Raw genomic sequence first — 55,636 nt, forward strand, 5'->3', positions numbered from 1 at the left:
ATAGCCTGGGAAAAGCGGAGAAACAAACAGTATAAGAGAATCGACTGGCGCTTTACAAGACAGAATGCCGACCAAAAACTATCCCCCTACTATGTCTAAGAATTACCTGGTCAAGACACTAGCGATGATGGATGGTAAATGAGCGGAGCGTCGTCTTGATCGCGGAGGATTAAGTTATACGCACAAATCTTAGCACGGGTGAATATACCGGTGTGCCGGTTGTCGTTGCCCCGGCTCGAGAACGTTCCGGCTAGATTCGCGTATCCCGCTGGTCCGTCTTTCGTGACTTTCGCGACCGTGATACGTTTTTTCAACAAATGCGTCATGCCGCGTGGTGCCACACCACCGCTCGCTTTCTAAGGTGGCGGACTTAAGTCAGCTTTATCGCTGGTATCCAACCCTCGTGCTGCTTGCCGTTCACGTCCACGAACTCCGAGCTGGTGATCCACCCCTTCGCTGTCAGTAGTTCGGGTGTGTGGTGAATCTGGGGATAAGAACCAGTTTTGATAATATAGCTATACGTCTCACCTGCTACAAGCGTGAAGTTCTTATCGAACGAAAGATTGTGCCAGTCGCCTACGTAACCGTTCCAATACACCTCTGCTCCGTCCCACGAAGCGTTCCATATCTTGGCGTAGTTGATATGTCCCCCTGTACCGGTACAGGGATAGAGGTAGATCTTACTCACGTTAACGGTGTGCGTCATCGTTATCGTTCCGGTATGGGTGCCGGGTATACTGGGGTAGGTGCCTGGCCCGGTATCGAAGTAGGGCACGTCCAGAAACACTTTAATCACTCTGGACGTTCGATTCGTTGCTCCCTCGTTATCCGTTAGGGTTAAGTTGACGGTGTACTCACCTGTAGATGCATAAGCATGTATAATAATCGCCTCTGATGTGTCTGCTATAGTACCATCGCCAAAGCTCCAGTTGTAGCTAATAATGCTGCCATCGGGATCGTAAGAAGCAGAGGCGTTGAAGAATATAGCTTCATTTACCGTAGGATTCACGGGCAAATAACTGAATGATGCAACAGGTGGTTCGTTTGTTGTTATCGTCAGATCCTCGATAGCAGGAGAAGACCACGCTCCGTAATCGTCCTGCACGATGAAGTAAATGATGTGCGTTCCCCCTGAGAGCTCAGACGCTGGTTTGGTGAAAGATGAGGAAGTATTCAAAAGACCATCAATGCTGGAAGTCCAGTTATAAGCGACGACAGAACCGTTAGAATCGTTCCCGTGACCGATAAAAGATAGGGTATCCTTACCCTGCTTCGCGGGGTTTGGTGTTATAGAATCAATGCTGGCAGTTGGCGGGTAGTTCACTGAATCGAATATTATCACGATTGTAGTATCCGTATGCCCATCACCATCATCTGCCTTCACGGTATACGTCCCTTCCACTGCATCAGCTGTGTCGAACGTCACGTTGAACATGCCATCTTCCGCTCTAGCCACCTTAGGTCTTAACTCCACAGGCCCTATTACCGTGACGAGGATTGTATGTCCATCCTCTCGATTGGTAGTCCCGCTTACAGCCAATGGTTCTCCAATTCTTACCGACTCAATCGGATCGAGTTCGACATACGGAACTTCCACCTTTATTGAGCACAGGCTCATCAAATCATCGCTTCCTGCGGCTGCTGTTGTTGCATCAGATATTATTGCACGAAGCTGTTCCTGCGTCTTAGAAGAGAGAGTATATTTCTTCTCTAATTCCTCCATGAAGTTATCACAGGAGGTCCCTGAAGGCAAGCCATTGTAGACACCATCGGCTCCAGGAGTAAGTACCACAATTGCATAACTGCCGAGGTCCACATTAAACCCTACGTTTATCTTCTTAGAAAATGTACCATCTGAAGCAACGGTCACGGTAGTATTGTAAATACCGTTACCACTTCCACTGATTACGGTACCACCAAAGCCTTTTGGACTGATTATAAGTAGATTCAAAATAGTGTTGGGCGTAGCATTACCATTGATAGTAAAACGGTCTTCTAGCGCTACGGTGTCCCTCGATAGCCAAACTACCAAGCCCATGCCACTCATATCTATGATCAGGTCAGTTCCTGCGGCGATCGATGAAACTGACTTTATACCAACTTTAAGGGCCATGGACAGATCAGGCTCAGAAATCGCCTGTTTATCGATGATATTGTATGAACCCCCATTGCTTCGAGCATCTGTGGTTCCCGTCACAGCCACGAAGATCGAAGCGAACATGAACACTGTCACTACAAAGCCCACCAGCGTTTTTTCCTTTCTCTTTTGGTCTATCTTCATTTCAGTTTTCTCATCTGTCTCGTTTTTTTCAGCTCCTTCTGCTTTTCAGCGCCAAAAAAAAATATTACGAGCAGTCCTGCAATTGCGAATATCGCATCGAATCCTGGTTCTTCAGGTGTTGGTGCTGTTTCTGGATACTCCGCGCCTGGCATGCTTGCTTCTGGAGGGACCCCGGTAACTGGTACGCTCGGCTCCCGAGTTGGCGTAATGGTGGGCGAGACCGAACGTGTGGGCGTTACCATGGATGTGGGTTCAGGAGTGAAAGCAATAGCAGGACTGGGACTTGGAGTTGGCACGGAAATAATCGCTTCGCCGAGCGTTATCACAAATATATCCCAACTCCCAAGATAGTTATGTTCGAATAAAATTTTCGAGCCATCAGGGCTCCATTGTGGATTAAAAATTAATTCGCCCTGATATTCGCTCGCGACAAGTAGTATTTTATCTCCACCGTCAGAATTCATTACCCAGATACCAGCATCATCTTCAGAGCTGAATACTATTCTGCTCCCATCATAATTCCACTTTGGGTTAAATTCGTCACCACGTACATATCCCTCCCTAACTAGTTCTGGATTTAAAAAAGGTTCATAACCTGATTGATAATAGCGAGGGCGTGTATCTGTTAAGGTTCGTATGCTGTTAGCTCTTAAGTCAAATACAACGACATCAGTATAATCATAGTCTGAATAACGATTGGTTACAAAAGCAATTTGTGATCCATCAGGATTCCAGGTGGGCTGAGAATAGTTAAATTCTTCAAATAACCGTTTCTCTTGAGGCAGTAATCTTATTTTGTTACTACCATCAGGATTCATAACCCAAATTTCTTTACCATCCGGTATGGCCCTTTCGAATGCTATTTTTGACCCATCCGGACTCCAGAGTGAATTATAAGCATCACCAGACTCGGTCAGTTTCATGACGTTGCTGCCATCAGACTCCATCACCATGATTTTATAATCGCTATTAGCGATCAATTTTGAATCATACATGATTTTCGATCCCGCGGGGCTCCATTTTAAATTAAAAACCGTCTGATCGTGTATAGGAGGGGTTATCCTGGTCGCATTGCTGCCATCAGAATCCATCCTATAAATGTAAAGCTCATTCAACTTGCTTGATGATACAAAGGCTATTTTAGCTCCATCAGGGCTCCATGTTGGCTCAGAATGTTCGTACGCATAGTCGGGTGTACTGATCATTCGCCGATTTTCGCCCGCAGGGTCCGCTAACCAAATACATGAATTTGGACCTCGTTCGGTTGATGCATATATGATCGCGGTTCCATCAGGACTCCATTCGGGGTGGAAATTAATCCCGATCGTTGTAACTTGCTGAATTTGTACCTTACTACGGTCGTATTTAAACGCGGATGAAATGCTCGTAAATACAAGAAAAATGATCAATACCGCTGTACAGGGCACAATCAAAGAACTTCGTGCTCTCATTCGTATCCCGCCTACTCTACCCCGCAACCCAGCAGAGGAACCAAACTTCCTTTTTGGCCCTACCATTTGGGTACCTCCACCTATTAGTAGATTGTCCCAAGGAGGTATATAAGCTTTTCTCTTTTGTGAACGCGCAGTTCATAGCCGCAAGGAATCAGACCGCAGCACCGCCCCACGGGGCAGATGGTCTGTCTCGTGTTGATATCTCCGTCTGAAGCTAAGCCAGGCAAGCTGTGCTGTACGTGCGTCTTTTACGATACGTGACCCTATAGTATACACGAACGATGGGCACCGGTGAGGGCAAAATAATCGTCTATTACGGGAAAGGCGAGGGAAAGACCACCAGCTCCATCGGGCATGCTATACGGGCGTTAGGGCATAACAAGAAGGTGGTAATACTGCAGTTCATGAAAGGACGGCAAACCACCGGCGAATATCAGTTTCTGAAGGATATTGAGAACCTCCAGATAGCGCTCTGTGGCGCGCCTTTTTTTCTGCGAGACGAGCGCTCACGGGAACTGCATCTCCAGAAGGCGCAAGAAGGGCTGGAACTCGCGCAGCGCGTGCTCAAAGAGCAGCAGACTGACCTTCTGGTTCTCGATGAGATATTATACGCGGTAAAATTCGGGCTGGTAGCCGAGGATGATGTCCTGGCGTTACTGAAGATGAGAAGGCGTACTGACATCATACTCAGCGGTAGGGAGCCGGGTGCTCGGATACTGAAGCTGGCGGATATAGCCACACACATGGAGAAGGTCAAGCATTACTGGGACGAAACCAGCAGCACAACGTCAGGAATAGAATATTAAGCGAGTGTCTTCTAAATGATGGATCTGGAAGCAGCGGGGATCGTTGAGGGGATATCGGAAGTGATCGTTACGACGACATCGGGTGCAGGCGCGCCGAACGCCGCACCGATCGGGCTTATCACACAGCGTACCGAAGTAGGTGATCTGCGCTATTCCGTCAAGCTCTACCGGGGCTCACAGACTCTTGCCAATGTGCGGGAGACCAGAACGCTGGCGGCGAACGTGACCGATGATGTGGTAGTCTTCGTAACAACCGCGTTTGCGGATCTGCGTGCCGCGTATTTCACTGTTTTTGAGGCTGTACCGGTATTAAAGGATGCGAACGCGTGGATTGTCTTCTCAGTAACCTCCGAAGCGGAGTATGGGGAGTATGTCCGATTTCTCTTACAGCCCGAGCGGATAAAAATCAATCGAAAAGCGGTGACGGCGATAAATCGCGGACGGAACGCGGTACTTGAAGCTGCTATTATCGTAACCCGGATTGATCGTGCCGAAGACGAGCGAGCACAGGCTGAGATGCGAGAACAGGTAAAGAATTACAAGGAGCTAGTCATGAAGTGCGGTGGGCCGCGTGAGCACGCAGCGATGCGGCTTCTGGAAGCGATTTGCTCGGACCGGTAAGCCGTAAGTAACCGCTTCGTGCTTCGGGTTTTCGCACTCAAGGCAGTGAAGATTTAAACGGCTCATTACTATGTCCGTACGTGACGTGCATCACGGAAGGATGATGAGATGACACTCCCGGTAGAAGCGGAAATTGAGCTGGTGAATGGAACGATCATCAGAGCAATGGTGGTGGAGGATATGAAGAACCGTAAGCTGGACATGTACGAGGGTAAGGAGAAGTATAAGCGCCAGATCGGGTTCATCCCCTTTGAAGCTATACTCAAAGTGGAATATAAGTAAGGTGAATATTGTAGCGAGCGCGTGCCCGTTTGAAGCGTTCAGTACCTGCCTGCTCTCACTTCTTCAAAAACTCACGCACCAGCTTGATCGCGCACAGGTCACCACAGATAGAGCACGCGTCGCTCTCAGACGGCCTGCTCGCCCGTATTCGCTGCGCTTCCTCGGGATTAAGAGCGAACTCAAGCTGCCGCTCCCAATCAAGATTCTTGCGTGCATGTGCCATCGCCTCATCTTTTGCTCGCGCCTGCTCGCGCTGGCCCACTTTGACCAGGTCGGCGGTGTGCGCGGCGATCTTCGTCACGATCGTGCCCTCCTTGATGTCGCTGACGGACGGCAAGGCGAGATGCTCTGAGGGCGAGACCATGCACAGGAAGTCCGCGCCGTACATGCCCGCGACCGCGCCGCCGATCGCACTCACGAGATGGTCGTAGCCCGGCGCGATGTCCGTGACGAGCGGCCCTAGCAGATACAGCGGTGCGAAATCGGTCACGTGCTTGATCACCTTCACCGCGGCTTCGATCTCGTCCAGCGGGACATGCCCCGGCCCCTCAATGAGCGCCTGCACACCCGCCTCACGGGCTCGCTGTGCGAGCTCGCCGAGTGTAATGGCCTCCATGAACTTCGCGCGATCGGAGGCATCGGCGATGCAGCCCGGCCGCATGCCGTCACCCAAGCTGAGCGTCAACTCGTACTCCTTCGCGAGCTCAAGCAGATACTCGTATTCCGCATAAAACGGATTCTCCTGCTCGTTATGGATCATCCAGGCGACGAGGAACGCGCCACCACGGCTCACAACGTCCAGAATACGATTGCTGCGTCGCAAGCGCTCCAGGGCAGTCAGATTCGTACCAGCATGGATGGTTACAAAATCAATACCGTCCTCCGCGTGCTTCCGAACTGCATTGAACATATCGTCCGAGCTCATATCCACCACTGTCCGTGCGCCCACCCGCTCCAGCGCCGCCCGGTAGATGGGTACCGTTCCAACAGGCACGGTAACTTCCTTCAGAATACGTCTGCGCGTCTCGTCCAGGTCGCCACCGGTCGAGAGATCCATTATCGTGTCCGCGCCGTAGCGCACCGCAATGAGCGCTTTCTCCACCTCTTCAGCACAGTTCACATAATCCTTCGACGTGCCCACATTCACGTTCACCTTCGTGCTCATCAGCTCGCCGATCGCTTTGAGCACTGGCTCTCGGTTATCTGCCCGTTTCGCATTCCGCGGGATGACCACGCGCCCGGCATCGAGCAAGCGCTGCAACTGCTCCACGCTGACGCCTTCATTCGACGCCACGCGCTTCAATTCGCTCGGTTCCCAGGTAGCTGCAAAGGACATGGTGCTCGATAAACAATACGATTGATACGGTTCTCCGCTACAGTAGCTCTACTATTACATTCATTACTTTTGAGCCGATTGGTAAAAACTTATTCAGTTTTGACGAGCGCCGGCAGGTTCCCCCACGTCGCCAGCATGTCCTTATAAATCACCAGTGCACCGGCAATACCTGCTACATGGCTGATGGCGCGAAACGCCGCTTTGAGCTCCTGCGCGTCCGTAACAGCGTTACCGAGCGCAGTAGCAGCGGCATCGGCGAGCGACGCGCTTGTACCGACCACCGTAGCGGCATCAGCGATTCCAAAACTGATCGAATGCCCGACCGTGCCCGATGAGGTACACACGGTCTGCAACGAAGGCGAGGGCGTGAGCCGCAGCGCAATCCTGCTTGAGAATGGGCTCGCCCCTGCGTATATGCCCACGAGTACCTCGCGATCACTGAGCAGTGCTATATCACCACCGTTATCCACCATTGCATAGGTCGCACCGGCATCACGCATCGCTTCCACCGCGAGTTCTGCCAGCGTCCCTGCAACCGCGGCCATAGGGCCGATACCGAACTGCTCCGTGGATTCGATCATTCTCTGCACGATTTCAGGCAGTTCACGCTCACGTTCTCGTTCTCGTTCACGCACCCCACCGCCTACCACCTCCTCCTCGAGCTGATACTGCTCGAGTGTCACGAGAAAATACGGGTGCCAGCGCGCGAACCGTTCCAGTTCCCGCCGCTGGCGCTGTATCTCAGCTTTCGCCAGCTCTATGTACCGCTTCTCGTCCGCGGTAATCCAAACGCAGGTCTCTTTGTGCTGGAAATACGCTTTCATCTCGCTCGACTCAGGTGCTGCTAGCTACTTGTTTTTAGTATCGCCCGTCCCTGTACTTTAAATTAGCAGAGGCCTATGTGAACGGCGTTCCCAAAGATGTCGGTGAAAACACCGGATGCGGAAACGGCTTGTACGCAGTTACGAGCACTCTTGAGCGCTGCCGTGGCAGAAACCGATACGGACGCAGTGCTGCTCTCCGGCGGGTTGGATACGAGCATCTTAGCCGCGGCCTCCGCCGCGCAGGGCACGCGAACAACGGCCGTTACCGTCGCACTTGCGGGAACGCGTGCACCTGATCTCCGGTATGCCCGGATGGTCGCGCAGCAGTTCTGCGTAGAGCACCACGTGATTTATGTAACGGTAGATGCGGCACTCGAGAAACTGCCGGCGGTGATCGAGACGTTACGGACGTTCGACCCCGCACTCCCCAACGATCTGGTCATCTATACCGCGTTAGAGGCTGCCAAGCAGCTGGGGATTACCCGCGTCATGACCGGCGATGCGGCCGATGAGCTCTTCGCCGGCTATTCCTATATGCATGCGCTCTCGCCCGATGCTTTGCGGACATACATCAACAGAATCGCCAGAACGATGCGTTTCTCATCGAATTCGCTGGGCACATCACTCGACATAGCGATACAGCAACCGTTTCGGAACCCGAGAGTTATTGCGTTCGCATTATCTCTCGATCCCGCCGTGCTCGTGCGGGAGCAGGTCCGTAGATTGTACGGTAAATGGCTCTTACGAACAGCATTCGAGCCGGACCTGGGCGAGCTTGCATGGCGCGCGAAAGATCCGATCGAGGTTGGCTCCGGCGCAGCGGAACTCCGCGAGGTTATTCGGCGTACCATTTCAGATACCGAATTCGAGGCGAAAAAGCAAGGATACAGCATGGCGTTCATGAACAAGGAGCAGCTCTATTTCTATGAGATCTACAGAGCGGTGGTGGGTGAGATCCCGCAGGGCCATGGTAAACGGTGCTGCCCGCTCTGCAAGGCCGAACTGCCCGGTGATAAGCTCCACTGCGCGATCTGTGGGTTCGCCTATCCGCTCACACGGTACGTATCAGAGCGTTCGGAAAGCGAGTGATCGGTTTTATGACCACCACCAGAGGGCCGCTGAAATGCGATCGAATAAGTAACACCAGGCACGTTGGGTATAGGTAAGCAGACGGTGGAGCGACTGGACTGAGAATACGGAGAACATGAAGATGCATCCACTCGCGTACGAGCATTTGAAGAAGATAGTGCGCGAGCAGCAGCAGATCGGTCCGAATAAGTCCTGCGATTATTATCCCTGCCACTTCGAGGGGCAGGATTGCACCTGGTGCTTCTGCCCGTTTTATCCCTGCGAAGACGAAGAGGTCGGTGGTAACTGGGTGGAGCGTCGGGACGGTAGCCGTATCTGGGGCTGCTCACACTGTTTCTGGATCCATCGCGCGGATGTGGCGCGGGCGCTTCTGGAAGCGTTCACGGCACGGGGGATCGAGGACGTCGCGGAAATTGATGCGCGTAGAGATGAGCTCATGCAGCTATTTCAGTGGCTGAAAGTGCGGTATCCACCAGAAACCCGAGAATGAATCTCTTGCTCAACAATAGTATATCCCCGAGCGAATCGCCGCGCGCTTGATTTCGCTGCTCGGCCGGCCCGGCGGGCAGGATGTGCCCCAGCAGGTGAGTTCTGGGACAAGAGTCCACCTGACCATAGCGGCAATGAGCGCTGCGTTACCGGTGAACCTGGAGAAGCTGGGGTATTATTCCGTGGGCACGCGCTTTCCAGCTGCAGCCGGACGGGATAGAGAACGCGCGATACGAATAATGAAACGTGCTTCGCTCCTCTTTGCGCTCGGCTATCTCGCCGTACTGCTGATCTGCGGTATGGTCACTCTTTAAGCCGTTTCACCAGCTTTACCGCAGCCTCTACCGCCCGCTTTGCGTAATCAACGCGTTCCTGAGCCTCTAACCGCGTCATCCCGGGGCCTGCAACGCCCAGCGTCACGGGCTTATCGTACTCCAGCGAGAGGTCCATAATCTTCCGCGTCAATTGCGACCCGATCATCTGATCATGCTCTGTTGCACCCTCGATAATGCAGCCGAGCGTCACCACCGCGTCAACCTCACCCTCAGTGAGCAGTTTCTTCACCGCTAAGGGCATGTCAAACGTCCCGGGCGTGTATAACGTGCGCGTGACGGTCGCGCCGAGAAACGCAGCATGCTCCCGGCCAAGGATCTCCATCTGATACGTGATGTCCCGGTGAAACTCCGAGACGACGAAACCCAATTTCAGCTCCCCTTCTTTTTCTTCCGTCATCTTCCCCACCTCTGCTCATTCTATAAGTGTTTTGAACTTTTTAAAGGAAGGACATTTGGTGATAACCTTCTCTACTCTGAGTCGTCGGGCTAGTTCACGCGGGGCTTCTCCGCCTTTTAGATATACTCTCCCAGATCTCTTAAAGAGCTCATCCAGGACATCCTCAGGTTTGCATTCGTTTTCAGGGCTATGAATTTCCCGCACCTCTGAGCTGAGATAAGCGCCAATTGCCGCTTCATCCGCGAGAAGCCACGATTCTATCGCATGAACGACCATACAGATGTGGAGATCCCCCTCAACGGGTAATCCCAGTTCTTCCAATTTTTCCCGCAGATGACGCTCCTTCTCATGCGGATCGGCGCAATGAGAATCCTTTAGTATCACTACTTTTTCACAATCAGCAAGTAGATCTTCCACATACGAGCCTGTCTTCCGTGGACTTTGTATCGTTGCGCCCCGTCGGGATCTCCTGATCTTTGCAGGCACTCCCAGCTTATGAGTAATTTCACGAATTACCTTCTCGTCGGACGTCCCTTCGACTATTACGCCGATCATGGATTGCCGCCCAGACCTCCACCATACCAGTATTCGCCAAGTGCCAGTCCAAGCTCTGCTAAACGTTCTTTGAGTTTGTCACCTTCTTTTATTCTACTTATAACCGTCGCGTTATTTTTTTTCTCGACGATTATCACGTCTTTGGGCTCGACAAAATCAACGAGATACGGCGAATGCGTGGAGAGGATAATCTGCTTATCTGATCCCTTCAAGACCTCAACTAAAAGCTCAAACAGTCGCGGATGAATGAAGTTCTCCGGCTCTTCAAAGCAAATTACGTTCGCCTCTTCTGATGCGATTGCGGTGATATACGCCAACAGCTTCAGCGTGCCATCAGAAACTTGAAAGTAATTAAACGGCGAATCAAAGCCTTTTTCTCTGATTGCAATGTACGTATCTCCTTCTTCCGTCAAGGGAGTCAGAAGCTCGTCGATCTGCGGGATTGCTTGCCGCAATATCTCCTCTATTTTGTCAAAAGTCCTGGGGCGCTCGTTATGTAACGAGAGCAGAACTTGCGCTAAATTTCCACCGGTTTTTTCCAGAACGAGATTCTTCTTCGCCGAATCTTTCCGCCTCATATCGGAGGTCATAAAATTATAGGATCGCCAGGCGGTGAGATAGTCTCGGAATTCTGGGTATTCCTTAATTGCTGAATCCCAACCACCTAATTGCCGCTGTTCATATTTCGTTTCAGACGGGGCTGACACCAACATTTTCGCCATTTCACCAGGATGACGCTCAATAATCTTTTCACCTGCGATGGATAACTCTTCCTCGACTATACCGTTTTCAGAAAGCGAAATAAAAAACTCGGAAACTTTGTTTTCCAGCATGAACTCAAGGGATAATTCAATAGTCACTTTTCTGCCACCGAAGACTACACGTTCGTATCCTCCTCGAGTGTCTAAGTCTCTGTAAACATTGTCTGTGGTGAGTTCTGAAATGAACGCCAAGCAATCCAGCAAATTGCTCTTTCCGCTCGCGTTCGGGCCGATTAAGACGTTGAATTTGTCGAGTTCTAGTTCTAGATCCTTCAAACTCCTGTAGTACTTTATTTTTAGCTTCTTTATCATCTTCCCACTTTAGCTACCCCAAATAATTGTTTGTTTTGCTCTATAATACGGATCACACCCGCAGCGGCCCCGCATCCTCGAAGCCTTCACGTTTGCCCTGACCCGCTTCACGCTCCAGCTCCTGCGGCTTGAAGAGCAATTTGATCACGTTCTGCGCATGCTCGCGAGCTCGGCGGTCTGCGAGCCACGCCAACGCCTTCTCATCCTCGAGCTCGTCCTCGTAGACAAAGACCTCAATGATATGCGTCGAGGTGAGCAACTGCGCGCTAATGAGCCCGGTCGAGGCCTCGTGCGCACACTGCTTGTCAATCGCTTTCGGACCCGGCATCCCGAGCGCCATAACGATCTCGCAGCCGCGTTCCTCGACCAGCTTCTTCGCAGCCACCGGCAGGTCCTTTATTCCCGGAACGGTGTACCGCTCGATCTTCACCGATGCGTGCTTCTGCAGCTCTGCAATCGCGGCCGCAGCCATATCATAGCGCGCAAAGGTCGTATCGGCAATCCCTACTTTCTTCATTTCACCGCATAGCTCACGTACGTACATCACGTCACGCAGGTCAACGCCCTCCGCGGGCATGCTTTCACACACATCTCGCAGCGCACGCACTTCTCCTCATCTAACGTGAGCGTCCAGGACGGATCGAACGCGAAGACCTCAGTGGGGCAGACCGAGATACACGCACCACAGTGGACGCATCGTTCATCATTCCACGCGACCAGCTTCAACAACCGCCGGACTTCGATCCCCTTCGCCCTGAAGAGATCCACCACCTGGTCAGCTTGCTTGTTCGGCACGTCGATGATGAGCTCGCCCCGGGTCGCCGTGTCGATGCTCATCTTTACGCCCGTTTCGAGGATGACTTCGGCAGTATAAGGCAGCTCATCCAGCGGTAACGGGAACTTCAAGAGCAGCTTCATGAGTATCTATCCCCTTTATACTTCTCTCTCTGGAGTTATATAAAACGTGGAGCAGGGCAGAAAGTCACCCGCTCACGTACCACCAGAGCTCGTTTTGTAGTCTCAGCCTGAAAAACGGCCGCAGCTATTTCTGTGATTACGCTTTCATTTTTTACAAAAAAGGGAAGGCTATGAGAGCGCGCATCCGTGATTTCGTGATCACCTGGCAGGACTGGATCTTCTCGGTGGTCAGCTACGACCTCGGCGGCGAGCACCTGCAGTGTTTCTTGCGTTATGTCCCTGATGCGCAGGGCGACAGAAACTCAGACCACGGCAGATACCGCAAGCTGGATTTTCACGAGGCTTACGAGTTCTTACGCCGCCATCGGCCCGAGTACGTGACGGATGTGCATGCCGTACCGCTTGAGGACGTGCAGAAGATTCTGCGGCCTGAGGAGCAGTTACCACGCATCGCCGCGCAGAACGAGCAGGTCAGCGCCATCTATGCATTACTCGCTCAGCACATCCCTCGCGGACAGATCGGGATCACCGGCTCGTATCTCTGCGGTCTCAACACCGCCGTCTCAGACCTCGATTTCGTCATTTACGGCCGCCGGCACTTTGACACTGCGCGAGCGGTGGTGCAGGCCGCAACCGCCGACGGGCGCCTGACTGCGATAGCCGATACGCTCTGGCGCAGGATATACGCGAAACGGCGGCCGGAATTGAACTATGAGACGTTCATCGCACACGAACTCAGGAAGCAGCACCGCGGGGCGCTCGGTGATACGTATTTTGATATGCTGTACGTACGCGACGCGGACGAGCTCCGGCAACTGGATCCGCGGAATTACGAGCGTGGCGAGAAGCTCGGGTACCAGACGATTACAGCACGGGTGACTGATTCACGGTTCGCGTTTGATAGTCCCGCGATCTACGAGCTGGAGCACCCCGAGATCGCCAGGATCCTCGCCTTTACCCATACGTACGCCGGGCAGGCGGTAGCCGGGGAATTGGTAGAAGCTCGTGGCATGCTGGAACGAACAGCAGCTGAAACGCGATTGGTTGTGGGCACGACACGCGAGGCACGAGGTGAGTGGATCTGCTCACGCGCCGCCCTTGGATAAGCCGCTCGTTCGCAGCTGAATATAAGCAAGAGAGGGCGTCTATGGAGCTGAGCATAAAGATTCGGGCAGAGACGGAGCAGGAGATGCGGCTACGCGTCGCGGACGACGTTACGTACGAGCAAGTCCTGGAAGAGCTGGGGATCAACCGTGAGGAGGTACTCGTGCTCCGCAACGGCGTGTCGGTACCGGATGACGAACACGTAGCCGAAAAAGGAGCGCTCAACGCGGAGATCACGATCATCCGAATCGTCTCTCGCGGCTGAAGATGCAACTACTCACCAGCGCAGCTCCGCTAACTCAGCTGGGCGTATCACCCCAAGCTCGGTAATCACCGCTTCGATCAGCTCAAACGGCGTGAAATCGAAGGCGGGGTTGTAGACGCGGACATCCCGTGGCGCAAGCTGGTTTGTACCGCAGAATATGAGCTCTTCAGGAGCACGTTCCTCTATCTGCACCTCGTCAGATCGCCGTTTCAGATCGAACGATGAGCGCGGTGCCGCGACATAAAACGGGATCCCATGCGCCTTCGCGACCACCGCGTGCATGTATGTTCCGATCTTATTAAACACGCCATCCCGAACCACCCGATCAGCGCCGACGATTACCTTATCCACCCTTCCTTGACGCATCACGGCGGCACTCATGCTGTCCGTAATGATCGTGACTGGAATGCCATCCTGGAGCAGCTCCCAGGCAGTGAGTCGCGAGCCCTGATTGAGCGGCCGCGTCTCGCAGGCGATCACTTCGATCCGCTTACCCTGCGCCACCGCGGACCGCACCACACCCAGCGCGGTGCCCCAATCCACGCATGCAAGCCGGCCTGCATTGCAATGGGTCAGCACGACATCGCCATCTTCCAGCAGCGCACTACCATGCTCGCCGATCTGCCGATTCACGACAACGTCTTCCTCCGCGATCCGTTTCGCTTCGACCAGCGCGTACGCCACGCGTTCACGCCTGTTCGAGCCTCGCAGTGCGGCCTGAAATGCTCGATCAACACCGTAAGCGAGGTTTACCGCAGTAGGCCGCGCTTCTCGCAACTGCTTCACCGCTTGACGCAGTGTAGCGTCGTCCGGCGCGTTCATACAGGCCAGAACCACGCCAAACGCACCGGCGGCGCCCAAGGCTGGTGCGCCGCGCACGCGCAAGCTCTGGATCGCCTCGACCAGAGTAGCAACATCAGCACACGTTACGATCCGGTACTCCGCTGGCAGCAGCGTCTGATCGATGAGCGTCACCAGCTCGCGCTCATCATCCCAGGCAATCGTTCGCATCATTACTGCCTCTTACTTTTACCATAAAGGCAGGAGTATGATTAAATAGAAGAGCGAGTGATGCGATGCGGTGCGCAGCATGTAAAGATAAGGCCTGTGCAGCGTGCAAGGACTGCACGGAGATAACGGACGTTGCGAAGGCAAGATACGCGAGCGATAGCGAAGCGCTCAGATCGCTGAAGGTTGCGACACAGATAGAGTCGCGGTATTACCTGCGGAAGACGCGCCTTGAGGAATTGATCCTGTACGCACAGGGGATGGGCTATCAGAAGCTGGGCGTTGCTTTCTGCATCGGCCTGGCACAGGAGGCCGCGACGCTCTGTGCGATCCTCGAGCAAAACTTTGATGTCTCCTCGGTCTGCTGCAAGCTCTGCGGGATTGACAAAGCGTATTTCGGCCTGGAACGGCTTCACGCAGGTGCTGTAGCAGACGAACCGAAGAGCGAAGCCATGTGCAACCCGGTTGGACAGGCACATATACTGAACAAAGAACGAACGGATCTCAACATTATCCTCGGCCTGTGCATCGGTCATGATACGGTATTTACCGAATACTCCGAGGCGCCAGTAACGACACTTGCTGTTAAAGACCGCGTGCTCGCGCACAATCCGCTTGGCGCTGTATACTCTAACTATTATCGCAGCAAGCTGCGAGAACCCGAACATAAATAACTGAACTACAGTTACCCATGTAGTGCGGAAACCCGCTTCTTCTGGGCGATGATACGCGCTCAATTAGGGACATATTTCCGTCAAATAACGTATTTATCGAGAGTTATATCTATACTAATTATTACTACTCCTCAAATGAGAATAGTAGCTAAATTAATTATATGTGTTTTTCTTTTAGTGCCGGTTTTCTTTTTCTGAAAAAGAAAACAAAGGGGCATAAAAAACAAAAAGAGAGGGATAAAAAAAGCCCCTCCCAAACCTTTTATTTTTGTGTGTAGTTTAGAGTAGCTTACTTCCGGATCCTCAGTACGAGGAAGGCGATTGCTAACAGGCCTGCAATGGCGAATAGCGCCTCGAAGCCTGGCTCTTCAGGTGTCGGTGTTGCTGGTACTGGTGTTGGCGCTGCTGTTGGTACTGGTGTTGGCACTGGTGTTGGCGCTGCTGTTGGTGTTGGTGTTGTTGGCGCTGGCGTTGGTGTTGCTGGCGCTGCCGCGCCGATGTTCACGGTCGCTTCGTCAGTATGTCCATCGCCATCGTCCGCCTTGACGTTATAAACGCCTTCTCGAGCACCTGCGGTATCGAAGGTTGCTTCGAACGTACCGTTTTCTACCCGAACGGTCTGCGGTGTGAGCTCTATCGGACCCCTGGCGGTAAGGATAAGTGTAAACCCTTCCCTCCTGTTCGTCGTACCGGTTACAACCAGTGGCGCTCCAACGCCGACAGACGCAATCGGGTCGAGTCGCACATACGCCGATTCTACGCGTATGTGACCTGCCCAGTAGAGGTCATCGCTCCCTGCTTGACCAAACGTGGCATCCTCCAGTATTTCCAAAAGTTGTTCCTGTGTCTTGGCTGTAAGGCTGTAACCAGCAAGAGCTAGTGCAAGGGATGTAGAAGCAGCAGACGACCCATAATGGTTATCGCCACCTTTGGCGAGTACCAACACGAGATAGCGTCCGGTGTCCACATCGCCGCCGACAGTGATCTTCTTTGAGAATGTGTCGTCCACGGTAGATACAGTTTGTGTGCTATGGTAAATACCAGCGGTGTCAAGAAGTTTGGATGCGCCAGGGTCTATTGTGGAACCACCGGCACCCTTGGGGGACATTATTACTATATCTACTTCCCTTGACCCGGTCGCCTTACCACTAACGATGAAGTCGTCATCCCGTGCAACAGTTGTCGGGGATATTTCAGCCGTTAGGTCGCCTCTCGACATTAAAATTGCTACGGATCCATCATCTGACTTACCCTTGACATCCCCTGCGTAATCTGTACCAATGAATGCCTTCAATCTTACCGAACCGGGAACACCAAGTTTCCCGCCACACGCATCGCTTGTATCTATTTCTTTTGAAAATTCCTTGTTCTCGTCAAGCACGACCTTTTTTAATTCATCGCAGATTTCGTCATCCACAGCAATTTGTACCCACTGGCCCGTGTTTGCCGTTCCACGAATCATAAGCTTCGATCCGATAATCGCACTTCCAAGCACATCAAAGTTTACCACTTTTTCTATAACGGTTATGGTTACATCTTCTGTTAGATCAAGAGTGGTATCCTTCACCGTAATCGTGAAAGAACCGGTATCGCTGAACGTTACTATGTAAGTCCTTACGCCATCTGAGTCAATCTCTTTATTGATTAGTTCTGATCCACCTGCTCCGTTATCCTCCTGGTTTGCTGGGAAAGTGGTTTTTGCCGGATCACTAGACGTGACGTCAATTTTATCAAACGCTGGACCGGTTACCGTGAGTCGTACTGCACCACCTTCCGCGACAGTCGTCTTATCGGCCACAATATCGATTTCACCTTTCATCAACCTTAAGGTGATCTCGTTGCTCTTCTTGGTTAAGCCTGATGCTTTATCTGCAGTGGTTTCCACCCATAACGTATAGGTGCCAAGTTTCCACTGCGGCCCGGTGAGCACTTCCAGCCCTCTGATATCACTTATTGGTCGATCCACAAAATTTTCGAGGGTTGTTGGGTTTGCGGTAAGAACGGTGCCGTCGGGATTCTTGATCCTGAGCTTAACGACATCGTTGCTCAGCAAGTTATCGGTTACATCTACTTTGAATGTTCCTCCCTGTGCCACGGAGGTAACTGACTTGGTATCTACCTTAACATCCACGGTCAGCGTCGCGGTACCAATTAACAGCTCCACATTTGCAAGGTTGCGATTATCCTTTATATAATACTTGCCTGTCTTCGTCATCACATTGGTATTGAAGATCGTATCTCCAACAGCAGGGACTGATGCGGAGAATACTTCACCCGCGGTCGTCGAACCAGATGCTGTATCACCAGCAATTGTTACAGTCGTTGTATTTGCAGCAATGTCCGTAAAGCATATTTTCTGGCCGATCAGTGCATTCCCACCTGTATTCAGGCTGATGGGTGTGGAAGCACCTCCACCTCCCGGTGCTGGGCATGCCGCACTCGCGGTGGGCACCATCGCGCCGAAGATCGACGCGATCATGATCGCTGCCATCGCAATGCCTATCATCTTTGTCTTCATCTTTTTCGTTTTCACCTCCTAATTTTTTTCCAAAAGAAAAAGGGGTATATAAAGCTTTCGGTTCAGCCTGCCTGTCTCGTCGCTGGCTGCATATCCGGCAGCCAGCTTCGCTTCTTCTGACTTCACCTTTATCCCTTCTGCCCCTTTTGCTCTTACTATCACTTTACACCATATATATGTTTTTATCTTTTTCGGTTTGTCGGCATCATTTATAAAGCGCAACGCCGACCTGCGCTCCCACCCACCTACGTTAGCGAGATGGTTGTGATACTGTTGACCCCGTCGCTTTATATTAGTTTCGCTTCACCCCAGTTACCGTGGAGGCGTAATGCGCGGACGGGTGTTGCGAAAGAAGCGCTTCTCATCGCCGCTCATGGGCACTCTGTCCCTGCCACACGCTTCACACGCGACGTTTTATGGAAGAACGAATAAAGGTACACTACGCTGTTTAAAGGTGGGGCGGGTATGATCATCGGGATCACGGGAACACCGGGAACGGGCAAGACGAGCGTCTGCAGGAGCGGCGGAGTCGCGTGTTTGGACCTCAATAGCGTGGTGGAAGCGGAAGGCTTTTATACCGGCGTTGATCCCGAACGGGGCAGTTTAATCGCTAACCTCGACCGGCTGAGCGATTACGTGCGTCAGAAAGAAGCAGCTGCAGGTGAAAACGTGCTCGTGATCGAGGGGCATCTCGCGCATCTTCTCGGGCCTGCTGTTGCCATCGTGCTCCGCGCGCATCCTGCTGCACTCGCCGCGCGGCTCGAGCGAAAGGGCTTCTCCGCGCGTAAGATCCAGGAGAATCTCGAGGCCGAAGTGCTCGATCTCATCCTGACAGAAGCGGTCGAGCTGTGTCAGACCGTGTACGAGGTGGATACCAGCGGCAAGAGCGTGGCAGAAGTGGCGTCCGTGGTGCGAGCGATCATAGCCGCGGAGACGGAAGAAGGCGCCGGGGACAGCCTAAGCGGAGCACTCCGACAGCGGTACAAACCGGGCTCGGTAGACTGGTCGGACTGCATCGAGGAGATCTGTCTACGGTCCTCTCGCCGCGAATCGTACGAATGCGAGTAGCGCTTCGTTTTTTCTGAGTGTACGGTTTTCTTCATTCAGATAGATTTGATAGAGTAGTGTAGGAAGGACCGGGGTACAATGGCACTTGATTCGCTCCTGCGGGGCGTGGTTGATAAGCTGGGATTCATACGAGCGGCGGTGCAATTGCTCGTGGCACGCGGGGTCTCACCAAACCTGCTCTCCCTCCTCTCACTCCTGTGCGCCGCACTGGCAGGCATAGCGTTCGCCATCTCCAGCGGCGGCAGCAGCTCCATTACCTTTTGGCTCGTCCTCGCCGCGGTCTTTGTCACGCTCAACGCGGTTCTTGACGGGCTCGACGGGCTGGTTGCACGGGAGATGGGCAACGCGAGCAGCAAGGGTGATTTCCTCGATCACGTGATCGACCGCTATGCGGACCTGTTGATGATCGGCGGGATCGTCTTCGGCAACTATGCACCCTGGCAGATAGGCCTTCTGGCGCTCGTTGGCGTTCTGCTCGCTTCGTATATGGGCACCCAGGCACAGGCCGTGGGGATCGGCCGTATGTACGGCGGGGTGCTCGGGCGAGCGGACCGAATCGCGCTTATTCTAGGCGCGACGGTACTAACGGTGCTCTATCCCCTTCCGCTGCCGTCTGCGGGCCCCGTAAGCTTCCCCTTACTCGGGTGGGCACTCGTCATCTTCGCAGTGCTCGGGCACGCGACCGCAGTTCAGCGATTCGTGAACACCTGGCGGCAGCTTTGAAGTGCATAGGGTACTCACTTCGAGCGACACGCGCGAATCAGAACAGTTGCCAAAAAGGATTTGACGACGGCGGAATGAATAGAAAGCCAGCTTCCAAGTGACTACAGATTCAGGATCCTGAGTGCAAGCAAGGCAGCGTTTTTACCGTTGTCTACACCCACCACGGCGACCGGTACGCCCGGCGGCATTTGCACCATGGAGAGCAGCGCATCCAGGCCCAGCAACGTACCGCTCACCGGAACGCCGATGACCGGCTTTGCGGTCTTCGCGGCGAGCACACCCGGTAACGCTGCTGATAGGCCCGCAATCGCGATGAAGACCGCAACCGAGCTTTCATTCGCCGTTACGTACCGATCCAGCTCCTCGGGGTTACGATGCGCGGAGAGGATCTGCACCTCATACGGAATCCGGTGCTCCTCCAGTACCGCTATCGCGGTATCCGCCACTGCCTGATCGCTCTTCGAGCCCATAACGATCGCTACTTTTCGCATGATTACTTAGCTAGCTAACTAACTAACTAACTGCGCAGAATGCATTTGATCCTCGTACGCTCGTCCAGCACGCTCGTGAACTCGTCCTGATCCCGGATATGCTCCAGCTCGTCTTTACCGATCAGGACCGTATTATCGATCTGGACGTACTTGCTTCGCCCGTTCACCACGAATACCGACCGGGTCTGCATCACGTGTGATAAGCTGCTCAGGATACGCGCTCGCCTGAGCATCTGCTCCGAGTAGTCACTGATCCCCGTGAGGATCTTCTCAGACTCTTCGCGCGCCTTTGCAGACGATTCCGGGAATGAAACAGCGCGAAACGGGGCATAAGCGGTCGTGAAGATCGCGAATCCGAGCTCTTCCATCATGTCGAGGATCCGCCGCTCGAGGCACGAAACGGATTCTTCTGGCTCTTCCGTCAAGACCGCTGCAGACGGCTCCTCACGCTCAGGTTTGAGGAACTCGAGCGGCGCAATGAGGATCGTATCCAGGAGCTCTTCGAGCTTCAGCGCGAGTTCTATCGTCGTCCCCATGCTCCCTTCTTCGTACTTGCTGATGCTCCGCTTCGAGACACCCAATTTCGTGGCGAGCTCGCCGAACGATAGCTCTTTCTCCTCGCGTGCCGCTTTCATCGCGTGCCCATCGATGGTGACGTAGACGCCACCGGTAGCAGAGAACACGTAGGGCTCAACGCCGTCAACAACGTAATTGTGGAGTGTATGCGGGTTCACTGCTGGAATACCATAGCGATGATAGACCACATCGTCCTCCAGGAAGGAGGCACCGCTCCGCTCACCAATGACGAGCGGCGACGCAAGGAGATAGAAGGCCACACGCTTGATGCTCCGCGCGACCTCCTCATTGAGCCCATCGATGTTGCGCATAATCTTGGCCAGCAGCGTGAGCTCGTTCCGCCGTGCCGCGAGATCGAAACTTCTCGCTTCGCAGCGCTGTGAGACGATAAAACCCGCTTCTTGCAAGATTTCCAGTACCCGTACGATCAATTCCTCCTTCATTGCGCCTCCGGATGAATACACGGCCGATTTCGGCTCCTCACCGCACCATCGTAAGAATGAGTCTATTAAGATTATTCGATACTGGTAGAGAGTTCCCGTGCCCGTTTCGTTGCCGCGCTCACCGCATGCATCATCGCGGCCTTTACGTTCCGCGTCTCCATCGCATAGAGCCCGCGCATGGTCGTCCCCCCGGGCGACGCGGTCATCTCCTGTAACGCTACGGGCGTGGTTCCCGCGAGCACCATCCTCGCCGCGCCTTGCGCGGTCTGAGCGGCAATAGCGAGTGCGAGCTCGCGTGGCAAGCCTTCACAGACACCGCCTGCGGCCATCGCGTCGATCACCGCAGCGAAGAACGCAATGCCACTGCCACTCAAGCCGGTAACTATATCGATATCACGCTCCTTTACGGTATATACAGCACCAATTGCGCCCAATAACGCTTTCGCCACTGCTTCATCCGTGTCGTCGGCGTAGGTGCCTTTTGAGAGCGCCGTTACAGATTCTCCGATAAGCGCACCGATATTCGGCATCACGCGAATCACCCGCTTCCCCGCACCCAGCACCCGCTCGATCGTCTGCGTCGAGACGCCGGCCGCAACGGAAATGAGCAGGTTATCATTACCCATCACCGGTGCGAGCCCTTCGAGTACTGCACGCACGTCCTGGGGCTTTACGGCCAAAAGGATCACGTCAGAACGCTCAGCTACCTCGGAGTTACTCGCGCACACGAGAACGCGCGGTTTGAATTCGCCGGTGAATGATTCGAGCCGCTCGCTGCGCACGTCACTGATGAACACCGGTTCGCTCACGTGCTCGTCGGCAGCGAGCAATCCCCTGAGAATAGAGGCACCTATGTTACCAACGCCGATAATACCGATCTTCTTCCCCCTCACGCTTGCCCCGGTCATTCCTTGAGCGGATTGATAAGCACAACATTATTGCCACGGAGAATAACAGAGCCGAGCAATCGCTTCTTCTCGCCCGCCAGTATCTCGTTCGCGCCACTCAGATGCAGATTCAAATAGTCGTCCACCGATGTGAGCACGCCCTCCAGCACGCACTGCTCACCCTTCATCTCCACGTGGATCTTTCTCCCCACGAGACTCTGAACTTTTTTGTTCGGAAACATCGTCTCAGACTCCTCTTATCTTTTCTAATACTCCTCCGGTTTATTTAAAAACATGCGCCATGAGCTGGTCGTTGAAGGCCGGATCGCGAACCCTGATCGGATTTTCGAGGCGCAGCTTGGTATTGACGAGGGGCGCATCTCGGTGATGAAGCGGCAGGGTCTCCGCGGCGAGCGCACCCTCGATGCGCGCGGCTGTCTCATCTTCCCCGGGTTCATCGACCTTCATGTGCATCTCCGCGAGGATAGCAGCCATCAGTGGAACTACAAGGAGGATTTCAACACGGGGACGACGGCTGCGCTTCACGGCGGGGTCACCACCGTGCTGGACATGCCAAATACACCTCTGCCGGGGATTACTGCTGACCGAATACGGGCAAAGAAAGCGCTCGCGCGCTCTCAGGGCCTTGTTGACATCCTTTTCTGCGGTGGCGTCTCGAACTCGAACGTTACTGCGCTGGGAGATCTGCAACCGGAGGTCGCAGCATTTAAGCTCTTCTTTACCACCATGGGCGAATTACAGCTCGATGATGCGACGGTGCCAGACGCGCTCAAAGCGGTCGAATCGACCTCGCGGCCCGCAACCATACATTGCGAAGACCCGCGGATCATCGAGCAGCGAGCAGCGGAATTGAACGTGGCGTGGCGCGAACGAGCGCGTCAGCCGGAACTGTATCCACGATTGCGACCTGAGGCCGCGGAGTTAGCTGCAGTGAAGAGCGTGCTCTCTGCGGCTGCGGCCGTGCCTCGTCTGCACATCAACATTGCCCACGTCTCCGTGCACGAGACGGTAGAGCTGATAAAGCAGCACCCTGCTGTGCACTGCGAAGTCACGCCGCACCACCTGTTCTTCACCAGAGAAGACGCGGCGGCGAAGCAGGCGTTATTGAAGATGAATCCGCCGTTGAGGACCGAGGAGAACCGTCACCGCTTGATCGCCGCACTGAAAGCCGGTGAGATCGATTTCCTGGCCACTGATCACGCACCGCATACGCGAGAGGAGAAGTCACAGGGGTTCGCAGATGCGCCTGCTGGTGTTCCGCATTTAGACACGTACGGCAACTTCGCCATATGGTTGATGACGCAGTGCGAACTGCATCCGACACAGATCGCGCGTATCTGCGCCTCGAATCCCGCACAGTTCCTGGGCCTTGCTGATCGGGGGCGTATTGACGTGGGGCTGCGAGCGCATCTGACGATCCTGGACCTCCAAAAACGTACGAGGATCCACCGTGATCGGCTCTATACGAAGTGCGGATGGTCACCCTTTGAGGGTTATGAATTCCCTGGCACGGTGAAGCACACCATCTATAATGGCAGGGTCATGACCGACTATGACGATATCCTCGGCCATTGATCGCGCGCGATCGACGGGAGGATCGAAAGCATAAATAAATGCGAGCACCGCCATGATAACAGCGGTGTAGCGATTTATGAGCACGCTTCTTCTCACGGTCGTCGTGGCGCTCTGGCTGATGCTGCCGGCGTACGTAACGAACGCGAGCGCAGCGTTTTTCGGCGGGAAAACACCGATCGACCAGGGACGCTACTGGGGCAAGCACCGGGTACTGGGTGACGGGAAGACGTACGAAGGGCTCGTCACGGGCTTCGCCTGTGGCTTCCTCATCGGTCTGGTGCAACAGCTGTTACAGAGCCGCACGCAGCTGCAACTCCCTGATTTCGGTAGCTTCCCGCTGTTCCTCGTTACGCTCGCATGCCTATGCGCGGGCGCGATGCTCGGCGACCTGCTGGGCAGTTTTGCGAAACGCCGCGCTGGCGTGGAACGAGGCGCACCGTTACCCCTGCTGGATCAGCTTGATTTCGTCGGTGGCGCCTGGCTGCTGCTGCTGCTCTTCGCTCGCCCGTGGTTTATCGCCGCCTTCTCAGGGGAGGTTGTCCTGACCGTGATCATGCTGACGCCGTTGCTGCACCTGGCGACCAATTACGCCGGATTCAAGATAGGGAAGAAGAAAGTCCCGTGGTGATCACCGCAGGAGGGCTTCCGTGGGCACGAGCTCAGATCTGTAGTCAGCGGAACGAGCGTGGCGTGCGGCAAGCGCAAGGTTTACTTTACAGTCTGCTCTACCAAGTGTACAGGTCAGTATGAGGAAGACAGGAGGGGAGGAAGGAATACGGATCGCGCAGATCTCATGTGGCACCATCTATGGCAACGTCCAGCCAGAGATCGAGAAGGCTGCGAAGGCCGTGGGTGCGGAGCTCTTTGTGCCTGAGGTTGATCTGGATTACGTTAACCGGAAGGTGGAAGAATTTGGGTATGACATGAAGAAGAGCCTGGGCTTGAGTGTTGCGTTGGCTCGCGGCTTTGCGGTTGCCGAAGGTTTGAGCGATGCGGACGCGATCTTTCTCGCTGGCTGTCATAAATGTCCACGTGGCGCGGTAATACGGACGGAGATCAGGAAGATCATCCAGGCGCAGACGAATTTGCCGATTGTCATGTACCCGTTCTCGGAACGGACGAAGGCTGGTGAACTGTTGACGCGTATGGAGGCGCTGGTGACGATCGTGCGGCGACGCTGGATCCTGGAGCGGACGGTGCAGGAGGGGTTGACCGCGGGCATCGATTCCGGCTCCACAACCACCAAAGCGGCGATCATGCAGGATAACGAGGTGCTGAGCGCGACCTGGTCGCCCTCGCGTGACGTGGTAGCGACGGCCGAGAAGGTCTTTGCCGAGGCACTGGACAGTGCCGGCCTGAAGCAGACAGACATCGAAGCGCTGGGAACAACGGGCTACGGCCGGCATCCGCTCGGCGAGCATTTCAAGGCTGATCTGGTTCAGGAAGAGCTCACGGTGAATTCGAAGGCCGCGATGTATCTCGCGGGCATCGAGAAAGGCGAGGCAATGATCATTGACATCGGCGGTATGGACAACAAGATCATCACGGCGAACGACGGCATTCCTGATAACTTCACGATGGGCGGTATCTGTGCGGGTGCTTCGGGGCGCTTCCTGGAGATGGTTGCACGACGTCTGGGCGTTGATGTGGTCGAGATGGGCAAGCTGGCGCTGGAAGGCGATCCCACGAAGGTGAAGACTGACAGTTACTGCATCGTCTTCGGCATTCAAGATCTGGTCGCGGCGTTATCGCGCGGTGCACGCCGTGAAGATGTCGCCGCGGCGGCGTGTTATTCGGTCGTCGAGCAGGTAAAAGAGCAGCTGTTGCAGGAGATCGATCTCAGACAGCCCGCTATCGAGGTCGGCGGGACTGCGCTGGTGGAGGGCGTGCCGAAAGCGATGAATGATGTGCTGGGCTTCGAAGTGATCGTGCCGCGGTATCCGCAGTACATTGGTGCCGTAGGTGGCGCGCTGCTCGCGTCCTCGTTTAGATAGCAGGACAGCAGTTCTATGCTGCGATTCATCGGTATTGTGGAGCAGGCGCAAGAAACGGGCATAGCTCAAATCCGGATTTACGATGAGTTTCGAGAGGGCTTGGCCGGTTTGGACACCTTCTCGCATATCATTGTCCTTTACTGGTTCCATCTGCGCGATACCGATGGCGACCGGAGCGTGCGTAAGGTGATCCCGATGGGACGCGCGGGCGCGCCGCTCGTCGGCGTTTTCACGTCCCGAAGCCCGAGCAGGCCGAATCCGATCGCGCTCTGCGTCGTGGAGCTGGTACGTATGGAAGGGAACCAGTTATCAGTGCGGGGGCTCGACGCGCGCGAAGGCTCGCCCATCATCGATATCAAACCGTATATACCGGACATCGACGCGGTACCTGACGCTTCTGTGCCCCCCTGGGCTCGCCACGGCCCGGATTCCTGAGGTCAGTAAATGGAGATCAAGATCATTCGCAGTCCGCGCAGGAAGAAGACGATCGGCGCACGCGAAGTGGACGGTGTGATCCAGCTCTATCTCCCGGCAGCGCTCTCGCCACAGGCGGAAGCCGAGTACGTGGCGTGGGCGCGGAAGCGCTATGAGGCGCGGCAACGCCAGCGCGAACTCCAGGAGGCGAATGCCGATGCGCTGCTGGAACAGCGCGCGCAAGCGCTCAACAGACAGTACTTCAACGGTGAGCTCTCGTGGACTCGAATCTCCTATACGACCGAGCAGAACGCACATACGTTCGGAACCTGTGACCCGCGGAGTGGTACGATACGGATCTCAGATCGCCTGGTGAAGATGCCGCGGTTCGTGCATGACTATGTGGTGGTGCATGAGCTCGCGCACTTGCTGGTGCCGCGTCACGGCCTGACCTTCTGGCAGCTCGTCCTTCGGTATCCCAAAACGGAACGTGCCCGCGGGTATTTGATGGCGGTTGGGATGCAAGATGAGCCGGATAGTGAGCCGGGGAACGGTGGTAATTTTTAAGGCACGTGCACTCACATAGATATATAAAGTTTATGTGTGACGATCACGGAGGCTGGAGCTCGACTCCAGGAAGAGGCAGATGCTGAACCGCGGCGGGTATAAGGACGAGTTTATACTCTCGTTGGAGGCGGATAAATGGCTCTTTCACGCTGACCTCCTCGTTGACAAGGCGCACGTCGTGATGCTGAAGGAGCAGGGGATCATCAAGAAGGAGGCCGCGGCTATTCTGACCTGCTTACACCACCTGGAGGAGCGCAGTGCGGATTTCATCGAGCATGAGCTCCCCTCGTATGAGGATGTACATACCGCGATCGAATCGGTCGTGATCGCTGAGGTCGGCGAGGACATTGGAGGCCGGATGCACACCGGGCGGTCGCGGAACGACGAGGTAGCTACGTGCATACGACTGGCGCTGCGGGCCGAGCTCCTGACGTTGCTCAACGCGATAAACGCCTTACGCGGCGCCCTCCTCGCGAAAGCGGGTGAGCACATCGGGACCTTAATGCCCGGGTACACCCATCTACAGCATGCGCAGCCAACGAACTTCGCCCATCACCTTTTGGCGCATGCTGACGCCTTTGCACGCGATTTCGCGCGACTCCAGATCGCTTATGAGCGCACGAACGTCTGTCCTCTGGGCGCAGCGGCATTTGCTTCGACCGGCTTCCCGATCGATCGAGAGCGAACAGCGCGGCTCCTCGGATTCGATGCGGTGCTCGAGAACTCGATGGATGCGGTCTCGACGCGCGATTTCGTCATCGAGGCGATTTCATGCTACGCCAACCTGATGACGGATCTGAGCAGGCTTGCGGAGGAGCTCATTCTCTGGAGTTCTGCGGAATTCAACTTCATTCGCCTGCCCAACGAGTATGTGACGGGCAGCTCAATCATGCCGCAGAAACGGAACCCGGACTACGCAGAACTCGTACGTGCGCGAGCGGGCACGGTATACGGCTGTTTGATGAGCGTGCTCTCGATCTGTAAGGCTCTGCCCTATTCGTATAATCGCGATCTCCAGGAGGCCACACCGCATCTGGTACGTGCTACGAAGACGACGATCGCTTCGGTCACCGTGATGAGGAGCATGGTGGACGGGGTGGAAGTGCAGGAGGAGCGGATGGCGGAGCAGGCGCCGCGTGGGTTCAGCACGGCAACGGAACTGGCAGATACCATCGTTCGTGAGACCGGCTTGCCATTTCGCACCGCGCATACCATCGTTGCTGCTCTGGCGGCTGAGTTGACCGATGAGACCTGGGAATCGCTCAGGGACGAGGAGTCCGCGAAGGCGTTGGCGGCTACTATCCTGCAGCGAATCGATGCGCTCGCGCTGAGCAGCGTGGGGCAGAAGCTGAGCACGAAGGGGCTGAGCGAGAAGAAGGTGAGAGAGACGCTGGAGATCGCGACAAACCTGCGTAAACGGCTCGTGACGGGCGGACCCGCGAAGAAAGAGGTCCGGCGGATGCTCACACGGCGGAAAACAGACCTGGAGAAGGATGAAAAGACGCGGCAGGACCGGGAAGAGCAGGTCAAGAAGTGCCTTGAGGAGTTGGAGAAAGAGGTGCGGCGCAAGAAGCGCGTGATCAAAGTGATCCGAAAGTCGAATCAGAACGTCGTTGACCTGATTAAGGATATCCGAAAATGAGCTGAACTTCCTGGACTCCCGGGTATCAGCGTGAATTATCGGGCTAAGTTCCGCAGGTAGACAGTGGATTATACTGAATTATACCCGACTGCTGATCGACCCCGGTTATTTCCGGAAATCAGCACGGTTTCTGAAGGAAGAGCCGCATCAACTCCTGCGCCGCCGCATCCAGCACCTTATCCGCGCGTTTTAATGCTGATTGCTCGTCAAAATTACCCCCACGGCCCTCCACGGATGGAGCACGAGAATCGTAGATCGCGAACGGCACGGGCTCTCGCGTGTGCGTGCCCACGGACACGGGTGTGTAGTGATCGGGCATGACCATGATCCGGTAACCACCGCCCGCTCGCACTCCCGCTCGGGAAGCCGCGAATTCCGCTTCCAGGCCCTTTAAGACGGTTCCGACCACCACTGCATCGAACGTCTCGATGGTCTGCACTTTCAGATCGATATCGCCGAGATGCCCGGCTTCGTCCGGTGCCTCGACATGCACGAGCACGAAATCCATCTCCTCGAGGCTGCGGAGCGCGTATTCCGCCTTGCCCCGGTAATTCGTGTCAAAATAACCCGTTGCGCCCGGCACGGTGATCACCTGCAGACCCACAAGCCGCGCAATCCCTTTGATCAGGTCGACACCCGAAATGACCGCGCCCTGCACGCCGTACAGATCAGTAAAAGCGGGCAATACAGGCTTCTGCCCGCCGCTCCAGAGCCAGACCATATTCGCCCGCTTCTCGCCTCGTGCCGCCCGCTGCGCGTTAACGTCATGAGCCTCTAAGACCGCCCTTGAGGCGAGCATGATCTCCCGTAATAGTGCTGCCTTCGGTAGGTGATCGGTGATGGATGCACCAACGATGTCATGTGGCGGCACACCGCCAATCTCCTTTTCCAGAGCAGACGCAGCCGCGGCTGTCTGCGCTTTGAGCACCAGAATGTTCCGGTAGCTTAAACCGGCATGAAAGCTGAGCTCCCAGCCACTATCGAGCCAGCTTGTCCGCAAGGCCGCGTTAAGCGCCGCGATCAGCTGCCGTGCTTCCCCGGTCGTGATATGCCCACCGCTGAAGTCTGCCAGGATCCCGTCACTCTCGGTTATCAGATTGCAGCGAAACGCGAATTCATCGTGCGCGAGCGGGATCTGGAGCGCCATCGCTTCGATCGGACCACGGCCCGTGTGATAGGTAGCGGGATCGTAGCCGAGGATCGAGAGCGTGGCGATGTCACTGCCCGCGGTCATCCCGTGGGGTATCGTCTGTACCAGACCGATCGAGCCTTTCCGGGCAATGAAGTCAAGGTTCGGCGTCTTCGCCAGCTGGAGTGCGGTTTTGCTCCCGCGTTCCGACAAGGGATAGTCAGCCATCCCATCTCCGATCAGAATGACGTATTTCATGCCCCATTCCCCAGCAGTGGTGTATTTAAATCATCATTTCCCTATAATTATAATTGTTGAAGGGAGATGGAGACCGATATACCGCTCAGGGATGTTATGGTACGCGAGGTCGTCACGGGAGATAAAAATATCACCGTTTTCCAGGCAGCGAAGCGGATGCGGCGTTCTCATGTGGATAGCATTATCGTGCTCGACCAGGGTGAACCGGTTGGCATCGTCACCGATGGCGATATCATCAGCGCTGTGGTGAGCAAGGACACGAAGCCGAGCACGGTGAAGCTCGGAGAGATCATGACAAAACCCCTGATTACCGCCTCGCCCAACGATCGAGTCTCCGCGATCGCGAAAAAGATGGCAAAGGGGCGGATCCGGAAGATGCCGGTCGTTGAGGATGGCAAACTGGTAGGGATCGTCGCGGATGTCGATATCCTCTCGATCTCCTCGGAGATGAACTCGATACTGGCGGAACTGGTAGAGATGAGCGTGGAGCGCGAGGCTATGGGGCTGGAGGGCGAGAGCCTTGAGCAGGGGCTCTGCGAGAAATGCGGTAGCTTCTCCAATTACCTCGTGCTCAAAGGCGGGTTAATGGTCTGTGAGACCTGCAAAGAGGAGTTAGAGTTCGAAAGCGAGGAATAGGTACGCAACGCAACTCTCAATCTCGAATACCCGGTCCCGTCACGGAGAATACAGCCTCCGCCTCCGGAAGGTTCGGTGAATCGACCAGTCGTGCGATTCGTTTCTCGCCTTTTGATTTCCGCAGATAAATTCTGAAGGTCGCCGTGTGGCCGACGACATGGCCGCCGATGGGCCGTGTCGGATCGCCGAAGAACGCATCGGGTCGCACCTGCACCTGGTTCGTGATCATCACCACGGCGTTGTTCAGATCGCCGAAGCGTAGCGCGTCATGCAGATGCTTGTTGATCTTCTGCTGCCGATCTGCCAGCGTGCCGCGGCCGACGTATTCACTACGGAAATGCGCGGTCGCCGAATCAATAATGAGCAGTCGTACCGGCTTTTCAGTCTCTTTCAACACTTCCGCGAGCTTTTCCGCCTTACCCACCAGCAGGATCTGATGATTCGAGTTGTAAGCGCGCGCAATGTGGATATGCTGCAGCACCGCTGCGTAATCCAATCCCGCGCCCTCAGCCATATTCTGGATCCGCTCAGGTCGGAACGTGTTTTCGGTATCGATGATCACTACGGACCCGTTCAGGCCGCCCTCTTCCGGCGGGCGCTGCACATTGACGGCGAGCTGATGCGCGATCTGGGTCTTCCCGCTGCCGAACTCGCCATAGAACTCGGTAATCGCGCGAGTCTCGAGGCCGCCACCCAGGAGATCATCCAGCGATTTCGAGCCCGTCGTGAGCTTACCAACCTCCTTGCGCCGCTCCAGGATCTTGTCCCCGGTCTCAAAACCACCGATATCCGCAGCATCCCGCGCAGCATTGATGATCTTCGCCGCAGTGGCTTCTCCGATCTCCGCAGCGGACACCAGCTCGGCGGGTGAGGCCACGGCGATCGCTTCCAGTGAATTGTACCCACCGTCACGTAATTTCTCTGCAATCGCAGGTCCGACACCCGGTAAATCCTCCAGATCCACGAGTACGCTCACCCCTTCGGTATCTAGTAACCTAACACCCGCTGGAAGCACTTAAACCTTTCGACTGCGTGCGTGCGTGAGTGCGTGCGTGAGTGCTTGCCCTGGTGCTCGCTCAAAAGAGGAGCACGAGCGCAACGACCACAGAGCCATATTTGCCCTGCTCCACCTCTACGGATTCCACCACCAGCTCTCTCGCGTGCACCTGGAGCTTGCGCATCGCGGCCATCTTATCCAGCTTTTCCTGGATCTTGCCCGCAAGAAACGGCCGCGAATGGTGCCCGTGATGCTCACAGATGATACCAAACGCGCGATTCGCAGTACCCTGCTCTGCTGCAGCCCCCAGCCACCCATAGCCTACTCCGGCCCCGATTACGTCACCTGATCCGCCATCGGCTCGCGAGAGCACGCAGAAGGTGATGGCGCCGGGTTTCATGCTCGCGTGTTCACGATCAATCTCAACGGCGTCCGCTGGCAGAATGGAGGAGACCTCAACTAGATTACACTCCCCTATACCTGCGTCCCGCAGCGCAAGATCGAAGGCAATGGCCGGCTCCGGATCCATACCCACCCCAGAGGACACAAAGAACGCTCGTGGTATCATTGCTGCTTGCTTTCTCCTGGTTCTTTAAGATGCTGCCGAGTATAGAAATCTTTCACCTCGTCTAAAGAGGGGAACACAGTGCTCACGCTTTTTCGGGTGATATATAGAGCCGCGCAGGCATTGGCAAACCGAAGGCATTCCTCCGCCTCTTTGCCCGCTAAGAACGCGTAAATAAACCCCGCATTGAAGACGTCTCCGCCGCCTGTCGGACGCACCGGTGCCACAGCAAAGGCCGGGCAGGTGACCATAACGCTGGGCGCGATCCAGGTGGAGCCCTCGACGCCCTGGTGAACAATTACCTGCTTGCAGCCCCGTCGCAACAGCTCGTACGCGCCTTCTCTTCCCGCCCTACCGCTCAATTCGCGGAGTTCCGCCTCGTTCACGAAGAGGAAATCAAGCACCGGCAGGAGCTCCAGAACGCTCTCGCGTGCACGATCTGTCCACCCGAGGTAAGCGCTCCAGCCGATATCGAGCCCGGTGAAGGCACCGGCAGCCTTCGCCGTCTTCAACAACGTTACATTGGCCGGGAACAGGCCTTCGGTATTCCAGTGCCCGGCCCGCATCACGAATCGCGCACTGCGCAGCAGCTCTGTGTTCACCTCATCCCCCGCAAGGACCAGGTTAGCGCCACGGTCTGAGAGCATTGACCGGCTGCCATCGGTGAACGCGATACTCACGGTGATACCGGGCCGTTGTAACGCTGCATCCTCCGTTCGTTGGGCGTAGAGAACCACGCCCCTCCGTTCAAGCTCGGCGCGGACCCAGCACGAAAGCGCGTCCGTACCGATCTTGCAGACGAGCGCCGTTTCGAGCCCGAGCGTCGCACACGCCGCCGCGCAGTTGCCCGCCTGACCGCCGAGCGCGAGCATGAATTCACAGCCGATCTGTTTGTCACGCTCCGGATAGGCTTCGATCGGCAGCGTCATGATGTCACAGAAGACGTCACCGATGACCACCACCTCGTTCCGTTTCATCACCGGAATCGCATCCATAGCTCGTCGTTCCAAAAGTATTTAAAGTAATTGGCAGTAGCTGAAGATATAATAAGAAAGAGGAGATCCCTTCGTGCAGAACTAACTACTACGGAGGAGATGCATTCACCGATGGAGCACATAGCGCGGCCGAAGTTCGTGGTGCGGAAACATCCGGAGTTCAAACGCTTCTATTCCTCGGGCGTCTTTGGCGGGCATACACCGTACGAATTCAAGATGATCGTCTATCAGGAAGGGTACGAGGACGTCTCTGAGGACACGGTGACCGGCAAGGAGCCACCGGTGATTCTTCGCGAGCTGCAGGCTGAGATAACCATGTCACCGGAGCAGGCGAAGGCGCTGCTGAGCTGGCTCGACCGGCACATCAAGGCCTTCGAGAAGCAGTTTGGGACGATCCCCACACCGCCGGTGCGCGAGGATGAGCCGGCGAAGGCCCCGGAAGGTATGTACGGCTGAGCTTGTGGTGCGAGTGCCCGCAGCGATGCGGCACTGCACTAGAAGGAGAAACTCCGGGTCAGTTTCCGGTGCGTGAAGGGCTTTGCATCCCTGCCCACATACGTAGCGACGACCTGGCCCGCACCCATGACGAGGTATTTATAGATCATCAGACCCTCCAGACCCACCGGTCCGCGTGCATGCACCTTGTACGTGCTGATACCGACCTCCGCGCCCTTTCCGTACCGGAATCCGTCGCTGAACCGCGTTGACGCGTTCTGCATCACCGAGGACGAATCAACGAACCGCAGGAACTTCAGCGCGGTCGCTCTATTCTCCGTGACGATGGCATCAGTATGGCCGGACCCATAGGTGTTGATATGGGCGATGGCCTCATCAACGCCGTCCACTATCCTGACGGAGATGATAAGATCGTTGTATTCGGTCCGCCAGTCGTCGTTGGTGGCGGGCTTTATCCCGACCGTACCTTTGCGCTCAAGGAGATCCAGCGTTCGCGGGCATCCGCGAACCTCGACGCCTGCTACGCGGTATCGCTCGACCATCCGGGGCAGGAACTCACCGGCGATCTGAGCATCCACCAGCAAGGTCTCCGCAGCGTTACACACCGCGGGATATTGCACCTTCGCATCATAGCAGATCTCGAGCGCCCTGGGCACATCGGCATCACGGTCAACGTAGACGTGGCAGATACCTTCAGAATGACCCAGCACCATAATGCTCGAGTGGTCCTGGATGTACCGCACGAATTGATCGCTCCCGCGCGGCACGATAAGGTCGATATACTCGTGCAGTTTCAGCATCGCATCGACATCCTCACGCGTCTCCAGCAGGTGTACCCACCCGTCCGGGACGCCACCCTCGCCCGATGACGCGGCTTCCGCGACCAGCTCAAAGAGCACTTCGTTCGTGGTGCGCGCCTCCGAGCCGCCCTTGAGCAGGACCGCGTTGCCGGTCTTGAGACAGAGCGCGGATATCTGCACGAGCACGTCGGGCCGCGACTCGAAGATCGCGCCGATCACGCCGATTGGACAGGCGACCTGATAGAGCTCCAAATCGGTATCCAGTTCAATTGCGGAGAGCGTCTTACCCACCGGGTCCTCCAGCTTCGCAACGTCCTTCACGCTCAGGATCATCTCGTCAATCTTCGCATCGGTCAGTTTCAGTCGATCGAGCAGCGCTGTGGACATCTGGCCCTCGGCCACCAACCGGGAAGCGAGTTCAACGTCGCGCTTATTCGCTGCCAGTAGCTTCGCGCGATGCTCATCGAGTGCCGCAGCGATACGCGACAGTGCCGCGTCCTTTGCGGCCGTTGACGCATTAGCCAAAATCAGCGCGGCCGCCCGCGCCATCTTCGCCTTCTCCACAATGCCCCTGCCTGACTTCCCTACCGTCTCCTTTCCAACTGCCATCTTCACCACCTCCAGATATGAACCTGATAGATCTGGAGCATGAATATTTTATCGTCGTGAATGCTTTCCCCTCCAGGGCGCTTGTGTCTCCAGGGGTCTGGAAATCAGCCATTTAGCTCATGCTGCCACGGTGCTGTTGCAGAGGTGATAAAAATCCTCTATCGATTGATTCGTGGATCGCACCGGGTTGAGATTGTGCCCTCTCGCGGGGATAACTCATTTCAAATAAATCCCGTTTCCGTAACGGTCCAGGAAATCCAGGACTAACCGGGAGACTTCCTGGATCTTTCCCGGGAGGAGCACGTTATGAGCTGCATCGTCCAGTATAGCCCACGTTGAACCCGGGATAGCGCGGTATATCTGTTCGGAAAAGTAGCAGGGGGTGAAAGTATCCTCGCGCCCGGAAATGATCAACGTCGGGAGCGCTAGTTGGGATAGTTTATCCGTCACGTCAAACGCCATACACGCATCAATGACACGGACGAGCGCAGTGGTGGAATTCATCGCGATCATCTCTTCCTTTGCCTCTGCTAGCTCAGCAGCATGCGCAGCCGCGAACTTAGGGGTGACCGTTAGGGCAACTGCCTCGTCGAAGAATGCCCCGCAGCCGCCCGTGAGTAAGCTCTCTCGCAGTTTCTCGAATCGCGCTCGCAGAGCAGGATCGGTAGAGCAGAACGAGGAAATAAGCACGAGCGCGCGAACTTTTTCGGGATGCACAAGCGCAAAGTGAGTGCAGGGCGATAACGCCACCAAAAGAAAGCCCGAGCAGATGCGTCTTTGCGATATCCAATTCGCGAAGAACTCAAAAAGGTCCGTGGAGAAGTGCTGGATGGAATACGGCGTATCCGGTTTCCCTGAGTGTCCATGACCTCTGAGGTCCAGGGCAATGGTCCGGTACGTTTTGGATAACACGGGCAGCAGCGGAGTCCATAGCCGGGCATCATCGGACAGCCCGTGCAGCAAGACGAGCGGAAAACCTGACCCTTCCTCATGATAGTGAAGCTCTAGATCCGTCATCGCGACTTTCGGCATCGCAACCTCATCTTCGAGCGTTAACGGTAAAACCAAACCTTATTCTGAGCAATCACTTACCGTACCTCTTCCACAGCGACAAATACTCACAATGCCATAAATTCCTCTTCGGTCAGCCCTGTTTCTTTGATAATCGCCTTTAAGGTTCCTTTTGGAATATCAGTTCCCGGATGATTGGGGATAGTAGTTCTCCTGGTTCTTCTCCAAGCTCCTCTAGTTTTATTGATACGAGACGTTCAGACACTTTTTACCCCTCACGTGATATCCTGTTATCTTCAGGTAACACATAGTCGGATCATTTTATAAGTGCCTTTCGGCCTTTCGTGGAGACCGCATGACGATAAGGAATCGTCCTGATTATCCTGATGCGGGCCGAAGTTCTGCTACGAGAAGAGCACTCAGAGAAACACCATATTCCCGCGGTAGACGACCTCGGTGCCCTCTTTACTGCCCAAAATACGCTCGATCTCGTGCGATTTCGCGCCCTTTATCTGCACGATCTCACGGCTCGAGTAATTGGTAATGCCTTTCGCAAACGCGACACCCTTTGCATCCACGATACTGACAGGATCGCCGCTCTTGAAGTCCTTCTCGACACTGATGATCCCTGAGGCGAGCAAGCTGCTGCCGTTCTCGATCAATGCCCGCTTCGCGCCCTCGTCAACTGCGATCATGCCTTTTACCGAGGACGAGAACCTGATCCAGTGCCTTCGCCCGTTCAAGTCCTTATGCGCGGGCATGAAGAGCGTGCCGACCGGTTCGCCCTCGATGACGCGTACGAGAATGTTCTCTTCTCTGCCGTTGACGATCACCATCGGGATACCGGCCTTCATCACGACCCTGGCAGCCTCAAGCTTCGTCTTCATGCCGCCGACGCCCGTCTTCCCACCCTTATCCGCGCTCTGCTCCAGCTCAGGCGTGATTGCCGTGACCACCGGGATGAACTCAGCATCCTCGTTCCGTTTGGGATTGGCGGTGTAGAGGCCGTCGACGTCTGAGAGGATGATGAGCAAATCCGCCCCGAGATTGCTCGCCACGAGCGCTGAGAGATTGTCGTTATCGCCCAGCTTGATCTCATCGACGGCTACCGTGTCGTTCTCATTCACGATCGGGATCACCCCGGCCTTGAGCAGGGTATGCAGCGTGTTCCGCAGATTGAGGTACCGCTGCCGGTTGAAGAAGGCACCATGCGTCAGCAGGATCTGCGCGATTGTCAGATCAGCTGCGGAGAAATAGGTATCGTACGTATTCATGAGGATCGTCTGACCGACTGCGGCCGCCGCCTGCATGACCTTGATATCGCGTGGCCGCTGCTTCAGGTTCAGCTTCCCCATACCCGCGCCGATCGCGCCCGACGTCACGAGGATAACCTCTTTCCCGCGCTTATGCAACTCCACGAGCTCATGTACGATCTTCTCCACCCGCTGCGGATCGAGCCGATACTGCTCATCGGTCAGGTTGCTGGTACCGACCTTGACCACGACACGGGTCGCACCTGAAAAGTCTCGTACCGTCTGATTCGCTGCTGCTGCTCTCTCTTCGCTGGCCATCTCCTCTTCTAGACTCCTCTTTTCCTTATACTTTACAACCAAGCGGGATAAAAAAGAGTCGCACCGACGCCTGAACGCGCTTATAAAAAGCGCTTCGTCTCGTGGCTCGCGCCCCCCGCTAACCCCCTGAGCGCCACACCGCCCGCGACCCCAAGGATTTCGAGTCCTTCAAATTCCGGCATGCCGCAGAGCAGATGCTGCTCGGGATGCGTGCCCGGTGTGATCTTGCAGCTCAGCACGACACGCTTACCCGCGGCGACCACGATCTTGAGCCGTTTCGTTGCCGGATGATCTTTGGGTAAGACGATCAACGGGCTGTTCACTTCGCGAATCATGTAGAGCACACAGCGCAATCCGTTAACGAGTTCCTGTTCGGTACCGAATCCTGAGGCTACCAGGACATCGTCGTGGTTGAGCCCCAGAACGATCTCGCGGTCCGGGGTCTCCACGAGGAACTGCTGCTTTTCTCCTACCTTGACGACGGCTACGGTGCCGGTGGTTCCACGAATCTGCAGCAGCTGAGTACTGTTCAGGGGTATCATCGATGACCTTCTCACCCTCACGGTGTGATCTCGCGGTTGCGCGCTTTCATCGCCGCGTCTACCAGGACATCCTCGACCATCGTGAGCGAGGGCTCGAAGCACCGCTCTCTCATGATGATCGCCGTAGCGGTTACACCTGCTTTGATCGCCAGGGTCAGCTCATTGATCCGCTCCGCGACGCCCTCCTCCGAAACGAGCTGCGCGCCTATCAGCCGTCCGGAATTCGAGTCACAGAGCAGTTTCGCCACGATCAGCTTCCGGGAGGGGAAGAAGCGCGCCTTCGTGTACTTGATCGCTGTGCCTGCCGTTACGTTCATGCCACAGCTCCGCGCGTATGCCGTGGTGACCCCGACGCTGCCCACCTGCATCCCCGCGATGGACGCGACGGTGGGGCTCAAGCACCCCGCGTACGTAGCAGTACCACCAAGCAGATTGCTCGTGACAACCCGCGCCTGTATCAATGCGGTGGAGGCGAGCTGACTGAGCCGTGATCGTTTCGTGACCGCATCGATCACCTCGATACAATCGCCGAGCGCATATACGTGCTTGAGGTACGATCCTGCTCGCATGACCCGCAGCGAGTGGTCGACCTGTATTCCACCGCAGGCACCGAGTGCTAATCCTGCCGTTCGCGCGAGCTCCACGTTCGGCCGCATACCCGTCGCGATCAGCACGAGATCGGCCGCGATAGCTGCTTCGTTTATTCGCACCGCGGCAACGCGCTCCGCACCTTCAAGTGCACGCACCGAACGGCCGAGCACGAACGTGAGCTCGTTACGCAGCCACTTCTGCACGACCGATGCCACATCGGGATCCAGAATCGCCGGGAGCAGGGACGGACAGCACTCCACAACCGTAATCTTCAACCCCTTTCGGGCGAATGCAACCGCGGCTTGCAGCCCGATCATGCCACCACCGATAACGACCGCGTTTTTCGGCTCACCACCAGCCAGCACGGCAGTGAGCCGTTCGCCATCTTCACGATTCCAGAGCGTGAAAACGCCCTCACAGTCCGTGCCGGAGATTGGTGGCATGAAGGGCCTGCTCCCTGTAGCTATGACGAGATCATCGTACGGGAGCTCTTCGCCGGTAGCAAGCCGCACACAATTCCCCGGTATATTGATACTCGTCACTTCAGTTCCCGTCCTGAAATCCACGCCTTTCGCGCGATAGAATTCGGGCTCGAAGAGCACGAGCTCGTTCAGCTCATACAGCCCCTGGAGCGCGAACGGCAGGCCACAGCTCGAGAAGAATCCCTCATGCTCCCGCTTTATCAGGGTGATTTCAGCCGTTTCGTGCACGCTCTGCGCCCGAAGCAGGAACTCAAGCACGTCGATTCCCGCTGCACCACCGCCAATGATCACGATCCGCTGAGTCATAGCTCCTTTTGCCTATCGCTCTGCCGCGTCACCAACCGCAGCCTTCGCCGCTGTATAGGTCTCCTCCATCTCCGCCTCCGAGACGATTCCTACACTCACCGAGTCGGCATGGTGATACAGGAATTCGAATACGTCCCGCGCCGGTTTCACGCGACCAGCAGCCAGTGGTTTTATCGCGATCACCTGCTTTTCCGTGCGCTCGAGCGCTTGCAGTGTGCTCGCATAGTCGGGTGCCATGGCATAGCCCACGGTGTTAAGCGGCGCGAGATACACCTCGAACGCGAATCCAGCAGCATCGAGCTCGGGGATCGTCTCGCCGGGCAGATGCGTTGCCGCGCCGGGTGACGCGCCTGCAGCCCGGATCTCCTCGATCCAGCCAGTGATCCGCGGATCGCGCGCATCGCATGAGAGCGCATGGATCGCGATAATCTCCGGCTGTAACGGCTTGAGTAGCTCTAGATACCGCTCGAACGCCTGCCCGCTCGGAATCGTAGCGGCCACGAAGAAATCTGCTTCCAACTCTTCACACGCCGCGATCAACGCATTGATCAGGGGCTCATAAGCGATGAGCTGCACTGCCGCAACCCCGAGCAACGCGGATCTGATGAACAGCCGCGTCATGTTGCGCTCGTTGCAAAAGAACTGCTGCCGGTATTCGTAGGCTTTCGTACCGAACTGGCCGGCGCCGATGAACGGCGAGGTGCCGAGCATGAGCTTGGGGATCGAACGGTGCATTCCCTTATCATACTATAGCGGCTCGAAGTTATTGAATAGCTAAATAGTGCTGAGATGAAGACACTTACAGGAGACTGAGATCATGAACGCTCACCCTGATACCCCTCCCGCTTCGCTACCGCTGTTCCTGCACGACTCAGTTGCGGACGCGGTGGCCCTCTCTGCGGTTGATTCGCTCGCTCCGCTGCTCGGCATAGCGGTAAAAGAAGCGGAGAAGGTAGTGCTGAAGGCGAACGAGTGTGCGGCCGGCTTCACGGTGCGTGAGATCCTCTGCACGAACGAGACACGGGAGATATTGCGGGAGCTCGTGAAACTTCTTGCGTCCTACGCGGTCACGAAGACCGGCATGGCAACGTGCATGACACGCACGCCGACGCTGGATCCCGACGCACTGCGAAAGCGGTTTGATGATGTGCGCGAGGGCATGCGGCTGCACGAACTCCTGGATGGGGAGCAGATCGCAGCGGTACAGGAACTGTTCGCAAAGGCCGAGATCGCGCCGATACGGTTCGATACCACGCCCGTGATCGCGACGCGGCGGCGCGGGCTCGAATCGAAGCTGCAGGAACGGTACGGTGATTATGTGCGTGTAGCCGTCGTTGATTCTGCTGCGACGGCACAGGCGCTCCTCCGCGAGGCTTACCCCGTACTGTTAGTTGCCGACGCGGACGAGATCGTGCTCGACGAGCCGGGCATCATCAGCATTCCGGAGCATGCCGTGGCAGATGATAGTATCGTCTATCCTGAGTTCGTGGTTCAATCGTTCCGTGCCAAAAGCGCGGCGATTGCTGCATTCGTTCAGCTCGTTACCGAGTTTGATGAGCGGAAAACGTCATCGCTTCTTGATAAGATCTCGATACCGGATTTAGAAGCGGTACTGGCACTTTTAGCCGAGCTTGCCCGCGATGAAAGCGCTCACAAAGTCAATTTAGCCGATACCGTCCTCAGCTGGGAGGAGGCGATCAACCAGGAAGCGCGTTTTATTGCGCAGACTGGTGGCGGTGCGGATGACTTCAAAGCGTATCTTGATGAGGCCGTGATAAGCATGGCGGACGAGCTGCAGCTCGCCGGTGAGGATCGCGATCTGCTCCTGGAGAGCGCGTACGAGAATCTGGAACGTGGGCCACCGTTCGAATTCTCACGGGCGCACACCATACGGCTCCAGGAGCACTATGCACGGCGAATCGCTGAACAGCGGTACTTCAGGTTGCGGGATTATGCCACACGGCTGATCCCGTACGAGGAAGCGGTGAATACGGCGCTCAAGCGACTCTTCTATCTCGATTTCCTCTTCGCCGTTGCGCGCTTCAGCCATGAGTTCGGGCTCACCATACCCGAGATCAGTTCTGATGGTCTGGGTGTGATCAAGGGCCGGAACCTCTTCCTGGTGGACGAGGAGCTCAAAGGCGGCGAGACGGTCGTGCCGATCTCGTACTCGGTCGGGAGCACGGATCTGGGCATTTTCGGCGCGACACCCCTGCCGGTAGCTATCCTTACCGGCGCGAACAGTGGCGGCAAGACCTGCCTGCTGATTACGCTCGCAACCTCGATGATACTCACTGAACTCGGGCTGCCCGTGCCTGCGGAACGCGCGGAGATACCGCTGCTGCCCCTGTACCTCTACCGGCGGAAGATGATCAAGAAGACCGGCTCGTTTGAATACTCGATGCGTGCCCTGAGCCGGATCTTCATGCGAGAAGGCCCGAAGGTCGTGCTCATCGATGAGTTAGAGGCGCTCACCGAGCCGGGCGCGATGGGCAGGATCATGGCCGCCCTGCTTAATCATCTGCCCGCCAGCACACGCGCGGTGATGATCACGCATCTGATCCATGAGCTGCGGCCGCACATCGACCTGAAGAAAATACGGGTCGATGGCATCGAGTCGGAAGGTCTGGATGCTACCGGTAACTTTATCGTGGACCGCCAGCCGCTCTTTAACCATATCGGCTCGAGCACACCGGAGCTGGTGATCACGAAGCTCATGAGCCGTGTACGTAAGGCGAAGCTGAGAGCGGTCTATCGGGAGATCTTGCAGGCACTGGAGAAGGAGCGGGATGCATGGCCCTGACGGCTTCGCCTCGCGGCACGCACGTACGTACGCACGTCCTCACGAGCATTCAGTCGCGCCTTTTCTCGTCCCCCTCCTTGCCCCTGATATCCGCTAAGGTATACGAGCCCTGCTTGTCGATCTTTGGCTCTTTGGTAACCAGGTAGTAAGGCAGGGCGGCGATGACCAGGATGCCCGCGATGACCGCGATGAGGATAATGCCCACGAGCACGCCGAACCCGATGAGCAGCGCGATAGCTGCCAGGATCTTGAAGTAGTGGAGGAGTACAAGGAGTATCGCTATAACCGCCACAAACATGAGTCCGGCGAGGATACCACGCTTCATCGACCGATGGTTTCTTTGACCATGGTGCCGAGCACGCCAGACGAGCCCGAGGTCTCTCCGGAACGTCCCTGGTGTGGCAAGAAGGGAGACAGTGCCGAGGCCAGATTGGGCAGGGTCATTGACTGGAGGATTACCCGCCCCGGCCCCCGGACGGTGGTCAGGAAGATACCCTCACCGCCGAAGAACATCGTCTTTATACCCTTCACACGCTCGATATCGTACGAGACCGTTGCATCCCAGCCAACGACGCAACCGGTATCCACCTTCAAGCTCTTGCCGGACTCCAGATCGAATTCGATGAAGTCGCCACAGGCGTGGATAAATACCGTGCCCTCACCGCCGAGTCGCTGCAAAATGAAGCCCTCACCGCCGAAGAAGGCCGCGCCCAATCGCTGCTGGAAGGCCACGCTCAGCTCAACGGTGTCTTCAGCGCAGAGAAAGGCATCCTTCTGGGCAATGAACTCCCGGCCCGCTGAGACTTCGATCGGCTTGATCGTGCCCGGCGCGTTGCCGCCAAATGCCACAAGTCCCTCGCCGCCTGCAGGACTGAACTCTGTCAGGAACATCGTCTCACCCGCGAATTTACGTCCGATCGCCTTCAAGAAACCGCCGCGCATCTTCGCTTCCATAATCATATTCGCGCTCATGTAGACCATGGAGCCCGCTTCGCCATACACCTTCTCGCCTGCACTCAACTCGAGCGTAACCACCTGGAGATTATTCCCCGTGATTTTATACTTCATAGGCCTATCAACTGAGAGATGCTCAGCGCATTAAAAAAGGCTATCGATGGACGGTAAATCAGGTAACGTGCACTGCAGATGCGCGAGGTATCCCTGCGGTTTGTGTATAGCGGAGTTCACGAGCTTGGATTGGTGAATGGCTTTATTGCGGAGATCTGTGTGATTCTCGGACAGAGGAGCGAGGGACTCAGCAAGTTCGTTACAGGCTATCTCGAGTACCTGGTGCATATCACCGGCTACTACTACGTGATGACCGATAAGCGGCCGGGTATCCTGCAGAAGCCCGTAACGATCTACGAGCAGGAGTGAGCAGTGCTTGCAGGCACGATCACACGTATCGTCCCAAATAGCAGCTCCGCCTGCGAGCGAACAGGACAAGTTTATATGCGATAGTTTCTACTAACAAGTAGAGACATGAGAACTGCGTGGCTTCAGGTACGGATGGGTTTGACCGTCCTGCTCCTCTTTGCGGTACTATACGCGTTATTAGCGGTTGTCGCTACGGTCGCGGGCGTGGGCACGCCGCTCGTGTATGCGGTGCTCGCCCTGGTGCTGGTCTCCGTCCAGTTCCTCATCGGCCCGAAGGTCGTGGAGCTGACGATGCGCATTCGGTACGTCTCGGAAGCAGAGCAGCCGGAGCTGCATCGGATCGTGAGCGACCTCGCGATGAAGGCGGGCATACCCAAACCGCGTGTCGGAATCTCCGAAATCCAGATCCCCAACGCATTTGCCTTCGGCACCTCGAAGCGGAATGCGCGCGTCTGTGTTACCCGGCGATTGCTGGAGATGCTGAACCGGAATGAGCTTGAGGCCGTGCTGGGCCATGAGCTCGCGCACATCAAGCACCGCGATATGGTCGTGATCACGGCGTTGAGCGTCATCCCGATGATCTGCTACTTCATCTACTTCAGCTTCTTCTGGTCCGGCATCTTCGGCGGCGGTCGGAGCAGGGAGGGCGCACTGCCAACGATGGCGATCGCGCTCCTCGCGTTCGTCGTCTATTTCATCAGTAACCTCATCGTGCTCTATGCCTCCCGCGTTCGGGAATACTATGCGGACGCCGGCAGCGTAGAGCTGACGCAGAATCCGCACGAACTTGCCTCCGCGCTCTACAAGATGGTGTATGGCAGTGCACGACCCGGAACGGAGAAGGTAACCAAGGAGCTGGGCAGCATGCGCGCGTTCTTCGCGACCGATCCCATGACGGCGCGCGGTGACGTGCGTGATCTGAGTGCAGCTGACCTCAATCGAGACGGAACGATCGATGCGTACGAGTTGAAGTTGTTTGCCGAGCGCGCACAGGTGGGTCGGGCAGAGCGGTTAATGGAGCTCTTCTCCACGCATCCGAACCCCGTCGTCCGGGTAAAGCGCCTGGGCACGTATCTCTGATCACGCGCATTCTGGTCGCTACCTGAAGTTGAACGATCACGCCAGAGGCCGCGCTCTGTGCGCTGTTGCCACGGCATCAGTGCACTTTCGCAGCACACCTAACTGCGGAGAGCAGTGAAAGAAAGATTGATATGCCGCGCGCGCGTATGGTGTAGCACGGAGGGAAAGAACAATGGGTATGTTAGACCGCATGAGCACCATCATAAAATCGAAGATAAATAAGCTCCTGGGTAAATTTGAAGACCCGCGCGAGACGCTCGATTATTCCTATGAGATGCAGCTGGAAGCGTTACAGAAGGTCAAGCGGGGCGTTGCTGAAGTGACCACCTCAAAGAAGCGGTTGGAACTGCAAAAAGCCAAATTGGAGCAGAATATCACGAAGCTTTCTGAACAGGCACGGGAGGCACTGAAGGTTGGTCGTGAGGATCTAGCCCGGCTCGCACTGGAGCGTAAGAAGCAGCTGGAGCTGGAACTGGAGAGTCTGAACCAGCAGATCGCGGGGCTGCAGAAGGAGCAGGATAAACTGATGGCCACCGAGCAGCGCTTAGCTACGAAGATAGAAGCGTTCAGAACGAAAAAGGAGACGATCAAAGCTCAGTATTCCGCAGCAGAAGCGCAGGTCAGGGTCACCGAGACGATAAGTGGCATCTCTGAGGAGATGAGCGATGTGGGACTGGCGATCCAGCGCGCTGAGGAGAAGACGGAGACTATGAAGGCACGAGCTGCTGCGCTTGATGAGCTGCAGGAGTTTGGAACCCTGGAGGATCTGGCAGGTGGCAAAGATCAGATAGAGCGTGAATTGGAGAAGGTGCGCGTGGGCAGCGAGGTCGATCAAGAACTGGAGAAACTCAAACAGGAGGTCAACCGAGAATGATCGTGCGGATTATGGGCGAGGGCCAATTCCGTGTCAGTAGTGCACTCTTAGACAGCCTTAATGAACTCGATAATAAAATCGTGGTAGAGGTGGGCAAAGGTAATGAGGAACGAATGCGCGAAATGCTGCGCGAGATGATCGCACTGGTAAAGCGAGAAGCCAGCCCACTCGATCCTGAGGAGATACTGACATCGGATGTTATTATCCCACCTGAAGATCTCAATCTAGAAGAAGCAAAGAAGACCTTCACGGGAGCCGGTATCATACCTGACTAAAGAGGAAGATCCCACAGGGGATACCAGGTCTCTCTATTTTTTTCCCACGGTAGTTCCGCTTCCAGCTGAGCGCCCAGTTTCAGTTCGTACTGCATGTCCCGCTCACGGCCGTTTAAGGGGACAAAGGGATAAAAACTACCCCGTTTATACGTATAAATAAGATAAATAGCCTTCGATTCTTTCCTGAATTTGAAGACTGAACTCAACAATTGGTCATCAAAACCTCGTTCGATCACGGTCTCGGAGACAAGATGAAGTGTCGTCACGAGATCCTCAAAGTCGGTAGCGCGGAGCACAATCCATAAAAAGCCCAACTCGTCTTTCACCAGCTCATATGCAATCGCTGTTTCACGCCGTGCGAGCTCCAGGAGCTCTTCTAAATCCGCGCTCATGCGTTCAAATGCGGTAGATGGGATGATTTTGAAACAGATACCGGCCACACGCGCGTGATGCAGGTCCAATTTCGTTTCCAGCGTGACATAGGCCGTGGAGATGCTGAAGAGGGCATCCACCTTGGTGGGGGCAGGCTTTACACGGCCCAGCAGCACGTCAAGAACTTTCTTCATCGAACTCCTTCCAGCGTCCGTTCCATCGCTTCGAGTCTCGCAATTCGTTTCTCAATGGGTGGATGGGTTGAGAAGAGCGCCATGATCGAGCCCGCGGAAAGCGCAGGTATGATGAAGAACGCATTGAGACCTTCCACTTCTCTCAGGTCTTTTGTGGGCACGCGCTGCATCGCACCACTTATCTTGAGGAGCGCGGAAATTAACGCGGGTGGATTGCCCGTCATGATAGCTGCGCCTCTATCCGCTGCAAATTCACGGTATCTCGACAGCGCACGGATCAAGAGGTAACTGATGAGCCAGACGAGCAGCGAGGCCAGGAAGATGATAACTCCTGCGGCCGCACTCTTATCCCTGCTGCCACCACGGAAGAGCGAGGAGTACACGAAGAATCGCATGATGAACCACGCAACGGTGGAGAGAAAACTGGCGAGCGTGATTACCAGCACATCGCGGTTCTTAACATGTGTGAGTTCATGCCCCAGTACCGCTTCCAGCTCCGGGGTATTCAGTTTATTCAAGAGACCCGTGGTGACGGCGACCACCGCAGATTTTTGGTTTCTGCCGGTCGCAAAGGCGTTGGGCACCTGCGAGTTGATCACCGCCACGCGCGGCTTGGGAAGGTCTGCCACGGTACAGAGCCGCTCGACCAGCGTATGGAGCTGCGGGGCCTCCTGGGGTGAGACTATCTTCGCACCGGTGCTCATGAGCACGAGCTTATCCGAGAAATAAAATTGAACGAAAACAAAGAGCGCTGCAAAGATCAGGAGAAAGATGAAATCCAGAAAGAAGGATAACAAGGTCAGGAAGGCGAGATAGACAATGATCAAACCTACTCCGGTGAGCACCATACGTAAGCTCAGTCCTGTATCCTTGCCGTACCACCTCTTCTGCTTCATTTCATCGCCCCTCCATCTCGTTTAGTTGTATGCTGTATACTAGAGTTCAGCGCCAGTACATTTGAACTTTGCGTATTTCAGGTAGCGCGTTGCTAAAGTGCACTTCGGGTTCTCAAACGCGCCTTTGCCTGCAGGATCAATGCTATAATGTCGTACTCACGCCAGCGTGAGGTATCGATGACGAGATCATAGATGGTGAGATCGTTCAGATCGATCCCGTAATACGCTTCATAGCGTTTGTGCTCGGATTGCTCGCGCGCTTTCAGTGCTGCGAGCGCAGCTTCGTACGGGATCCTCTCGCGTTTGGCCACACGCTGCGCACGCACCTCGACCGGTGCTTTCAACCAGATCTTCAACTCGGCGGACGGTACAAAGTACCCGGACAATCGCCCTTCCGCAATGACCTGCTTGCGTTTACACGCCTCCTTGCCCTGCTGCTCGTCGATCCACCGATCAAAATCAGTAGTGCTCTCTGCCAGCTCATTGAACTGTCCCAGTTGCAGGTCTTTTTCCCGTGCAAGCTCGCGGAACAACTCGCCTGCGGAGATGACCTCGATCGAAAGCGCTTTGGAGAGCAACCGTGCAATTGTGGTGGTACCGCTCCCCGGAAGGCCGCCGATCGTGATCCGCATCGCCGTAATTAGCCCTTAATTACCGCGATGGCGCGGAAGGCCGCGACCTTCTTCGCGATACCCGCCACTTCGCAACTCCGCACTACCACTTCAGGATCTTTATAGGCTGCGGAAACTTCTTCCGCCAGCTCGCCGTACCGGTCGAAGGGGACACCGCGCTTGCTCCGCACGTCGCGTTTCGTCCGTTCACGCGCCTTAACGAGTATCTGCCGCTTCTCTAACGCTGCTTTTACGTCACTGCCGCGATACTGCCGCATCGCCGCGGTTCTGCTCAGCTCGCGGCCGGAACCGTGTGCGCAGCTCCCAAAGGTCTCTTCCTTTGCCGTCTCAGTACCCACGGCCAGGAAGCTCCGGGTGCCCATTGAGCCGGGGATCAACACGGGCTGCCCAACGTTCCGATACAGGGTTGGTAAGCGCGCATCACCTGCGGGGAACGCACGGGTCGCGCCTTTACGGTGCACGCATAGCTTCCGCCGCTTACCCTCAACCACATGCTCCTCCTCTTTCGCGATATTATGCGCGATGTCGTAGACCAAGCTGATTTCCATCTCCTCCGCGCTCCTCCGCAGCGCCTCCTCGAAGACTTTCCGTACCCAGTGCATGGCGAGTTGCCGGTTCGCGAAGGCGTAATTCGCGCAGGAGCACATCGCTTCGAAATACGCCATGCCCATATCGGTCTGTAAATACGCGCAGGCCAGCTCGCGTTCCAGCTCCAGGATCCGGGCCAACTCGGGATCTTTGCTCATCTCGCGCTCGAATTTTCGGAGATAATAGGAGCAGACGCCGTGCGAGAAGCCACGGCCGCCGGTATGAATGAGCACGGTTACCTGACCCTGCTCGTCGATCCCAAAGGCTTTGGCCAGCTCGGGATCGAAGATCTCATCCACGACCTGCAGCTCTAAGAAATGATTACCGGAGCCGAGCGTGCCGAGCTGCGGTGCGCCACGCTGCTTCGATTTCTCATCGATCCGCGCGGGATTCGCGGCCTTCAAGCGTCCGCCTTCCTCCGTGCGCTCCAGGTCCGCCTCCCAGCCGTAGCCGTGCTCAATGCACCACTCAGTGCCGCCTCGCAGCACCTCGTCCAGCTGCTGGAATGACAAGCGTACCTTCCCCGAGAGCCCGAGCCCGGACGGTATGTACTCGAAGAGCCCATCAACGATCCGACCAAGCTGGGGTCTGACCTCCTCCTCACGGAGATTCGTTCGCACCAGCCGGACGCCGCAATTGATGTCGTAACCGACCCCGCCCGGCGATATAACGCCCTCCTCGAAGTCCGTTGCTGCGACGCCACCGATCGGAAAGCCATAGCCCTGATGGCCATCGGGCATAACGAGCGAGTATTTCTGGATGCCGGGTAGTGCTGCGACCGTGATGGTCTGCTGTAACGTGAGGTCCCGGCGCATCTTGTCCAGGAGCTCTTGAGCCGCGTAAATGCGCGCAGGCGTGCGCATATAAGCCTTAAACGACTGCGGGACTTCCCACACGTTCGCACGGATCTTCTTCAGTGGAATTTCCATCGAATTCAACTCCCTCTCTTGCAGCTTCTCAGCGTTACGAACTCACGGCACGGGATTCGTTCAGGAAGGAACGGTAAAGTAACCGCCACAGCTCACCCATCGTTCTATGCTGTTGTAGACGGTCCGGATACAGCCCCTAACGCCTCCTGCAACTGCTGCTGCAACTGCTGAAAGCGTTTCTGACCGCGTTCCTCCTGCCGTTCGAGCGTCTTCTGGCGCAGGCTGTAGGTCTCTTTCTTCTCCGCGAGCTCCTCCTTTACCTCCGCTCTGTCTGCTTTGATCATCAATTCGCCCACGTTCTTATAGATCAACGCGTCGTCTGAAACATTATCCAACTCATCGAGAGCGTTTTCAGCGTCGCGTAACATCGCTTCCACCTGCATCTTCTGCCGCCCCAGCGCTTCCAGTTGCACCCGGAGTTGCTGGAGCTGCGCAAGCAGGTTTTGCACTTGCGGCGGTATTTCAGTATTTCCACTCATCTTGACATCCTCTTTGGTTTACCTTTCATCCAATCTATCTAATTAATCTACTGTCCCGTGTCTCCAGTTGAGTACTTATTCTTTGACCCGCGCCCATATAAATAAACCATGAGTGGGGAAGGCGAGACCGTAGGGGTTGTAGTAATCGCGTACGGCTCACGCGCAGCCGCGATGATCGATGCGCTCTGCCGGAGTGAGGAGTACGACGTGCGGTTGTTTGTCGCGGACAAGCAGCGAAATCCGTTTAACCTTGAGCGTGCGGCGAAGCACGTGGTCATCCCGGATCTGGCGGTGGATAAGATCGTCGAGTTCGTAGCCGCGAATAAGGATGCGATTGATTTCGGGCTCTGTGGCCCTGAGAAGCCGATCATCGCGGGCGTTCGGGATCGCGTGGAGCGTGAGACCGGTGTGCCCATGATCTGTCCCACGCAGCAATTCGCGATCGAGGAGAGCAAAGTGGGACAGCGATACCTGATCGAGAAATGCTGCCCTGAGGCGAATCCTCGCTTCAAGATCTTCGACCGTACGGTGTACAAAACGGTATCTGCTGTAAAGGACGCGTTATGGCAGTTTCTGGACGAGATCGGGGACGAAGTGGCGGTTAAACCGGACAAGCCGACGGCGGGTAAGGGTGTTGGCATCTGGGGCGACCACTTCAGGACGCGTGAGCAGCTTTTTGACCATTTCAGGTCCATCTACGAGAGTGGCAGCGCGGTGCTCATCGAGGAGAAGCTGAATGGCGAGGAGTCTAGTTTTCAGGCGTTCTGTGACGGTAAACGCATCGCTGCTCTGCCGGATACCCGCGATTACAAACGCGCCTTTGATAACGACCTTGGCCCGAATACGGGCGGCATGGGCTCCTATAAATCAACGGATGACTGGCTGCCGTTCCTGACACCGCAGGACAGAATGACGGAGGAGCGTATGGCGCACCAGCTCTTCGATGAGCTCAGTGGCGGCAGTGCCAATGACGGGCTGCGGGGGATCCCATTTTACGTCGCCTTTATGCACACGGCCGACGGCGCGAAGATCCTCGAGATCAATAGCCGGCCCGGCGACCCCGAGATCATGAATATCATGCCGGTACTGAAGAACGATTTCGTGGATCTCTGTTACCGTATGATCGAAGGCACGCTCAAGAACGTCGAGTGCGAGAGAAAAGCGACGGTGGTGACCTACGCGGTACCGATGGAGTACGGCGAGTATCGGCGCGCGTATAGCGGCTCGAAGCGAGTGGATCTGAGCGCTGTGTACGCGTTGCGGGGGCGATACGGCGCTAACCTGCGGGTTTATCCTGGCTCGATGGAGCTGCGGGAGAACGGCGAGACCTTCGCGCTCGGCTCTCGCGCGGTGGGGATGGTAGGGATCGGTGAGACGATCGAGGAGGCGCGCGAGATCTCGCTCGAGAGTATACGGACCGTAGACGGCGCGTTATGGAATCGCTGGGACATTGGAGCGCCGCATTACATCGAGCGGAGCAAGCAGAGGATGCAGCAGCTGCGAGGGTAAGCAGCGGGGCGGCGCGCTTTTCTGTATCGCCCGTCGCTGAGACGCACAGATATTCATGGATCTGTATTTTTACCTCGTTATCGGCATACTCATCTTCTTCGGATTTACCGTACGCGTGATCACGGGATTCGGCTCCACCATGCTCATTGCACCACTGCTCACGTTCCTGCTGGAGCCGAAGCAGGTGGTGGTATTTGTCATTCTGCTCGAGAGCGCAGTTGGCGTGCTCTTCGCCCTGAAGGAACAGCTCAGCTTTACCCTGAAGCCGCTCTTTATCGGCGGCATCCTGGGCATACTAACCGGTATCGTCCTCTTCGAGATTGTAACGCAACGGTTCGTGGGACTCATTATCGGAGTAAGCGTGCTCATATTCTCGATCCTCTTTCTCATGAACGTGACGTTCAGAACCGAGCGTGAGCGACCGCTTTTCGCAGCGCTTGGGTTCTTGAGCGGCTCGATGGGCGTGCTCACCGGGATCAACGGCCCCCAAATCGTGCTGGGATTGGTGAATCAGGGGTACGACGGGATCTTCGTCCGGCGGTGCATGATCTCCTATTTACTCGTTGTTGATCTCGTTACCCTGGCATCGTTCGCTGTTGCGGGCTATGTGGTCGCGCATTTGTTGCTGCTGCTCGTTTTCGCGCTGCCGTTCCTCGTGCTCGCGTACCTTGCCGGGACGTACATCTTACGGTTCGTTGATCAGGAACACTTGAAACGAGCTATTCTCATGATCACGCTGCTCGCAGGGCTGCTTGCGATCTGGAAGTTCGTGCCGTGATCTGCATGCTCTGCACGATCGCTCCCGGGACTTGCCCCCGATAAGCAAGCAGCAGCTAACAGATCTCCACGAGCAGCAGCTCGAAGGTAAGATCCTGTCCCGCCAGCGGATGATTCGCATCCAGCGTGACGCCAGACTCAGAGATCTCCGTGACCATAACCGGAAAGATTCGGCCATCCTCTTGCCGAACTTGCACCTGCTGGCCACGCTTTATCTCCATATCCTCAGGGATTTGGTCGCGTCCCAGCTCCATAACGAGGTCCTCACGATAGGGGCCATACGCCTGACCCTTTGGGATCGTGACGGTCTTCGACTCGTCGGGAACCATCCCGATGACCGCCTGCTCAAAGCCGGGTATCAACCGTCCCACGCCAATGGTGAATTCCAGCGGCTCGCGGTCGAACGAGTTATCAAATATCGTGCCGTCCTCCAATTTACCTCTGTAGTGCACCTTAACGGTGTCACCAGCCTTTGCCTCTACCATTTTTTACTCCGTTACCCTGGTCGCGTACCACTGCAGGTCACGCCAGGGTATAGTTGATAGGACGGGCTGGATCTATAAGTAACCAGAGATGCTCACGTTCTTAATCGTCTGATAAGCTTCTTCAGGTTCGCTATATCCTGCTTCGTAACGTCAAATTCGGCCCGATGAGGGCAGAGGTGATCTCTGACCGCTTGACCGTGCGCTTCATCCCAGATTAACGGGTATATCTGGCAGCCCGCTGGTCTATCGGGATATATCGTACAGCCGCGTTCTGAGAGGAAGATGCATCGTCCTGCTATGTTCCTGAGCTGATATGCACCGTCTGCCAGCGTCATAGCAAAATCGCTGAGCTCATAGCCGAGCTTCACGATCCTGGCGATGTCTGATGCTGAAAGCGGCATGCTCGTCTCGAGGCAGCACTGCATGCAGCGATGGCTCGTGCAGGGAATCCCGCTGCTCAGGGGGTGCGTGGCGCACTCATGGCGGCTTTTCATCGCGTCGTCCTCGCTCTTGCGGGTAACGTGCTTTCGCCGATACCGGGTCTCAAGAGGTTTCGTTACCCCAAATAGCCCTTTCCCACTACATATACCTCTGCACTCCGTTTGCGGGAAGCTTCGGGCGTGTACGCTCTCGTTTGCCTGAACCAGGCCTTTACGCTCGTGTAGAGTTGGGGGTAATACACACTTTGGAAGATCTTCGTGACGAAATTCCCGCCGGGCTTCAATACCGCAGCAGCAACGGTAAGCGCCGCCGCACTCAGCTCAAACGAGCGATACTGATCCAGATCTTTATTCCCGGTTAGCTGCGGCGCGGCGTCCGAAATGACGACGTCTGCTGCATCCCTGCCCAGCTCTCGAAGCGCGGCTTTAATTGCCGTACCTGTGTCTTCTCGCGTTATGTCGCCTCGGAGCACAACGATGCCTTCTATCGGCGCAACGGACTGCAGATCCACACTGATCACCACACCGGTCTCGCCCACCAATGCGCGTGCCACCTGCGACCACCCACCTGGTGCAGCACCCAGATCAATGACCGCATCGCCTTCCTTGATGACCCGAAATTTCCGGCTGAGCTGGAGCAGTTTGAAGGCGGATCGTGAGCGATAGCCCTCAGCCTTCGCGGCTTTATAAAACCGGTCATGCTCCAGGTCTGCTCGCTTGACCATTGTGCTTGTTCACGGGTAGAGAGATGCCGTGAGCGCAAATATAGCGCTTTCGCTCCCGGCAGGCAGGTAACGAAAAGAGTAAAGAAGCTCAGGGGTTCAGCTCACGAGCCCCTGAGTGACGTTTCCGGTATCTACCTCGTTGCGTACTCAGACGTTTGCTCACTCAGTACATGGGCATGCCACCGGGCATGCCGCCGGGTGGCATACCGCCGCCTGCGCCTGGTGGTGGCATGGGCGCCTCGCGCCTCGAGGCAATCACGTCATCGATCTTGAGAATCATGATCGCCGCGTCGGCCGCCGATTCGACCGACTGCCGCTTGGTACGCAAGGGCTCGATCACGTTGTTCTTCCACATGTTGATAATCTTGCCCGTGTAGACGTCCAGACCCGCATAGATCTCGCCTCGCTCGTGCGCGGCCTTCAACGCCACCAACTTGTCGATCGGATCGAGTCCTGAATTCTCCGCCAGGGTGCGTGGTATGATCTCCATCGCTTCTGCGAACTTCTCCACCGCTAACTGCTCCCGGCCCTTCAGTGACGCGCTGTACTCCCGGATCTTCAGTGCCAGCTCGGTCTCGACCGCGCCACCACCGGCAACCGCCTGGCCGTCCTCGATAATGCTCCCGACGACCCGAAGCGTATCGTGCAACGAGCGCTCCACTTCATCGACCACATGCTCGGTGCCGCCGCGGATCACGATGGAGACCGCATGCGGATTCTTGTACTGCTCGATGAAGAGCATCCTGTCGCCCGAGATCTTCCGCTCCTCGACCATGCCCGCGTGGCCCAGATCGTTCTTCGTCAGATCCTCGACCGTGCTCACGATCGTGCCTCCGGTCGCCTTCTCCAGCTTCTCCATATCGCTCTTCTTCGCGCGCCGCACGGCGATAATGCCCTCCTTCGCCAGATAGTGCTGCACAAGGTCATCTATACCCTTCTGACAGACCACCACGTTCGCACCACTCGCCTTAATGAGATCCGCGAGCCGCCTCATCATCCGCTCCTCTTCTGCGAGGAAGCTCTTCAACTGATCTGCGCTTCGAATCCGCACCTCTGCGCTCGTCTCGGTCTTCTTCACCTCGAGCGAGGCGCTGATCAGCGCGATCTTCGCGTTCTTCAGCTTCCGCGGCATGCCCGGATGCACGATCTCCTTGTCCAGTGCAATGCCCTGCACCAGCTCGGTCTCGCTCATCCTGCCGCCGACCTTCTTCTCCACGTTGATATTGTCCACATCAACCACGTACTTGCCCGCGGAGGTCTTCTCTGCTATCGCTTTTATCGCCTTGATCGCGATATCGGCCAGGAACTCCCGCGATGCTTCTGCTGATTTGCCCGTAATGGCGGTCTGGGCCAGTTTCCGCAGCTCCTTATCGTCTTCTATGTCTATATCTCGTGCGATCTCTTTGAGCACCTTTCGCGCCTGCTCCACGGCGAGTCGGTAGCCCAGCGCGATCACTGCGGGATGCAAGTCCTGATCCAGGAGATCTTCAGCCTTCTTCAGTAACTCGCCGCCAAGCACCACTGAGGTCGTCGTCCCATCACCCGCGACGTCATCGACCGTCTTCGCGACCTCCACCATCATCTTCGCCGCCGGGCTCTCGATATCCATCTCTTTTAGGATCGTCACACCGTCGTTTGTGATAACCACGTCACCAAGGGAGTCGACCAGCATTTTATCCATCCCCTTGGGCCCCAACGTGGTACGAACCGCAGCAGCAACAGCCTTCGCCGCATTGATGTTCGTGCTCTGCGCATCTCTGCCTCGTGCCCGCTCACTCCCTTCCTTCAAAACTATCACCGGGATTCCACCTAATTGTCCTGCC

The 55,636-nt window shown here is 56.0% G+C and carries 62 protein-coding genes (1 of these 62 cut by a window edge); 25 read left to right on the forward strand and 37 right to left on the reverse strand.

The window, feature by feature from the left end:
- Positions 1 to 370: 370 nt before the first annotated feature.
- A complete protein-coding gene (locus ENN68_03425) occupies positions 371 to 2,281 on the reverse strand; it encodes a PKD domain-containing protein (protein HDS45135.1) in 1,911 nt (636 codons plus the stop codon).
- Positions 2,278 to 3,798, reverse strand: coding sequence for a hypothetical protein (locus ENN68_03430; protein HDS45136.1), 1,521 nt, complete (start codon positions 3,796 to 3,798; stop codon positions 2,278 to 2,280). The genes ENN68_03425 and ENN68_03430 overlap by 4 nt, the downstream gene beginning before the upstream one ends.
- Positions 3,799 to 4,016: 218 nt before the next feature.
- Here ENN68_03430 and ENN68_03435 point away from each other — a divergent pair, with 218 nt between their 5' ends.
- The gene (locus ENN68_03435) at positions 4,017 to 4,541 is read left to right on the forward strand and encodes a cob(I)yrinic acid a,c-diamide adenosyltransferase (protein HDS45137.1); all 525 of its coding nucleotides are present in this window, start codon (positions 4,017 to 4,019) and stop codon (positions 4,539 to 4,541) included.
- A 15-nt stretch (positions 4,542 to 4,556) separates the two neighbouring features.
- Positions 4,557 to 5,162 carry a DUF447 family protein gene (locus tag ENN68_03440; GenBank protein HDS45138.1) on the forward strand — a complete coding sequence of 202 codons (606 nt, stop codon included), beginning with the start codon at positions 4,557 to 4,559 and terminating at the stop codon, positions 5,160 to 5,162.
- A 337-nt stretch (positions 5,163 to 5,499) separates the two neighbouring features.
- Here the strand turns inward: ENN68_03440 and thiC are convergent, their stop codons facing one another.
- Both thiC and ENN68_03450 read right to left on the reverse strand, forming a co-directional pair.
- A complete protein-coding gene (gene thiC / locus ENN68_03445; protein HDS45139.1) occupies positions 5,500 to 6,780 on the reverse strand; it encodes a phosphomethylpyrimidine synthase ThiC in 1,281 nt (426 codons plus the stop codon).
- A gap of 89 nt (positions 6,781 to 6,869) precedes the next feature.
- Complete coding sequence (locus tag ENN68_03450; protein HDS45140.1) at positions 6,870 to 7,604, reverse strand: UPF0280 family protein; 735 nt, start codon at positions 7,602 to 7,604, stop codon at positions 6,870 to 6,872.
- A 96-nt stretch (positions 7,605 to 7,700) separates the two neighbouring features.
- Here ENN68_03450 and ENN68_03455 point away from each other — a divergent pair, with 96 nt between their 5' ends.
- From ENN68_03455 to ENN68_03465, 3 genes are all read left to right on the forward strand, one after another.
- On the forward strand, positions 7,701 to 8,693 hold the full coding sequence (locus tag ENN68_03455; GenBank protein HDS45141.1) for a hypothetical protein: 993 nt from the start codon (positions 7,701 to 7,703) through the stop codon (positions 8,691 to 8,693).
- Between the two features lie 121 nt (positions 8,694 to 8,814).
- A complete protein-coding gene (locus ENN68_03460; GenBank protein HDS45142.1) occupies positions 8,815 to 9,183 on the forward strand; it encodes a hypothetical protein in 369 nt (122 codons plus the stop codon).
- Between the two features lie 46 nt (positions 9,184 to 9,229).
- Positions 9,230 to 9,496, forward strand: coding sequence for a hypothetical protein (locus tag ENN68_03465; protein ID HDS45143.1), 267 nt, complete (start codon positions 9,230 to 9,232; stop codon positions 9,494 to 9,496).
- Here the strand turns inward: ENN68_03465 and ENN68_03470 are convergent.
- From ENN68_03470 to ENN68_03490, 5 genes are read right to left on the reverse strand one after another with little or no spacing between them, the layout of a single operon-like run.
- Entirely contained in the window at positions 9,486 to 9,914 is a 429-nt protein-coding gene (locus ENN68_03470; GenBank protein ID HDS45144.1) for a 6,7-dimethyl-8-ribityllumazine synthase, read from the reverse strand. The two genes, ENN68_03465 and ENN68_03470, sit on opposite strands and share 11 nt — an antisense overlap.
- A 15-nt stretch (positions 9,915 to 9,929) precedes the next feature.
- The gene (locus ENN68_03475) at positions 9,930 to 10,469 is read right to left on the reverse strand and encodes a DUF4276 family protein (protein HDS45145.1); all 540 of its coding nucleotides are present in this window, start codon (positions 10,467 to 10,469) and stop codon (positions 9,930 to 9,932) included.
- Positions 10,466 to 11,542 (reverse strand): DUF2813 domain-containing protein, encoded by a 1,077-nt coding sequence (locus tag ENN68_03480; GenBank protein HDS45146.1) that lies wholly within the window; start codon positions 11,540 to 11,542, stop codon positions 10,466 to 10,468. The genes ENN68_03475 and ENN68_03480 overlap by 4 nt, the downstream gene beginning before the upstream one ends.
- Before the next feature lie 52 nt (positions 11,543 to 11,594).
- Entirely contained in the window at positions 11,595 to 12,059 is a 465-nt protein-coding gene (locus ENN68_03485; GenBank protein ID HDS45147.1) for a riboflavin synthase, read from the reverse strand.
- A 26-nt stretch (positions 12,060 to 12,085) separates the two neighbouring features.
- On the reverse strand, positions 12,086 to 12,460 hold the full coding sequence (locus tag ENN68_03490; protein HDS45148.1) for a 4Fe-4S dicluster domain-containing protein: 375 nt from the start codon (positions 12,458 to 12,460) through the stop codon (positions 12,086 to 12,088).
- A gap of 170 nt (positions 12,461 to 12,630) precedes the next feature.
- Between ENN68_03490 and ENN68_03495 the strand changes: the two genes are divergently transcribed.
- Both ENN68_03495 and ENN68_03500 read left to right on the forward strand, forming a co-directional pair.
- Entirely contained in the window at positions 12,631 to 13,566 is a 936-nt protein-coding gene (locus tag ENN68_03495) for a DNA polymerase subunit beta (protein HDS45149.1), read from the forward strand.
- Positions 13,567 to 13,607: 41 nt separating this feature from the next.
- A complete protein-coding gene (locus tag ENN68_03500; GenBank protein ID HDS45150.1) occupies positions 13,608 to 13,829 on the forward strand; it encodes a hypothetical protein in 222 nt (73 codons plus the stop codon).
- A gap of 12 nt (positions 13,830 to 13,841) precedes the next feature.
- Here the strand turns inward: ENN68_03500 and mtnA are convergent, their stop codons facing one another.
- Positions 13,842 to 14,840: an S-methyl-5-thioribose-1-phosphate isomerase gene (gene mtnA / locus ENN68_03505; protein HDS45151.1), complete on the reverse strand. Its 999-nt coding sequence runs from the start codon at positions 14,838 to 14,840 to the stop codon at positions 13,842 to 13,844.
- A gap of 65 nt (positions 14,841 to 14,905) precedes the next feature.
- On the opposite strand from mtnA, the gene ENN68_03510 reads away from it, so the two are divergent.
- On the forward strand, positions 14,906 to 15,511 hold the full coding sequence (locus ENN68_03510; protein ID HDS45152.1) for a DUF1847 domain-containing protein: 606 nt from the start codon (positions 14,906 to 14,908) through the stop codon (positions 15,509 to 15,511).
- Between the two features lie 289 nt (positions 15,512 to 15,800).
- On the opposite strand, the gene ENN68_03515 is transcribed toward ENN68_03510, so the two are convergent.
- Complete coding sequence (locus ENN68_03515) at positions 15,801 to 18,044, reverse strand: hypothetical protein (GenBank protein ID HDS45153.1); 2,244 nt, start codon at positions 18,042 to 18,044, stop codon at positions 15,801 to 15,803.
- 450 nt (positions 18,045 to 18,494) lie between these two features.
- Between ENN68_03515 and ENN68_03520 the strand changes: the two genes are divergently transcribed.
- Together ENN68_03520 and ENN68_03525 are read left to right on the forward strand one after the other, a co-directional pair.
- Positions 18,495 to 19,097, forward strand: a complete 603-nt coding sequence (locus ENN68_03520) for a hypothetical protein (protein ID HDS45154.1) — start codon at positions 18,495 to 18,497, stop codon at positions 19,095 to 19,097.
- A gap of 78 nt (positions 19,098 to 19,175) precedes the next feature.
- The gene (locus ENN68_03525) at positions 19,176 to 19,820 is read left to right on the forward strand and encodes a CDP-alcohol phosphatidyltransferase family protein (GenBank protein ID HDS45155.1); all 645 of its coding nucleotides are present in this window, start codon (positions 19,176 to 19,178) and stop codon (positions 19,818 to 19,820) included.
- A gap of 101 nt (positions 19,821 to 19,921) precedes the next feature.
- Here ENN68_03525 and purE read toward each other — a convergent pair whose 3' ends face one another.
- The 4 genes from purE to ENN68_03545 all read right to left on the reverse strand — a co-directional run bounded on the left by purE (position 19,922) and on the right by ENN68_03545 (position 22,459).
- Positions 19,922 to 20,311, reverse strand: a complete 390-nt coding sequence (gene purE, locus ENN68_03530; protein HDS45156.1) for a 5-(carboxyamino)imidazole ribonucleotide mutase — start codon at positions 20,309 to 20,311, stop codon at positions 19,922 to 19,924.
- Positions 20,312 to 20,337: 26 nt separating this feature from the next.
- The gene (locus tag ENN68_03535) at positions 20,338 to 21,330 is read right to left on the reverse strand and encodes a transcriptional regulator (GenBank protein ID HDS45157.1); all 993 of its coding nucleotides are present in this window, start codon (positions 21,328 to 21,330) and stop codon (positions 20,338 to 20,340) included.
- A gap of 71 nt (positions 21,331 to 21,401) precedes the next feature.
- Positions 21,402 to 22,238, reverse strand: coding sequence for a pyrroline-5-carboxylate reductase (gene proC / locus ENN68_03540; GenBank protein ID HDS45158.1), 837 nt, complete (start codon positions 22,236 to 22,238; stop codon positions 21,402 to 21,404).
- Positions 22,235 to 22,459, reverse strand: coding sequence for an LSM domain-containing protein (locus tag ENN68_03545; GenBank protein ID HDS45159.1), 225 nt, complete (start codon positions 22,457 to 22,459; stop codon positions 22,235 to 22,237). The genes proC and ENN68_03545 overlap by 4 nt, the downstream gene beginning before the upstream one ends.
- A gap of 52 nt (positions 22,460 to 22,511) precedes the next feature.
- Here ENN68_03545 and ENN68_03550 point away from each other — a divergent pair, with 52 nt between their 5' ends.
- The 6 genes from ENN68_03550 to argH all read left to right on the forward strand — a co-directional run bounded on the left by ENN68_03550 (position 22,512) and on the right by argH (position 28,430).
- The gene (locus tag ENN68_03550; protein ID HDS45160.1) at positions 22,512 to 23,813 is read left to right on the forward strand and encodes a hypothetical protein; all 1,302 of its coding nucleotides are present in this window, start codon (positions 22,512 to 22,514) and stop codon (positions 23,811 to 23,813) included.
- A gap of 76 nt (positions 23,814 to 23,889) precedes the next feature.
- Positions 23,890 to 24,441 carry a CDP-2,3-bis-(O-geranylgeranyl)-sn-glycerol synthase gene (locus ENN68_03555; GenBank protein ID HDS45161.1) on the forward strand — a complete coding sequence of 184 codons (552 nt, stop codon included), beginning with the start codon at positions 23,890 to 23,892 and terminating at the stop codon, positions 24,439 to 24,441.
- Between the two features lie 118 nt (positions 24,442 to 24,559).
- On the forward strand, positions 24,560 to 25,807 hold the full coding sequence (locus ENN68_03560; protein HDS45162.1) for a methanogenesis marker 15 protein: 1,248 nt from the start codon (positions 24,560 to 24,562) through the stop codon (positions 25,805 to 25,807).
- 15 nt (positions 25,808 to 25,822) lie between these two features.
- Complete coding sequence (tsaA, locus tag ENN68_03565; protein ID HDS45163.1) at positions 25,823 to 26,242, forward strand: tRNA (N6-threonylcarbamoyladenosine(37)-N6)-methyltransferase TrmO; 420 nt, start codon at positions 25,823 to 25,825, stop codon at positions 26,240 to 26,242.
- Between the two features lie 9 nt (positions 26,243 to 26,251).
- The gene (locus ENN68_03570) at positions 26,252 to 26,788 is read left to right on the forward strand and encodes a M48 family peptidase (GenBank protein HDS45164.1); all 537 of its coding nucleotides are present in this window, start codon (positions 26,252 to 26,254) and stop codon (positions 26,786 to 26,788) included.
- A 79-nt stretch (positions 26,789 to 26,867) separates the two neighbouring features.
- Complete coding sequence (gene argH, locus ENN68_03575; GenBank protein ID HDS45165.1) at positions 26,868 to 28,430, forward strand: argininosuccinate lyase; 1,563 nt, start codon at positions 26,868 to 26,870, stop codon at positions 28,428 to 28,430.
- A 118-nt stretch (positions 28,431 to 28,548) separates the two neighbouring features.
- On the opposite strand, the gene ENN68_03580 is transcribed toward argH, so the two are convergent.
- Positions 28,549 to 29,817 carry a cofactor-independent phosphoglycerate mutase gene (locus tag ENN68_03580; GenBank protein HDS45166.1) on the reverse strand — a complete coding sequence of 423 codons (1,269 nt, stop codon included), beginning with the start codon at positions 29,815 to 29,817 and terminating at the stop codon, positions 28,549 to 28,551.
- A 66-nt stretch (positions 29,818 to 29,883) separates the two neighbouring features.
- On the opposite strand from ENN68_03580, the gene ENN68_03585 reads away from it, so the two are divergent.
- A complete protein-coding gene (locus ENN68_03585) occupies positions 29,884 to 30,453 on the forward strand; it encodes a CBS domain-containing protein (GenBank protein ID HDS45167.1) in 570 nt (189 codons plus the stop codon).
- A gap of 16 nt (positions 30,454 to 30,469) precedes the next feature.
- Here the strand turns inward: ENN68_03585 and radA are convergent, their stop codons facing one another.
- The 3 genes from radA to ENN68_03600 form a co-directional block, all read right to left on the reverse strand.
- Positions 30,470 to 31,429 (reverse strand): DNA repair and recombination protein RadA, encoded by a 960-nt coding sequence (gene radA / locus ENN68_03590; GenBank protein HDS45168.1) that lies wholly within the window; start codon positions 31,427 to 31,429, stop codon positions 30,470 to 30,472.
- Between the two features lie 100 nt (positions 31,430 to 31,529).
- Positions 31,530 to 32,018, reverse strand: coding sequence for a hypothetical protein (locus tag ENN68_03595; protein HDS45169.1), 489 nt, complete (start codon positions 32,016 to 32,018; stop codon positions 31,530 to 31,532).
- Positions 32,015 to 33,010, reverse strand: a complete 996-nt coding sequence (locus ENN68_03600) for a carbohydrate kinase family protein (protein HDS45170.1) — start codon at positions 33,008 to 33,010, stop codon at positions 32,015 to 32,017. The genes ENN68_03595 and ENN68_03600 overlap by 4 nt, the downstream gene beginning before the upstream one ends.
- Positions 33,011 to 33,109: 99 nt before the next feature.
- Here ENN68_03600 and ENN68_03605 point away from each other — a divergent pair, with 99 nt between their 5' ends.
- Positions 33,110 to 33,466, forward strand: a complete 357-nt coding sequence (locus ENN68_03605) for a DUF3467 domain-containing protein (protein ID HDS45171.1) — start codon at positions 33,110 to 33,112, stop codon at positions 33,464 to 33,466.
- 38 nt (positions 33,467 to 33,504) lie between these two features.
- Here ENN68_03605 and ENN68_03610 read toward each other — a convergent pair whose 3' ends face one another.
- From ENN68_03610 to ENN68_03640, 7 genes are all read right to left on the reverse strand, one after another.
- On the reverse strand, positions 33,505 to 34,875 hold the full coding sequence (locus ENN68_03610; GenBank protein HDS45172.1) for a glutamate-5-semialdehyde dehydrogenase: 1,371 nt from the start codon (positions 34,873 to 34,875) through the stop codon (positions 33,505 to 33,507).
- Positions 34,876 to 35,091: 216 nt separating this feature from the next.
- Positions 35,092 to 35,907, reverse strand: coding sequence for an alpha/beta fold hydrolase (locus ENN68_03615; protein HDS45173.1), 816 nt, complete (start codon positions 35,905 to 35,907; stop codon positions 35,092 to 35,094).
- Positions 35,908 to 35,993: 86 nt separating this feature from the next.
- Positions 35,994 to 36,134 carry an addiction module toxin, HicA family gene (locus tag ENN68_03620; GenBank protein ID HDS45174.1) on the reverse strand — a complete coding sequence of 47 codons (141 nt, stop codon included), beginning with the start codon at positions 36,132 to 36,134 and terminating at the stop codon, positions 35,994 to 35,996.
- A 171-nt stretch (positions 36,135 to 36,305) separates the two neighbouring features.
- Entirely contained in the window at positions 36,306 to 37,457 is a 1,152-nt protein-coding gene (gene proB / locus ENN68_03625) for a glutamate 5-kinase (protein ID HDS45175.1), read from the reverse strand.
- 80 nt (positions 37,458 to 37,537) lie between these two features.
- Positions 37,538 to 37,999: a hypothetical protein gene (locus ENN68_03630; GenBank protein ID HDS45176.1), complete on the reverse strand. Its 462-nt coding sequence runs from the start codon at positions 37,997 to 37,999 to the stop codon at positions 37,538 to 37,540.
- Between the two features lie 17 nt (positions 38,000 to 38,016).
- Complete coding sequence (locus ENN68_03635) at positions 38,017 to 39,378, reverse strand: hypothetical protein (GenBank protein ID HDS45177.1); 1,362 nt, start codon at positions 39,376 to 39,378, stop codon at positions 38,017 to 38,019.
- 12 nt (positions 39,379 to 39,390) lie between these two features.
- The gene (locus tag ENN68_03640; protein HDS45178.1) at positions 39,391 to 40,113 is read right to left on the reverse strand and encodes a hypothetical protein; all 723 of its coding nucleotides are present in this window, start codon (positions 40,111 to 40,113) and stop codon (positions 39,391 to 39,393) included.
- Between the two features lie 82 nt (positions 40,114 to 40,195).
- Between ENN68_03640 and ENN68_03645 the strand changes: the two genes are divergently transcribed.
- Positions 40,196 to 42,181 (forward strand): hypothetical protein, encoded by a 1,986-nt coding sequence (locus tag ENN68_03645; protein HDS45179.1) that lies wholly within the window; start codon positions 40,196 to 40,198, stop codon positions 42,179 to 42,181.
- A gap of 49 nt (positions 42,182 to 42,230) precedes the next feature.
- On the opposite strand, the gene ENN68_03650 is transcribed toward ENN68_03645, so the two are convergent.
- Complete coding sequence (locus ENN68_03650) at positions 42,231 to 42,506, reverse strand: hypothetical protein (GenBank protein HDS45180.1); 276 nt, start codon at positions 42,504 to 42,506, stop codon at positions 42,231 to 42,233.
- Positions 42,503 to 43,249, reverse strand: a complete 747-nt coding sequence (locus ENN68_03655; protein HDS45181.1) for a TIGR00266 family protein — start codon at positions 43,247 to 43,249, stop codon at positions 42,503 to 42,505. The genes ENN68_03650 and ENN68_03655 overlap by 4 nt, the downstream gene beginning before the upstream one ends.
- 78 nt (positions 43,250 to 43,327) lie before the next feature.
- Here ENN68_03655 and ENN68_03660 point away from each other — a divergent pair, with 78 nt between their 5' ends.
- The 4 genes from ENN68_03660 (at position 43,328) to ENN68_03675 (ending at position 45,787) form a co-directional block, all read left to right on the forward strand.
- A complete protein-coding gene (locus ENN68_03660) occupies positions 43,328 to 43,558 on the forward strand; it encodes a DUF4389 domain-containing protein (GenBank protein HDS45182.1) in 231 nt (76 codons plus the stop codon).
- A gap of 105 nt (positions 43,559 to 43,663) precedes the next feature.
- The gene (locus ENN68_03665) at positions 43,664 to 44,638 is read left to right on the forward strand and encodes a peptidase (protein HDS45183.1); all 975 of its coding nucleotides are present in this window, start codon (positions 43,664 to 43,666) and stop codon (positions 44,636 to 44,638) included.
- 172 nt (positions 44,639 to 44,810) lie between these two features.
- The gene (locus tag ENN68_03670; GenBank protein HDS45184.1) at positions 44,811 to 45,512 is read left to right on the forward strand and encodes a PspA/IM30 family protein; all 702 of its coding nucleotides are present in this window, start codon (positions 44,811 to 44,813) and stop codon (positions 45,510 to 45,512) included.
- The gene (locus ENN68_03675; protein ID HDS45185.1) at positions 45,509 to 45,787 is read left to right on the forward strand and encodes a hypothetical protein; all 279 of its coding nucleotides are present in this window, start codon (positions 45,509 to 45,511) and stop codon (positions 45,785 to 45,787) included. Before ENN68_03670 ends, ENN68_03675 begins: the two co-directional genes overlap by 4 nt.
- Here the strand turns inward: ENN68_03675 and ENN68_03680 are convergent.
- From ENN68_03680 to ENN68_03700, 5 genes are all read right to left on the reverse strand, one after another.
- Complete coding sequence (locus tag ENN68_03680) at positions 45,784 to 46,353, reverse strand: hypothetical protein (protein ID HDS45186.1); 570 nt, start codon at positions 46,351 to 46,353, stop codon at positions 45,784 to 45,786. The genes ENN68_03675 and ENN68_03680 overlap by 4 nt on opposite strands.
- Positions 46,350 to 47,249: a zinc metalloprotease HtpX gene (gene htpX / locus ENN68_03685; GenBank protein ID HDS45187.1), complete on the reverse strand. Its 900-nt coding sequence runs from the start codon at positions 47,247 to 47,249 to the stop codon at positions 46,350 to 46,352. The genes ENN68_03680 and htpX overlap by 4 nt, the downstream gene beginning before the upstream one ends.
- A gap of 92 nt (positions 47,250 to 47,341) precedes the next feature.
- Complete coding sequence (locus ENN68_03690; protein HDS45188.1) at positions 47,342 to 47,881, reverse strand: cytidylate kinase; 540 nt, start codon at positions 47,879 to 47,881, stop codon at positions 47,342 to 47,344.
- A gap of 8 nt (positions 47,882 to 47,889) precedes the next feature.
- Entirely contained in the window at positions 47,890 to 49,398 is a 1,509-nt protein-coding gene (locus tag ENN68_03695; protein HDS45189.1) for an RtcB family protein, read from the reverse strand.
- 104 nt (positions 49,399 to 49,502) lie between these two features.
- Positions 49,503 to 49,877 (reverse strand): prefoldin subunit beta, encoded by a 375-nt coding sequence (locus ENN68_03700; protein ID HDS45190.1) that lies wholly within the window; start codon positions 49,875 to 49,877, stop codon positions 49,503 to 49,505.
- Positions 49,878 to 49,985: 108 nt separating this feature from the next.
- On the opposite strand from ENN68_03700, the gene ENN68_03705 reads away from it, so the two are divergent.
- Positions 49,986 to 51,386: a hypothetical protein gene (locus tag ENN68_03705; GenBank protein HDS45191.1), complete on the forward strand. Its 1,401-nt coding sequence runs from the start codon at positions 49,986 to 49,988 to the stop codon at positions 51,384 to 51,386.
- Positions 51,387 to 51,441: 55 nt separating this feature from the next.
- Positions 51,442 to 52,164: a sulfite exporter TauE/SafE family protein gene (locus ENN68_03710; GenBank protein HDS45192.1), complete on the forward strand. Its 723-nt coding sequence runs from the start codon at positions 51,442 to 51,444 to the stop codon at positions 52,162 to 52,164.
- A 55-nt stretch (positions 52,165 to 52,219) separates the two neighbouring features.
- Here the strand turns inward: ENN68_03710 and ENN68_03715 are convergent, their stop codons facing one another.
- The 4 genes from ENN68_03715 to ENN68_03730 form a co-directional block, all read right to left on the reverse strand.
- The gene (locus ENN68_03715; GenBank protein ID HDS45193.1) at positions 52,220 to 52,648 is read right to left on the reverse strand and encodes a peptidylprolyl isomerase; all 429 of its coding nucleotides are present in this window, start codon (positions 52,646 to 52,648) and stop codon (positions 52,220 to 52,222) included.
- A gap of 92 nt (positions 52,649 to 52,740) precedes the next feature.
- Positions 52,741 to 53,142, reverse strand: a complete 402-nt coding sequence (locus ENN68_03720; GenBank protein HDS45194.1) for a YkgJ family cysteine cluster protein — start codon at positions 53,140 to 53,142, stop codon at positions 52,741 to 52,743.
- Positions 53,143 to 53,204: 62 nt separating this feature from the next.
- Positions 53,205 to 53,813: an RlmE family RNA methyltransferase gene (locus ENN68_03725; GenBank protein ID HDS45195.1), complete on the reverse strand. Its 609-nt coding sequence runs from the start codon at positions 53,811 to 53,813 to the stop codon at positions 53,205 to 53,207.
- Between the two features lie 163 nt (positions 53,814 to 53,976).
- Positions 53,977 to 55,636, reverse strand: the 3' portion of a protein-coding gene (locus tag ENN68_03730) for a thermosome subunit (GenBank protein HDS45196.1). It continues 2 nt past the right edge of the window; only the last 1,660 of its 1,662 coding nucleotides appear in the window; the start codon is cut by the window's right edge — 1 of its three bases falls inside, at position 55,636; it ends in the stop codon at positions 53,977 to 53,979.

The sequence above is a fragment of the Methanomicrobia archaeon genome (assembly GCA_011049045.1).
Lineage (GTDB): Archaea > Halobacteriota > Syntropharchaeia > Alkanophagales > Methanospirareceae > JACGMN01.

Coding starts and splice junctions, on each gene's coding strand:
- ENN68_03425 (HDS45135.1), bottom strand. CDS start 2,281: ATGAAGATAGACCAAAAGAGAAAGGAAAAAACGCTGGTGGGCTTTGTA.
- ENN68_03430 (HDS45136.1), bottom strand. CDS start 3,798: ATGGTAGGGCCAAAAAGGAAGTTTGGTTCCTCTGCTGGGTTGCGGGGT.
- ENN68_03435 (HDS45137.1), top strand. CDS start 4,017: ATGGGCACCGGTGAGGGCAAAATAATCGTCTATTACGGGAAAGGCGAG.
- ENN68_03440 (HDS45138.1), top strand. CDS start 4,557: ATGATGGATCTGGAAGCAGCGGGGATCGTTGAGGGGATATCGGAAGTG.
- thiC (HDS45139.1), bottom strand. CDS start 6,780: ATGTCCTTTGCAGCTACCTGGGAACCGAGCGAATTGAAGCGCGTGGCG.
- ENN68_03450 (HDS45140.1), bottom strand. CDS start 7,604: ATGAAAGCGTATTTCCAGCACAAAGAGACCTGCGTTTGGATTACCGCG.
- ENN68_03455 (HDS45141.1), top strand. CDS start 7,701: ATGTCGGTGAAAACACCGGATGCGGAAACGGCTTGTACGCAGTTACGA.
- ENN68_03460 (HDS45142.1), top strand. CDS start 8,815: ATGCATCCACTCGCGTACGAGCATTTGAAGAAGATAGTGCGCGAGCAG.
- ENN68_03470 (HDS45144.1), bottom strand. CDS start 9,914: ATGACGGAAGAAAAAGAAGGGGAGCTGAAATTGGGTTTCGTCGTCTCG.
- ENN68_03475 (HDS45145.1), bottom strand. CDS start 10,469: ATGATCGGCGTAATAGTCGAAGGGACGTCCGACGAGAAGGTAATTCGT.
- ENN68_03480 (HDS45146.1), bottom strand. CDS start 11,542: ATGATAAAGAAGCTAAAAATAAAGTACTACAGGAGTTTGAAGGATCTA.
- ENN68_03485 (HDS45147.1), bottom strand. CDS start 12,059: ATGAAGAAAGTAGGGATTGCCGATACGACCTTTGCGCGCTATGATATG.
- ENN68_03490 (HDS45148.1), bottom strand. CDS start 12,460: ATGAAGCTGCTCTTGAAGTTCCCGTTACCGCTGGATGAGCTGCCTTAT.
- ENN68_03495 (HDS45149.1), top strand. CDS start 12,631: ATGAGAGCGCGCATCCGTGATTTCGTGATCACCTGGCAGGACTGGATC.
- ENN68_03500 (HDS45150.1), top strand. CDS start 13,608: ATGGAGCTGAGCATAAAGATTCGGGCAGAGACGGAGCAGGAGATGCGG.
- mtnA (HDS45151.1), bottom strand. CDS start 14,840: ATGCGAACGATTGCCTGGGATGATGAGCGCGAGCTGGTGACGCTCATC.
- ENN68_03510 (HDS45152.1), top strand. CDS start 14,906: ATGCGGTGCGCAGCATGTAAAGATAAGGCCTGTGCAGCGTGCAAGGAC.
- ENN68_03520 (HDS45154.1), top strand. CDS start 18,495: ATGATCATCGGGATCACGGGAACACCGGGAACGGGCAAGACGAGCGTC.
- ENN68_03525 (HDS45155.1), top strand. CDS start 19,176: ATGGCACTTGATTCGCTCCTGCGGGGCGTGGTTGATAAGCTGGGATTC.
- purE (HDS45156.1), bottom strand. CDS start 20,311: ATGCGAAAAGTAGCGATCGTTATGGGCTCGAAGAGCGATCAGGCAGTG.
- ENN68_03535 (HDS45157.1), bottom strand. CDS start 21,330: ATGAAGGAGGAATTGATCGTACGGGTACTGGAAATCTTGCAAGAAGCG.
- proC (HDS45158.1), bottom strand. CDS start 22,238: ATGACCGGGGCAAGCGTGAGGGGGAAGAAGATCGGTATTATCGGCGTT.
- ENN68_03545 (HDS45159.1), bottom strand. CDS start 22,459: ATGTTTCCGAACAAAAAAGTTCAGAGTCTCGTGGGGAGAAAGATCCAC.
- ENN68_03550 (HDS45160.1), top strand. CDS start 22,512: ATGCGCCATGAGCTGGTCGTTGAAGGCCGGATCGCGAACCCTGATCGG.
- ENN68_03555 (HDS45161.1), top strand. CDS start 23,890: ATGAGCACGCTTCTTCTCACGGTCGTCGTGGCGCTCTGGCTGATGCTG.
- ENN68_03560 (HDS45162.1), top strand. CDS start 24,560: ATGAGGAAGACAGGAGGGGAGGAAGGAATACGGATCGCGCAGATCTCA.
- tsaA (HDS45163.1), top strand. CDS start 25,823: ATGCTGCGATTCATCGGTATTGTGGAGCAGGCGCAAGAAACGGGCATA.
- ENN68_03570 (HDS45164.1), top strand. CDS start 26,252: ATGGAGATCAAGATCATTCGCAGTCCGCGCAGGAAGAAGACGATCGGC.
- argH (HDS45165.1), top strand. CDS start 26,868: ATGCTGAACCGCGGCGGGTATAAGGACGAGTTTATACTCTCGTTGGAG.
- ENN68_03580 (HDS45166.1), bottom strand. CDS start 29,817: ATGAAATACGTCATTCTGATCGGAGATGGGATGGCTGACTATCCCTTG.
- ENN68_03585 (HDS45167.1), top strand. CDS start 29,884: ATGGAGACCGATATACCGCTCAGGGATGTTATGGTACGCGAGGTCGTC.
- ENN68_03595 (HDS45169.1), bottom strand. CDS start 32,018: ATGATACCACGAGCGTTCTTTGTGTCCTCTGGGGTGGGTATGGATCCG.
- ENN68_03600 (HDS45170.1), bottom strand. CDS start 33,010: ATGGATGCGATTCCGGTGATGAAACGGAACGAGGTGGTGGTCATCGGT.
- ENN68_03605 (HDS45171.1), top strand. CDS start 33,110: ATGCATTCACCGATGGAGCACATAGCGCGGCCGAAGTTCGTGGTGCGG.
- ENN68_03610 (HDS45172.1), bottom strand. CDS start 34,875: ATGGCAGTTGGAAAGGAGACGGTAGGGAAGTCAGGCAGGGGCATTGTG.
- ENN68_03615 (HDS45173.1), bottom strand. CDS start 35,907: ATGCCGAAAGTCGCGATGACGGATCTAGAGCTTCACTATCATGAGGAA.
- proB (HDS45175.1), bottom strand. CDS start 37,457: ATGGCCAGCGAAGAGAGAGCAGCAGCAGCGAATCAGACGGTACGAGAC.
- ENN68_03630 (HDS45176.1), bottom strand. CDS start 37,999: ATGATACCCCTGAACAGTACTCAGCTGCTGCAGATTCGTGGAACCACC.
- ENN68_03635 (HDS45177.1), bottom strand. CDS start 39,378: ATGACTCAGCGGATCGTGATCATTGGCGGTGGTGCAGCGGGAATCGAC.
- ENN68_03640 (HDS45178.1), bottom strand. CDS start 40,113: ATGCACCGTTCGATCCCCAAGCTCATGCTCGGCACCTCGCCGTTCATC.
- ENN68_03645 (HDS45179.1), top strand. CDS start 40,196: ATGAACGCTCACCCTGATACCCCTCCCGCTTCGCTACCGCTGTTCCTG.
- ENN68_03650 (HDS45180.1), bottom strand. CDS start 42,506: ATGAAGCGTGGTATCCTCGCCGGACTCATGTTTGTGGCGGTTATAGCG.
- ENN68_03655 (HDS45181.1), bottom strand. CDS start 43,249: ATGAAGTATAAAATCACGGGGAATAATCTCCAGGTGGTTACGCTCGAG.
- ENN68_03660 (HDS45182.1), top strand. CDS start 43,328: ATGCGCGAGGTATCCCTGCGGTTTGTGTATAGCGGAGTTCACGAGCTT.
- ENN68_03665 (HDS45183.1), top strand. CDS start 43,664: ATGAGAACTGCGTGGCTTCAGGTACGGATGGGTTTGACCGTCCTGCTC.
- ENN68_03670 (HDS45184.1), top strand. CDS start 44,811: ATGGGTATGTTAGACCGCATGAGCACCATCATAAAATCGAAGATAAAT.
- ENN68_03675 (HDS45185.1), top strand. CDS start 45,509: ATGATCGTGCGGATTATGGGCGAGGGCCAATTCCGTGTCAGTAGTGCA.
- ENN68_03680 (HDS45186.1), bottom strand. CDS start 46,353: ATGAAGAAAGTTCTTGACGTGCTGCTGGGCCGTGTAAAGCCTGCCCCC.
- htpX (HDS45187.1), bottom strand. CDS start 47,249: ATGAAGCAGAAGAGGTGGTACGGCAAGGATACAGGACTGAGCTTACGT.
- ENN68_03690 (HDS45188.1), bottom strand. CDS start 47,881: ATGCGGATCACGATCGGCGGCCTTCCGGGGAGCGGTACCACCACAATT.
- ENN68_03695 (HDS45189.1), bottom strand. CDS start 49,398: ATGGAAATTCCACTGAAGAAGATCCGTGCGAACGTGTGGGAAGTCCCG.
- ENN68_03700 (HDS45190.1), bottom strand. CDS start 49,877: ATGAGTGGAAATACTGAAATACCGCCGCAAGTGCAAAACCTGCTTGCG.
- ENN68_03705 (HDS45191.1), top strand. CDS start 49,986: ATGAGTGGGGAAGGCGAGACCGTAGGGGTTGTAGTAATCGCGTACGGC.
- ENN68_03710 (HDS45192.1), top strand. CDS start 51,442: ATGGATCTGTATTTTTACCTCGTTATCGGCATACTCATCTTCTTCGGA.
- ENN68_03715 (HDS45193.1), bottom strand. CDS start 52,648: ATGGTAGAGGCAAAGGCTGGTGACACCGTTAAGGTGCACTACAGAGGT.
- ENN68_03720 (HDS45194.1), bottom strand. CDS start 53,142: ATGAAAAGCCGCCATGAGTGCGCCACGCACCCCCTGAGCAGCGGGATT.
- ENN68_03725 (HDS45195.1), bottom strand. CDS start 53,813: ATGGTCAAGCGAGCAGACCTGGAGCATGACCGGTTTTATAAAGCCGCG.